A 55,392-nucleotide genomic window follows, 5' to 3' on the forward strand; every position below is an offset into this window, starting at 1 on the left:
GATGTGTATAAGAGACACACCACCACCGGTGTACGTCCCGCCACCACCGGCGCCGAACGTCAACGTGTGCGCGAACGTCGGACGACGGATCAGCGTGAGCGGTTGCATCTGAGGCCAGGCCCATCTGCTTGACTGACGGCCGTGGACCGCGCTTCGTTCGACCGTCTCTTCGATATGACCGACCGCACCGTGATCGTCACGGGCGGCACCAGGGGCATCGGCCTCGCGTTGGCCGAGGGCTTCGTCCTCGCCGGCGCCCGCGTCGTCGTAGCCAGCCGCAAACCCGACGCCTGTGAGCGGGCCGCGGAGCATCTGCGCGGACTCGGGGGCCAGGCCGTCGGCGTGCCGACCCACCTGGGTGAGGTCGACGCCCTCGAGGCGCTGGTGCAGCGCACCGTCGACGAGTACGGCGGCGTCGACGTCGTGGTCAACAACGCCGCCAACGCCCTGGCGCAACCACTGGGTGAGATGACGCCCGATGCGTTGACGAAATCCTTCGAGGTCAACCTGCGCGGGCCGGTGTTCCTGGTGCAGGCGGCCCTGCCCTACCTGAAGGCCAGTGCGAAAGCCAGTGTGATCAACATGGTTTCGGTCGGGGCGTTCAACTTCTCGGCGTTGACCTCGATCTACTCTGCCAACAAGGCCGCACTGATGTCGTTCACCCGATCGATGGCCACCGAATTCGCGCCCTCGGGCATCCGGGTGAACGCGATCGCCCCCGGTCCGGTGGACACCGACATGATGCGCAACAACCCGCAGGAGGTCGTCGACGGGATGGCGCGCAGCACCTTCCTCAAACGGCTCGCATCGCCCGACGAGATGGTCGGCACCGCCCTGCTGTTGGCCTCGGATGCCGGCAGCTACATCACCGGCACGGTCATGATCGTGGACGGCGGCGGAACGCCTCGCTAGCCTCGCGCATCTCGCCGCTGGTCGAGGCCAGGATCTGGCTGCGGTTCTCCAGGTGCAGGGCCGCTTCCAGGCTCGACGCCTCGAGGTTCGCCCACAGCACCTGCTTCGTCGACTCGAGGCCGAACTTGCCGTAGCCGCAGAGTGTCTCGGCGATCGCCATGGCGTCGAAAACGATCGCTTCGTCGGTCGACACCCGCGACACCAGGCCGAGCCTCAGCGCTTCGGGGGCGTCGACGGCGCGCGCGGTGAGGATGAGGTCGAACGCCGGGCCGGCGCCGATGATCCGCGGAAGTGTGTAGCTGACCCCGATGTCGCAACCACCGAGACCCAGCTTGATGAACTGGGTGCAGAAGCGCGCCGATTCCGAGGCGATGCGGATGTCGCAGGCCAGCGCGATGCCCATTCCGCCGCCGTACGCGACCCCGTTCACCGCGGCGATCACGGGCTGGCGCAGCCGGTGGATGCGTGCGGTCAGGTCGGCGATGCGCTCCTGCCAACGCATTCCCGAACGCGGGAACTCCGTTCCTTGGCCTGTCTTCTCCGGGTTGGGATCGGTCAGGTCCAGACCCGAGCAGAACCCACGTCCGGCTCCGGTGAGCACGACGACGCGGCACTCGTTGTTGGAGTCGATCTGCGCCAGCGTCGAGTGGAGGTCCTCGACCAGTTCGTAAGACAGCGCGTTGAGCTTCTCGGGGCGGTTCAGCGTGAGCACGGCGATGTCGGGACGGGGGTAGGCCAGTTCGAGGTGCGGCATGCAGCACACGCTAACCCGCCCCTGGTTTCACCCGCTGCTGCGCCATCCCGCGACACCGACTGCGATCATGCGCAGCTGTTTGACGGCCACTCGTTTGATCTCGTTGAGCGCGGCCTGGTCGTGGGCGTCCTCGATGGCCTCGGCGATCACGATCATCGCGTTGACGAAGAGGCTGGCCAGGATGTTGAGATCCTCGCTGCTCCACGTGTTCAGGTTCGGGAAGCGGGCCAGGTCGATCGCGAGCTCGGAGGTGATCAGCCGGATCTCGGTGCGGATGGCGTAGCGCAGAACGGTGACGCCGCTGTTCCGTTCGCGGCCGATGAACCGCCAGTGCTCGCGCCGTTCGTTCACGCCGTCGATGAGGATGTCGACGCTGGACTCGATGACCCGCTTCGGGTCGAGCCTGCCCGCGCGGGCCCCGCGCAGCATGTCGCGCAGGCTGCGGAATGACTCGTCGATGAGGACGAGGCCCAGGGCTTCCATCGACTCGAAATGCCGGTAGAACGCCGCGGGCACGATGCCCGCTTCGCGGGTCACCTCCCGCAGGCTCAGCGCGGAGAAGCTGCGGTCCTCGAGCAACTTGAGGCCCGCCGCGACGATCGCCTGCCGGGTGGCCTCCTTGCGCTCCTCGCGGGACATGGTCGTGCGCGGGTGCTCGCGCGAACGTGACCGTCCCGACCGGCTCGACCGTGAGCCAGGCGTACGACTGTTCACTGTGTGAAACATACCACAACCTGGGTGAATGGGTTGACGAGGCGCTGTACATGCAGGGACGGTGTACATATGTTCACTCAAACGTTGACGCGTGGTCTCCGGGACAGGGTGCTCGGATCACCGCTGGTCGACCTGCTCACCGGCCCCCATGGCGTGGACCGATACACCGAGCTTGTCGCGCCCACGTGGACGCGCTCAGATGCTCGCGCGGAAGTCGTCGCGGTGCGGCGGCAGACCCAGCGCAGCGTCACCCTCACGCTGGAGGCGAATCAGGCGTTCACCGGTTTTCGCGCCGGGCAGCACATCAACCTCACGGTCGAGATCGACGGTCGTCGTCGCACTCGGCCGTACTCGCCGGCCAACGCCGAGGGCGCCCGATATCTCGAGCTGACGGTGGGACGCCATGACGGCGGGCTGGTCTCCGGTTACCTGTGCGAGAACGCCCGCCCCGGCATGATCGTGGGATTGGATTCGGTCGGCGGCGACTTCGCGCTCCCCGACGACCCACCGCGCCGCATCCTGTTCGTGTCGGGCGGCAGCGGCATCACCCCGGTGATGTCGATGGCGCGGACGCTGCGGGCCCGCGGGTACGGCGGCGAGGTGGCATTCATCCACTACGCTCGCTCGGCCGAGGACGCGTGCTACCGCGCCGAGCTCGACACCATGACCGGCATGCGGGTGCTGCACGGCTACACGCGGTCGACGGCCGGTTCCGACCTGACGGGTCGCTTCGGCCCCGCACATCTGGAGGCGGCGATGCCCGACCCCGATGCGGTGTTCGTCTGCGGCCCGCCCGAACTCGCGTCGGCCGTGCGCGAGCACTGCACGAACGTGCACTCGGAAAGCTTTGTCCCCCCGACGTACACCGCGCCCGCCGAACCCTCGGGCGGCACGATCACGTTCGCCGACAGCGGAGTGGCGGTCACAGACGACGGCCGCCCGCTGCTGGAGCAGGCCGAAAACGCAGGCCTGACCCCCGAAAGCGGATGCCGAATGGGCATCTGCCACAGCTGCACCCGCCGCAAGACGCGCGGCGTGGTGAAGAACCTGGTCACCGGCGCGGTGTCGACCGCGGAGGACGAAGACGTGCAGATCTGCGTCTCGGCTCCTGTCGGCGACGTCGACCTCGCGTTGTAGAAACCGAAAGGAGTTCGACATGACCGTCATCACCGACATCACTTCGAAACCGCACACCCTCGAAAAGACGGTGGCGGGCAGGAAGATCAGTCTGACCGCCGAGCAGGCCGAGGCCTTCGGCCGCGAACTCGACGCGCTCAAGGAGCGCGTGATCGCCGACCTCGGCGAGCGCGATGCCACCTACATCCGTCGAATCATCAAGACGCAGCGCGCATTTGAGATCGGCGGGCGGGCCCTGCTGTTCGGCGGAGTGTTCCCGCCGTTCTGGCTGGCGGGCACCGCGCTGCTGGGACTGTCGAAGATCCTCGACAACATGGAGATCGGCCACAACGTCATGCACGGTCAATACGACTGGATGGGCGATCCGAACATCTCCAGCCGGGGCTTCGAGTGGGACACCGCCTGCCCGGGCGAGCAGTGGCGCCACTCGCACAACTACATGCACCACACCTACACCAACATCGTCGGGATGGACCGCGACGTCGGTTACGGCATCCTGCGGATGAGCAAGGACCAGAAGTGGACGCCGTACTTCCTCGGCAACCCCGTCTACGCCTTCCTGCTGATGGTGCTGTTTCAGTACGGCGTCGCGCTGCACGAACTCGAAACCGAACGCATCCGCGCCGGTGAGATCACGATCGCCGACAAGCGCGAGATCCTCGAGGGCATCTGGCGCAAGACCAAACGCCAGACGCTCAAGGATTACGTCGCGTTCCCGCTGCTGGCCGGGCCGTTCGCGCCGTGGGTCGTTGCGGGGAACCTGACCGCGAACCTGATGCGCAACGTGTGGGCGTACATGATCATCTTCTGCGGCCACTTCCCCGACGACGTGCAGGAGTTCTCCGTCGAGGAGACCAAGGCCGAGACGCGCGGTCAGTGGTACTTCCGGCAGGTGCTGGGCTCGGCGAACCTGACGGGTGGAAAGCTGTTCCACATCCTGAGCGGCAACCTGTCGTTCCAGATCGAGCACCACCTGTTCCCCGACATTCCTGCGCACCGCCTGGCCGAGATCTCCGCGGAGGTCAAGGACATCTGCACCCGCTACGGGATCCCGTACAACGCGGGGTCGCTGCCGCGGCAGTTCGCGACGGTGGTGCGCAAGATCGTCCGGCTGGCGCTGCCGTGACGCCTCCGGGCGCGGCGAGACTGCGGTTTCTGATGCGAATCGGCCGAAACCCGTCATAAACCGCAGTTTCGGCGCGGTTCAGGTCTGGCAGACCGGACACCAGTACGAGACGCGATCGCCCGGCTTGTCGGGACGCGCCGAGTCCGACTCGATGGGCGTGCCACACCGTCGGCACGGTCGGCCGCGCCGGCCATAGACCCACAGGTCGCGACCGCCGCGGGTGTCGCCGGTCGTGGTCCGGTTGACGCGGGACCTGTTCAGCCACAGCATGTCCCGGGCCCGCTGCACCATGCGCAGCGGGTCTTTGACCTTGCCGACCGGGGTGGTGGGCAGGTAGCCGGTGACGAAGCAGAGCTCGTTGGCGTAGACGTTGCCGACGCCGGCCATCACCCGCTGGTCCAGCAGCGCGTCGGCCAGTGGCCGCTCCGGGTCCTCGACGAGGTTGGCCCTGGCGACGCGCGGTTCCCAGTCGTCGCCGAGCAGGTCGGGGCCGAGGTGTGCGACGGCTTCCATATCGTGATCACGTTGCAGGATCTCCAGCACACCGAGGTCGACACCGGCAGCTCGGGAATCGCTGGTGTGCAACAGGATCCGGATCTTGTACTCCGGCACCCGCCGAATCTGGCCGCCAACCAGCCAGGCGCCCTCCATCTTCAGATGCGAGTGGATGCTGGCGTCCCCGACGCGGATGAAGAGGTGCTTACCGCGGCTGATCACCTCGTCGACGACGCAGCCCGTCAGGTCGACTGTCGCGAACTTGGGCACCCGCACGTCACAACGCGTGAGCTGCTTGCCCACCAACGCCTCGCGCAGCTTGGTGGCGGTGCGATAAACCGTGTCGCCTTCGGGCATGCGTCAGCGCCTTCTGTTTGTCGCGCAGGCTCTCATCACCGCAACCGCAGGCCGCGCGGTGTACGGGCGAACCCAGCGCCCAGCAGGGCGTCGTGCACCGCGGCGCGCTCACCTTCCGCGCCCGGTTCGAGAACCGGGACCCCGTTGACCTTCTCGACGAGAAACGATCCGACCCGACCGCTGCTGACCAGATCGGCCAGGGCCGCGGCGGCGGCGACGTGCGCGTCGGTGTCATCGGTGAAGCTCAACAGCGAGCGCCCGCCACGTTCGAGGAACCACACCAGTTCGCCGTCGACCATCGCGACCAGCGCACCGGCTTTGCGACCGGGGCGGTGAGCGACGTCGTCATCGGATCGCCGTGTCGGCCACGGAAGTGCGGCGCCGTAGGGGTTGGCCGGATCGGCGGCCGCCAGGACGACCGCGTGGTACTCGCGGTGGTCCTGGTCGACGCTGTCCAGATAGGTCCGCAAGCGGTCCACGGTGGAGGCGACGGCGAACTGGGCCCCGCCGAGTGACTCGACGAAATAACCCCGCTGGCACCGGCCGGCGTCCTCGAACGCCGTCAGCACCTTGTAGAGCATCGCGAAGCCGCCGGGCACGCCCTCCGCGCCGACGGCGCCCTTGGTCAGCACCCCGTGCCTGCCGAGCAGCAGTTCGGCTTGGAAGTGCGCGCGCACGGTCGATTCCGGTTCGGCGACAGGCAGCGCCGACCACCGGCCCGCCACCGTGGGGTCGGCGTTGCGGGTTTGGGCGTGCGCGACGCTGTAGCGGCTCAACCGCGGCACCCGCTGCCGCTGTCGGTGCGCTGGTGCGCTGCGCCGCCCCGACGATCCACGGGCGCCCATCAACTTCGCGCGCACCGGCGCGAACGTGTCGCCGGTGATCCAGCCCGCCCAGACCAGATCCCACACCGCGTTCTTGTGGTCTTCGGTCGGATTGTCCGCGAGCTGACGAAAAAAGAAAGCGCCGCCACGGCCGAGCGCGTCGAGGATCGCCCGGTGGGTGTCGGTGAACTCGATCGCGGTGGGAGCGGTCAGCGTCAACGGCGCCGACTCGGCGGTGTGGAAGGCGATCCACCCGTCGCCGCCACCGATCTGGCCGGCTCCCGACCACGTGACCTCACCGGAGGCCAGCAGTTCGTCGAGCATGGCGGGCTGGTAGTCGCGGACGCGTTGACCGAACACCAGCGGCTCGACGGCCGAAGCCGGAATCGGCACGCCTGCAAGCTGATCGATCACGGCGGCGAGCCCGTCGACGCCGCTGTTGTGCGTCGAGCCGACCGACTGCCACGCGGGAAGGAAGCGTCCGTACGCCGCGGTGCTGACCGGCTCGATCTGCGCGCGCAGCGCCGCCAGCGACCGGCGCCGCAGAATCTTGAGCACGTCGCTGTCGCACCACTGCTCGGCGGCGGCGGGGTCGGCGACCGGCAGGTCGGTGAACTCACCGCGAATCAGCTTGCCGTCGATGGCCATCCGGCCCAGCACGTCGGCGGTGACGCGCAAACCCAGACCGAACCGCGCGGCCGCATCATGTGTGGTGAACGGCCCTCGGGTGCGGGCGTAGCGGCCGAGCAGCTCACCCAGCGGGTCGTCGACCGATTCGGTGAACGCCGCCGGCACCCCGACCGGCACGGCCACACCCACGCCGTCGCGTAACAGGCCGATGTCCTCGATCGCGGCCCACCAAGTCTGGTCGGCGAACGACACGGTCAACGCGCGCTTGGCGGCACGCAGGCCCTCGAGCCAGCCGCCGATGTCGGAAGTCGTGCAGCGGTCGGCGATCTCGGCTTCAGTCAACGGGCCCAGCAGCCGCAGCAGGTCGGCGATGCCTTCGGCGTCGCGGGCCCGCCGGTCCTCGCTCAGATGCTGCAGTTGTCGCGTTGTACTCGTGATGACCTGCGGGTCGAGCAGCTCGCGCAGCTCGACCCGGCCCAGCAGTTCAGCGAGCAGGACACTGTCCAGCGACAGTGCGGCGGCGCGGCGTTCGGCGAGTGGGCTGTCGCCCTCGTACATGAAGGCGCCGACATAGCCGAACAGCAGCGAGGCGGCGAACGGCGACGGCGTGGTGGTCTCCACCTCGACGATGCGCAACCGGCGCTGGGCGACCCGGTGCATCAGCTCCGTCAGCGCGGGCACGTCGTAGACGTCCTGCAGGCACTCCCGCACGGCCTCCAACACGATCGGGAAGTCGGGGTACTTGCGCGCGACGTCGAGCAATTGCGCGGCGCGCTGGCGCTGATGCCACAGCGGGGATCGCTTACCCGGATGGCGGCGCGGGAGCAGCAGCGCGCGGGCCGCACATTCGCGGAAACGGGACGCGAACAGCGCCGAGCCGCCGACCTCGGCGGTGACGATCGGCTCGATCTCGTCGGCGTCGAAGACGAACAGGTCCGCGCCAGGAGGCGCGTCCTCGGTATCGGGCAGCCGCACGATGATGCCGTCGTCGGACGCGGTCGGCTTCTCCTCGATGCCGTACCGCTCACGCAGCCGTCGCGACACCGCCAGCGCGAGCGGGCCGTGCACCCGCAGTCCGTAGGGCGAGTGCAGGATGACGCGCCAGTCGCCGAGCTCATCGCGGAATCGTTCGACGACGAACGTGGCGTCCGAAGGGACGACACCCGTGGCTTGGCGCTGGTCGTCGATCAGCTGCCACAGATTGTCGGCGGCGAACTGGTCGAAACCCATTGACCGGCAACGCTGGTCGAATTCGTCCTTTCCGAGGCGGGCCAGCTCGCCGGTGTACGCCCCGACCGCGGCGCCCAACTCTGCTGGGCGGCCGACGCCGTCGCCGCGCCAGAACGGGAGTCGCGCCGGCTGGCCCGGCGCGGGGATCACCAGGACGCGGTCGTGGGTGATCTCGGTGATCCGCCAGCTAGTCGCGCCGAGCGAGATGACGTCGCCCGGGCGTGACTCGTAGACCATCTCCTCGTCGAGTTCCCCGACGCGGGAGGGCTTTTCGGAATCGGTGGCCAGATAGACCGTGAACAACCCGCGGTCGGGGATCGCGCCGCCGCTGGTGACCGCCAGCCGCTGCGCACCCGGCCGGGCCGTCAGCGTGCCGGTATCGCGGTCGTACACCAGGCGGGGCCGCAGCTCGGCGAACTCCGTCGACGGGTACTTACCCGACAGCAGATCCAGCGTCGCCTCGAACGCGCTGCGCGGCAGGGTGGCGAACGGGGCGCTGCGCCGCACGGCGTCGAACCAGCGGTCGGCGTCGAGCGGTTCGAGCGCACACGCGGCGACCGTGTGCTGCGCGAGCACGTCGAGCGGATTGGTCGGCACCCGCATGGTCTCGATCTCACCGGAAAGCATCCGCTTGACCGTCACCGCGCAGCCGATCAGGTCGGTGCGGTGCTTGGGGAACAGCACACCCTGCGAAATCTCGCCGACCTGGTGGCCGGCGCGGCCGATGCGCTGCAGCCCGCTGGCCACCGAGGGCGGGGCCTCCACCTGGATCACCAGATCGACTGCGCCCATGTCGATCCCGAGTTCCAGGCTCGAGGTCGCGACGACGGCCTTGAGCCGGCCGCTTTTCAGGTCGTCCTCGACGATGGCCCGCTGTTCCTTGCTGACTGAACCATGGTGCGCACGCGCCAGCAGCGTGGGTGCACCCGACGCCTGCCCACTGCCCATGATGTGCGCGGGCGAGCCGCCGGCGACGCCCGTGTTGGGTCCCGTCTCGAGCTCCTGGCCGGTGCGTTCGGCGTGGATCTCGTTGAGCCGCGACGTGAGTCGTTCGGCGAGCCGGCGCGAGTTGGCGAACACGATCGACGAGTTGTGCGACTCGACCAGGTCGACGATGCGTTCCTCGACGTCGGGCCAGATGGTGTTGTTCTCGAGGTTCGCCATATCGGGCACCGGCACCTGGACCGACAGGTCGAACGTCTTGGCGGCGGGCGGCGCCACGACCGTCGTGCGGGCCTGACCGGACAGGAACCGCGCCACTTCCTCGGGGGGGCGGACGGTGGCCGACAACCCGATCCGCTGCGCGGGTCTGTCCAGAAGTTGGTCCAGCCGCTCGAGCGACAGCGCGAGGTGGGCGCCGCGTTTGGTGGCCGCCACAGCGTGCACCTCGTCGACGATGACGGTCTGGACGTTCGCCAGGGTGTCGCGCGCCGCCGAGGTCAACATCAAAAACAGCGACTCGGGCGTAGTGATGAGGACGTCGGGCGGTCGGGCGATCAGTTCGCGCCGTTGCGCCGGGGAGGTGTCGCCGGAGCGCACGCCGACGCTGATCTGCGGGGCCGGCACGCCGCGCCGTTCGGCCACCCGGGCGATGCCGGTCAGCGGGGTGCGCAGGTTGCGCTCCACGTCGACGGCCAGCGCCTTGAGCGGCGAGACGTACAGCACTTTGGTGCCGGCTCGCGGTTCGGCGGGAACGGAGGCCAGTTGGTCGATTGCCCACAGGAACGCCGCGAGCGTCTTACCGGACCCGGTCGGCGCGATGACGAGCGTGTTGTCCCCGTCTGCGATCGCCGACCAGGCCTGGGCCTGGGCGGGCGTCGGCTCGGCGAACGTGCCGGTGAACCATTCCCGGGTCAGGTCGCTGAACCGGGCGAGGGGGGTTTTGCTCATCGACATCCATCGTGCACCCCGCCACCGACACGTTTCTGGCGGTTTCGGTGCTGTAGGTATCGTCCAGCGCTAGTCGGCGATCGAAATCGCAGGTCAGCGGCGGTTCGGCGAGACCGCTTCGCGGAGTGCAGAAGGGATGCCACCGACCCGTCCGACGGCGTCGAACAGGGCGTGTGCGCACGCGTCGGCGACCGGACCGGCCTCGATGGACGGGTCCATGAGCCGTTGTCTGCACATCTCGAAGGTGAAGGCCAGCCAGCCGTAGACGGTGATGCGTAGATCGCGCTCCACCTTGGAGTCCAGGTCGTCGCCGAGCGCGGCATGGATGCGGCCGAGGATACGGTTGGCCTGACGGTCGTTGTCGGTGTCCTCGATGCCCCGCAGTACCGGGTCGGAGCGGCCCGACCCCACGTAGGCGGCCCACGCGCCGTGGGGGTGTTCGTCGTCGTAGCGCAGATACGCGAGCACACCCTCGCGAACCTGGTCGAAGAGGCTCTGCCCAGGGCGCGGCGGCACGTTGGTGGCCTCGAACAGCCGCTCGCCCTCGGCGCGGATCACCGCGGCGAAAAACGCCCGCTTGTCCGGGAAGTAGTGGTACATCAGCGCCCGCGACACTCCGGCGCGTTCGGCGATCTCGTCGATGCGGACCTCGTCGTAGGGCCGCTGACCGAACACCTCGGCGCCGAGCGTCAGCAGTTCGCTGCGTCGGTCGGCGGGGGAGAGCCGTCGTCGGGACTCGGCCATGCCGTCATCGTAGTGAACACATGTCGAACAGCGGCTCTTCCGACGTGCCGCGGAGTATTCGAAGCACGCCGGGGTAACCCCGAGGGCGAGACATTCCGCGACCACGAGAGGCCATCGATGAGTTTCCCAGAACAACAGCAGTCCCCGCCCGGCGTGCAGAGCGAGATGACCCCGGCCCCCGACTGCGGCGAGACGAGCTACCAGGGGTCGGGCCGGCTGACGGGTAAACGCGCGGTCATCACCGGAGGCGACAGCGGAATCGGCCGCGCGGTCGCGATCGCCTACGCGCGCGAGGGTACCGACGTACTGATCGCTTACCTGAACGAGGACGGCGACGCCAAGGAGGTCCAGAAGTACGTCGAGGACGCCGGGCGCAAATGTGTGCTGATGCCCGGTGATCTCTCCGACCCGGCACACTGCCGCGCCGTGGTGGACCGCGCCGTCGAGGAATTCGGCGGCATCGATGTGCTCGTCAACAACGCCGCCTACCAGATGACACACGACACCCTCGACGAAATCAGCGACGAGGAGTGGGATTACACGTTCCGCCTCAACATCGGGGCGTACTTCTACCTCGTGAAGGCGGCGCTTCCGCACATGGGCGCCGGTGCGTCGATCATCGGCAGTTCATCGGTGAACTCCGACATGCCGAACCCGAAGCTGGCGCCGTACGCGGCCACCAAGGCGGCGATCGCCAACTTCTCCGCGAGCTTGGCGGAGATGCTGGGCGAGAAGGGCATTCGCGCCAACAGCGTTGCACCGGGACCGATCTGGACGCCGTTGATCCCGTCGACGATGCCGCCGGAGAAGGTCAAACAGTTCGGCGAGAACACGCCGCTGGGCCGTGCGGGTCAGCCGGTCGAGTTGGCGCCGGTCTACGTGATGCTGGCCTCTGACGAGGCGAGCTACGTGACGGGCGCGCGGATCGCGGTGACCGGCGGCAGGCCGATCCTGTAGCGTGCTGCGACCGGTCGATCGGGCGGTTTCACCCGCTTCTCGCGGCGTGTCGCGTATGAAACGGCACGTTCGGGCATCAGGGCGCCGACGGCTCCAGAAGTCGCCGGATCGTCGACCGTAACCGCGGGAGGTCGGCGCCGCCGACCAGCTCACACCCGTGAAGCTCGGCGAGTTTGCGTGCGGCGGTGGTGAATTCGTGGTTCGTGACGACCATCGTCCTGGTGCAGTCCTGCATGGGCGCACCGGCCACCACTTCCTGCACGGCGCTCGCGCCGACGGGGCGCGACTGGCGTTTGCACTGGATGGCAAGACGATCCGGTCGCTTGCCGACGATGATGTCGACCCCCCAGTCGCCCGTGATCGCGGTCATGAGCACCGGCGCCCCGCAGGACCGGGCCACCCGCGCCACATGATCCTCGAACTCCGCACCCGACATCGCCGCGGTGAGGTCCTCGCGTGCGCCGGGAGTGGTGACACCGACGAGCGTGCCTGCGAGGAAGCGCGGAAGCGCGGCGAGCACCACCGGCACGACAAGCCCGAGCGCGAGGCTCCACTGCGGGGCGACCCCGAGAAGCCACGCCCCGACGCCCGCCGCCGAGGCCGAAGCCAGGTACAGCTTTACGCTCACTTGACGGATCGTAAGGCGCGACCCCGACATCCCGCTTCGGCCGATCCGGTGCTTGTCAGAGAAACCAGTGGACGATCGTGCTGGAATACACGTGTGCGATCACCGGAGTTAGCCTGCGATCATGACTGACGAGCTACCCGATACCGACGGGCAGACACCCGTCGAGCAGGCGCTTGCCGGTGGCGACCCGCATCGGGTGGGCTGGTTCCGGTTCTACTTCGCCGACGAACGCTGGGAGTGGTCGCCGCAAGTCGAACGGATGCACGGCTACGAAGCGGGTACGACGGAGCCGACGACCGAGCTGGTGTTGTCACACAAACATCCCGACGACTACCGCCAGGTGGCGGCGACGCTGGATGAGATCCGCCGTACGTCGGGCGCGTTCTCCACCCGCCACCGGATCATCGACACCCACGGCGAGGTGCACCACGTGGTCGTGGTCGGCGACCAACTCTCCGACGACAACGATCAGGTCGTCGGAACCCACGGCTTCTATGTCGACGTCACCCCGTCCACGCTGCAGCGGCGCGACAGGGCCTTCAGTGCGGCGGTCACCGAGATGGCGGAGGCCCGCGGTCCGATCGAGCAGGCCAAAGGGATGCTGATGCTGATCTACCGGATCTCCGCCGATTCGGCGTTCGAGTTGCTCCTGTGGCGGTCGCAGGAAACCAACACCAAGCTGCGAATCCTGGCCGAGCAAATCGCCAGGGATTTCCTCGGGCTGTCCTACGAGGAGGAGTTGCCGCCGCGGTCGACCTACGACAGGCTGCTGCTCACCGCACACTATCGCGTCGAAAACTGAGGTTTATCGGGCCCAGCAGCCGGGAACACCCTCTGCGTCTAATTCACATCGCTGATTGCGCAGCAAATTCGGGAGTTCTCGTCGTGTACCACGGTCCCAGCGAGCTGAGGCATTTCGACATCGGCATCCGCGACGCGGTGCGGTTCGCCATCGGTATCGGCGCCACCGGCGCCATCTTCCTGCTCGGCGCGATGGTGTGGGTGAGCACCTGCCAGGGCGCGACGGCTGACACCCTGGCCTGCGGCGCGCCTCAACGGACCCTGCTGGCGCTCGCTGCGCCCACAGTCCTGCTCCTGGGCGGGGCCCGCGCCTTCTTCCGCGCCTATCAGAACTGGCGAAAGGGCGAGATGTCGACCGCGTGGCAGGGTGCGGGATGGTTCTTGGTGACGTCGATGCTGTTGGTGCTCACGACGAGCATGCCCGCCCTCACCGGTTCCGCGGTGCTCGGCGGATGAGCGCGACGGCGGACGCTGATCGACCGTTGACCGCCGTGGCTTTGGTGTGCAGCCTCAAGCCCAGCCCCGCCGAGTCGAGCAGCGCATTGATGGCCGAACACATCTGCGAGAACCTGCGCGGTGCGGGTGTCGAGACGGAGGTGCTGCGCTGTGTCGATTACGCGATCGCACCGGGCGTCGAGGCCGACATGGGCGACGGTGACGAGTGGCCGCAGATCCGCGAAAAGCTCTTGGGCGCTGACATCTTGGTGTTGTGCACCCCGATCTGGTTGGGGCATCCGTCCAGCGTCACGCAGCGTGTGCTGGAACGCCTCGATGCCGAACTGTCGAGCACCGACGACGCCGGCCGGCCGATCATGGTCGGCAAGGTCGCCGTGGTCGGTGTCGTCGGCAACGAGGACGGCGCTCACAAAGTGATCGCCGACTGCTTTCAAGGCCTCAACGACATCGGCTACACCATCTCGGCCCAGGGCGGCACCTACTGGACCGGCGAAGCGATGCAGAGCAAGGACTACAAGGACCTCGACGAAGTGCCCGAGCCCGTCGCGTCGACGACTGCCGCGTTGGCCCGCAACGCCGCTCATCTCGCAAGGGCCCTGCGGGCCGACCAGTACCCGCCGTATGAGTGAAGGCCGGCGTTCGGCCGGTTTCTGCCCCCCTGCGGTCGGGTAGTTCTAGCGTTGTCAATAGCCCATATCCGGGCGGAGGTATGCCGAGAGAGGAGTACCGATGAAAAGCCCGAAGGATCCCGTCGACCACGCGAGGACGACGCGTCCCCACGCCGGCGAGTCGATGAAGGACACCAAGAACATGCCGGGGCTGATCCTCATCGGTATTGCCCTGGTGCTGTTCGTCTCGGCGCTGGCGGCTCACGGCGCCGACGAACACGGCGTCGGCGTCGGACTGGGCAGCGGGTCGGCTGCGCTGTTCATCATCGGCGGTGGCTGGCTGCTCGTCGAGCATCTGCGGGTACGTAAGATCGAAGATCGTTGGTACGCAGAACATCCCGAAGCGCAACGGCAGAAACCGAGTAGCTGACGCACTGAAAACTGAAAAGAGAAAAGCCCAGCCGGTTCGGCTGGGCTTTTCCCGATTTAGATGGTTACTGCTCGTTCTCCTGGCGCTTTTCGGCAGCCTCGGCGCCTGCGCGCGCGGATTCCGCTTCGGCTTCCTTCTTGGCGGCGTCCTGCTGGGCATCGGCCTTGTCCTGCTGGGCCTTGCCTTCGCGAACCATGTCATCGCGGCCGGTGACGGTGCCAACCGTTTCCTTGGTCTTGCCCTTCACGTCCTCGACGACGCCCTTGATGCCTTCTTCAGGGCCACTGTTCTTCTCGGTCATGTTCACCTTCCGCAGTGCAGTGGATCAGTCCAACCACGAGGAACTTCCTCGCGCAGGTGTCGGGTTCCCGAGGGCCTGATCGACTAAACGCTCGCCAGAGCAGGGTCACTCCGTCGCCGCGTCGTCCTCGGGGTCGATCTCCACCACCTCCAGCTGCTCCTGCCAGTCGGCCGGCGAGGCCTCCAAAGGCGGATTCGGTTGCGAATCAACGCCCGCCTCCTCGTCGAGAACCGGTTCGCTGGCGGCGCGCTGTTGTTCCACCGCGTCGGCCACGGGAACGTCGTCGGGCAGGCCTTCGCTGTCTGACATGCCCACTGGTGTACCCCCGGCCCACATAGCGAAACGGTGTCGCGCCGCACCCCGTCGGCGCGGTGATCTGGATGTCCGGTACGAATCGAGGCTTGTCCGTGATGCGAAGAGCCGTGGGGGAAACGTCTTACAAGTCAAGGGCTCGGGTAGGCGGGCCACATGTCGGTCGTTTCGACTCCACGTTCGGTGCTGCTTTGACATGTACACCGGACCTGGACGGGATTAGCCACGCGCGCAAGGGGTTTCGTGGGCGAACTGTATGACGAACCGATTGATCTGGGGTGTTGAAGCTTACGAAGGGATCGAGCTGACGAGCCGATGGCGGGACGGCGACCCGGTCTGGACATACCCGCCGTCTACGTGGAGCACAATGCTCCGCGGTTCGTTTCACGGTCGACAGCGTCCATCCGGTTGCCGAACGGAGCGACATCGCCGAGCACGCGCCCGGAGCCATCGTCGTCGACACCCGCAACCTGCTCGGTCCGGCGTTGCTCGAGGCCGGGATGACCATCTGGGCAACGGAACCCCGTCGGGTTACTGACCTTTGGCAACTTTGCGGATGAGTCGGGCCGTGCCGCGGTCGAGCACCTCCTGCCGTTCGGCCAGGGTCTTCATCTTCGCGGCGCGCCGGGCGGCCGAGGCGATGGTGAGCTCGGACTCGTAGGCCTGCACGACTCGCGGGTCGACGTAGGAACCTCGGGCCACCGCAGGTGTGTTGCCGAGTTCCTCGGCGACCTCCTTCATCACCGCGGACTCGACGCGCTTGATCACAGTCTTGTTGACCGGCGGGTCGGCCTCGACGAACGCGGCCGCCGCCAGCACGGTGCCGTGCCAGGTCCGCAGGTCCTTTACCGTGTACCGATCCCCGACGAGCTCCTTGAACCGCGTGTTCAGGTCGTCGGCGTGAATGTCGATCCAGCTCGAACCGTTGCGGCACACCAGCAGCCGCTCGGTGCGCTCCGGGCGGCGCAACAGCGCGCGGATCGAGCGGACCGCTTCGGGGTCGTCGATCAGCAGCGTGCGCCGCACGCCGCTCTTGGCGGGAAAGTCGAATTCGATGGCGTCGCGCTGCAGGGTCACGTGCTCGCAGAGCAGCGTCGCGATGCCGTACGAGTTGTTCTCCTCGGCGTACTGCTCAGAGCCCGCCCGAAAGTATCCGAGATCGGCCAGGTGCAGTGCGAGGGCCAGTACCCGGTCGCGGTGCAGCCCGCGGCGGCGCAGGTCCGCGGCGATGCGCCTGCGCATCTCGGGCAGCGCGGCCGACATCTCCAGGACCCGGTCGAACTTCTCCTCGTTGCGCTCCTCCTGCCACCTCTGGTGGTAGAGGTACTGGCGTCGGCCCGCGGCGTCCGTGCCCACCGCCTGGATGTGCCCGTTGGGGTAGGGGCAGATCCACACCTTCTTCCAGGCGGGCGGGATGACCAGATCCTTGATGCGCTGCAGGGTCTTCTCGTCGGTGACCGGGGTGCCGTCGGGATGTTCGTAGGAGAACCCGCGACCGCGACGCACCCTCCGCAGGCCGGGACCGCTGACGACGCTACGGCGAAGTCGCATGTTTGGCCCCTGGATGCAGGGGGGTATTGAACCCCCACCATGGAGAAGTCTTACTTTGTCGCGCCGTCAAAACGCCGCTGCTCACAGTCGTGTTCACCGTTTGCTCGGTCGCGTTCGGGGTGGGAGCTTCGCCATGACCGGATAAATACCCGCGCCGGCGTGCGGCACACGTCGCCGTTCGCGGGTCACCGGAGTACTCGTGGTTAGGTGGGATCCGACCTGGGGTAATCTCGCTTCGACATTGCCGGGAGGTCAAATGGCCGACGTCGCCAACAAGAACAATGGGCACGGGCACGGCGCGCGGTCGGTGGAACTCCGGGTCGCCGCCGAACTCGAGAACCTTGCGGTGCTGCGCACCCTGGTCGCCGCGGTGGCGACCTTCGAAGACCTGGACTTCGATGCCGTCGCCGACCTGCGTCTCGCGGTCGACGAGGCCTGCACCAGGCTGATCCGATCCGCAGTACCCAACTCTGTGCTGCTGCTCGTCATCGACCCACGCGACGACGCCGTCGTCATCGATGCGTCCACCACGTGTAAGAGTTCCGACATCCTGGCGCCCGGTAGCTTCAGCTGGCACGTGCTGAGTTCACTGACCGACGAGGTGACGACCTTCGAGAACGGGCAGGGGCCCGAGAACGCCCAGGTGTTCGGGATCTCCATGACGACGAGACGAGCGACGCTGCAGTGACGCCGTCGACGTCACAGGGTTCGTCGTCGCGTTCGAACTCTGAGTACGCGGATGTCGCCGACATGTTCCGCGAGCTGAAGAACGTGCCGGAGGACTCGCCGAAGTTCCAGCGGCAGCGCGACCGCATCGTCGAGCGCTGCCTTCCGTTGGCCGACCACATCGCGCGGCGCTTCGACGGGCGCGGTGAGCCACGTGAGGATCTCGTGCAGGTGGCCCGTGTCGGGCTGGTGAATGCGGTGATCCGCTTCGACGTCGAGGCCGGCTCGGACTTCGTCTCGTTCGCGGTGCCCACCATCATGGGCGAGGTCCGACGGCACTTTCGCGACAACAGTTGGTCGGTCAAGGTGCCGCGGCGGCTCAAGGAGCTCCATTTGCGACTCGGCGCCGCCACCGCGGAGTTGTCGCAGCGGCTCGGCCGCGCCCCGACGGCGTCGGAGCTGGCGGCCGAGCTGGGCATGGACCGCGACGAGGTCGTCGAGGGCCTGGTGGCCGGGAGCTCCTACAACACGCTGTCGATCGACAGCGGCGGCAGCGGAACCGAGGACGCCCCCGCGATCGCCGACACACTGGGCGACGTCGACCTGGGCCTCGACCAGATCGAGAATCGGGAAGCGTTGCGGCCCTTGCTCGCTGCGCTGCCCGAACGCGAACGCACCGTGTTGCTGCTGCGCTTCTTCGAGTCACTCACCCAGACGCAAATCGCTGAGCGCGTTGGTATCTCGCAGATGCACGTGTCGCGTCTGCTCGCGAAATCCCTAGCTCGACTCCGGGACCAGTTGCAGTAGGGGCTTGGTGCTCTTGCCATCCGCGAGCGCTGTCTCGATGCTGTCGCAGACTGGCAATGCAGCATCCGGATCGCAGATACGCAACAAGCGGCTGACCGACGCACTCGGCAACAGCGCCCACTCGATCTTCTCGCCTGCGGTGCGCACGTTGAGCGTGTGCAGCGCGGAGAAACCTGCGGTGCCGAAGAATTCGACGCCCGACAGGTCGACGACGATGCGCTCGAGCTCTGCGGCGTGGCGCATCGCGTAGTCGACGAACTCCTGGGAGTTCGCGGCGTCGATCTCACCGTGGGCGGAGACGATCGCGGTGTCCGGTTGCACCCGGCGGGTCGCGAAGTGCGCAGTGTGGCAGTCGCGGGTGTCGTCGGACTGCACTTCAGCAACGACAGATAAATCAGGATTAGACATGTGTGACTCCATCAGTGAATGTCTCATTCGTACTGTGGTTCACGTCAAAAATTTGGGCCCTGCGTATTCAAAGCCGTCGCAGCAGAGGCGGGGAGTTCTGCCCTTGCACGTCGATGACGTTCCAGCTCGGCTGTGAACTCAACCTGGACTGAACCCTACGCTGCTAACTGACCATGCACAATCGCTATCAAGACCGCCACCGTAACCGCTGGTCACGGCGGTCACGACCACTGACTTCATGACAAATTTGACGAAACTACAGTCACATCGGAGAGTGGGTGCGCCATGACGCTGAAGGTCGCCGGTGTGCTGCTGGCCGCAGGCGCGGGCACCCGCTATGGGATGCCTAAAGTGCTCGCGGCCCAAGGTGAATGGCTCAGGGCCGCGGTCAAGGCCTTGAGGGGCGGCGGATGTGGTGATGTGGTGGTGGTGTTGGGTGCGGCGGTGGTCGAGGCCCCGCAGCCTGCGCGCGCAGTGTTCGCCGAGGCCTGGGAGGACGGTCTGTCGGCGTCGCTGCGGGCCGGGATCTCGGCGGTCGAGGCCGATTACGCCGTGCTGCACACCGTCGACACCCCCGATGTCGGAGCGGACGTCGTGCGTCGGGTGGTGGACGCGGCGGTGGCGTCGGAGTCGGGTATCGCGCGCGCCCGCTACGGGCAATCGCCGGGCCACCCGGTGGTGATCGCGCGCACGCATTGGGCCGCGCTTCTCGAAGAGGTCCACGGCGACGAGGGCGCACGCTTGTTCCTGGTGGCGCGCGACGACGTCGTCGCGGTGGATTGTGCCGATCTGGCGACGGGTCGCGACATCGACGTCAGGTGATGTCAGGTCACGTCGGCGAGCCGGCAATCAGGTGAGAGTCAGGCCCAGCATCGCCGTCGCGAAGCGGCGCACGGAGTGCTCGGCGATCGCGGCCGCATCGGCGTAGCCGTCGCGAAATCGCGTGTGCACCAACGCGGCCTGCGGGTCGATCCTGATCTCGGCCAGCATCTCGCCGGTAGTCGGTTCACACACCGCCCAAGTGTATGCGGTGTCGGATAACCACTGCGCGCGGCAACGAGCGATGTAACCGGGTTCGGTTTCACCCATCTCGGCGAGCGCGGGGCCGTCGTCGATCAGCTCGTCGTCGCGGGGAGCGCGCAAATACCATGCGCCGGCGTTGATTTCGACGGGCTCCATGGCGACTTCGGTGCGCTAACGCTCGCTGCGCGATCGGTTGCGCACCGAAATCACTTGATCTCGGCGAGGACGGTGCCCTGGGTGATCGCCGCGCCGGGCTCGACCGCCAAGCCGGTGATCGTGCCGTCCTTGTGCGCGGTGACCGGGTTCTCCATCTTCATCGCCTCGAGCACCACGACGAGGTCACCGGCGGAGACCTCCTGGCCCTCCTCGACGGCGACCTTGACCACGGTGCCCTGCATCGGCGCGGTCACGGCGTCGCCGGAGGCCGCCGCTCCGCCGCCACCGCCACGCTTGCGGGCCTTGGGCTTCTTGCGCACGACATTGGAACCGGCGCCGCCCGCACCGCCGCCGCCACCGAGCGCGAGGTCGCCCGGCAGCGACACCTCCAGCCGGCGGCCGCCGACCTCGACAACCACGGTCTGCCGCGGGACGGTGTCCTCTTCCTCGATCGGATCGCCGCCGGTGAACGGTTCGATCGTGTTGTCCCACTCGGTTTCGATCCAGCGGGTGTGCACGGTGAAACCGTTGTCGTCGCCGATGAACGCGGGATCGGACACGACCGCCCGGTGGAACGGGATGACGGTGGCCAGACCTTCGACAGTGAACTCGTCCAGCGCGCGCCGGGACCGCTCGAGGGCCTCTTGGCGGTTGGCGCCGGTGACGATCAGCTTGGCCAGCATCGAGTCGAACTGGCCGCCGATGACCGAACCGCTCTCGACGCCGGAGTCCAGCCGCACACCGGGGCCGGTAGGCGGCACGAACGTGGTGACCGGGCCGGGGGCGGGCAGGAAGCCGCGACCGGCGTCCTCACCGTTGATGCGGAACTCGATGGAGTGGCCGCGAGGCGTCGGGTCCTCGGTGATGTCGAGCGGTTCGCCGTTGGCGATGCGGAACTGCTGGCGCACCAGGTCGATGCCCGAGGTCTCCTCCGTCACCGGATGCTCCACCTGCAGACGGGTGTTCACCTCGAGGAACGAGATCAGCCCGTCCTGGCCGACGAGGTACTCGACGGTGCCTGCGCCGTAGTAGCCGGCCTCCTTGCAGATGCGCTTGGCCGACTCGTGGATCTCCTTGCGCTGAGCGTCGGTCAGGAACGGCGCGGGCGCCTCCTCGACCAGCTTCTGGAAGCGGCGCTGCAGCGAGCAGTCGCGGGTGCCCGCGACGACGACGTTGCCGTGCTGGTCGGCGATCACCTGAGCCTCGACGTGGCGGGGCTTGTCGAGATAGCGCTCGACGAAGCATTCACCGCGGCCGAACGCCGCGACAGCCTCGCGGACCGCCGAGTCGTACAGCTCAGGGATCTCTTCGATGGTGCGGGCCACCTTCATGCCGCGGCCGCCGCCGCCGAACGCGGCCTTGATCGCGACCGGGACGCCATACTCCTTGGCGAACGCGACGACCTCGTCGGCGTCCTTGACCGGATCCGAGGTGCCCGGCACCAGCGGCGCCTGCGCGCGCGCGGCGATGTGGCGGGCGGTCACCTTGTCACCGAGGTCGCGGATCGACTGCGGGCTGGGCCCGATCCAGATCAGGCCGGCGTCGAGGACCGCCTGCGCGAAATCAGCGTTCTCGGACAGGAATCCGTAGCCCGGGTGAATCGCGTTGGCTCCGGACTTCTCGGCGGCGTCGAGCAGCTTCTCGAACACCAGGTACGACTCCGCCGAGGTCTGCCCGCCCAGGGCGAAGGCCTCGTCGGCGAGGCGTACGTGAGGAGCGTCGGCGTCGGGTTCGGCGTACACCGCCACGCTCTGCAGCCCGGCGTCCTTAGCGGCCCTGATCACCCGGACCGCGATCTCCCCGCGGTTGGCGACCAGCACCTTGGAGATCTTCGAGCTGGCGTGACTGGGCACTGCGCCTCCTGGTGGCATGTCTAAGAAACGTCTTTAAGAATGTAACGGAGGGAGTTTATGCGGCCCTGCTGAGGTCTCGGCGAGCCGGTCCCTTACCCGCGAGTAATAAACCGCGGCTGCCCCACACATCCGCGAGCCCTCATCCAGGTACGGTTCCGGCCCTTGAGGCGAGGCCCAGAATTCTGCACCCGTGACCGCTCGGCCCGAGCGCGTCAGCGCAGCCGCTTCTTGATGCGGGCCAGCATCGCCGACATCCCGCGCAACCGCAGCGGGCTGATCAGGGCAGCGAGCCCCAATTCAGAGTAGAAGTCATCGGGTACGGCCAGGATCTCGTCGGCAGAGAGGTCGTCGAGCCCCACGGCCAGGATCGCGGCGAACCCACGCGTGGTCGGCGCTTCTGCCGGCGCGCTGAAGTACAGCCGGACATGCTCGCGGTTGTCGGCGTCGACGTGCAGGAACAGCGGCGACTGGCATTCGGGCACCGGTTCCATCGCGGCCTCTTCGAGGTCGGCGGGCAGCGGAGGCAACTCGTTGGCGAACTCCAGGAGCAGTTGCAGCTTGTCCTGCCCCTGCACCTCCTTGAAGTCCGTCACCACCTCCGCCAGCGCGGCCGGCATTGCACTCATGAGGAGCCCGGCACATCCCCTGGTTCGGACCCGGCCACGACAGGCACCCGAACGGCGTTGCCCCATTCGGTCCACGAACCGTCGTAATTGCGGACGCCGGGCAAGCCCAGCAGGTGGGTCAGCACGAACCAGGTGTGGCTCGAACGCTCACCGATGCGGCAGTAGACGATCGTCTCGTCGTCGGGAGTCAAGAAGCCGTAAAGATCCTCGAGCTCGGCACGGCTGCGGAACCGGCCACTGTCGTCGGCGGCCTTGGCCCACGGAATCGACCGAGCGGACGGTATGTGGCCGCCCCGCAACGCGCCCTCCTCGGGATAGTCGGGCATGTGGGTGCGTTCCCCGGTGTACTCCTGCGGCGAGCGGACGTCGATCAGGGGCGCCTTCCCGAGCGCATCGAGAACGTCCTCCTTGAATGCGCGGATCGGCGCGTCGTCGCGCTCCACGACGGGGTAGCCGGTGCTGGTCTTGGTCGGCACGTCGAGCGTGGTTTCGCGGCCGTCGGAGATCCACAGGTCGCGGCCCCCGTTGAGGAGCCGGACGTCGGGGTGACCGAACAGCGTGAAGACCCAGAGGGCGTATGCCGCCCACCAGTTGCTCTTGTCGCCGTAGATCACCACGGTGTCGTCGCGGGCGATGCCCTTGCGGTTCATCAGGTCGGCGAACTGTTCGCCGGTGATGTAGTCGCGCACGTGGGGGTCGTTCAGGTCGGTGTGCCAGTCGATCTTGACCGCACCCGGTATGTGGCCGGTGTCGTAGAGCAGCACGTCCTCGTCGGACTCCACGATGGCCAGTCCCGGCCTGCCCAGGTTCGCCGACAACCAGTCGGCGGTGACCAGGCGTTCGGGATGGGCGTATGACTGCAGGGCAGGGTCTGGATCGGCAGGTAGAGGCACAAACCCGAGCCTACCGAGACACGCATGCCCCGTGGGATCAGGTGACCGGGTTATCGCGCCAGAGGTCGGCCAGCGACAGCCCGGCGCGCTCGAACATGCCGCGGACCAGGGGCAGTCCGATGCCGATCACCGACGACGGGTCGCCGTCCACGCCCTCGATGAACCAGCCGCCCAAACCGTCGAGGGTGAAGCCGCCCGCCACTGCCGTCGGCTCCCCGCTGGCGACGTAGGCCTCGAGATCGGCCATCGAGGGCGACGCGAAGTGCACGGTGGTGGCCTCGGCTTCGGCCAGTCGGCACACAATGCCGTTGTCCTGCAAGCGGATCACGCAGTGACCCGTGTGGAGCCGGCCGGAGGAGCCGGCCATCTGCTGCCACCCGGCAAGTGCGGCCTCGGCCGAGGCGGGTTTGCCCGCCAACGTCCCGTCACGGAACAACATGGAATCGCAGCCGATCACGACGCAGTCGGCACCGACCGCCGGATCGAGTTCGGCGACCACGGCGTCGGCCTTGGCCGTGGCGAGGGCGACCGTCACCTGCGCGGGTGTCGCCGCGTCGTCGAGTTCGGCGACGACGGCGTCCTCGTCGACGCCGGACACCACGATCAGCGGATCGATTCCGGCCTGCCGCAAGACTTTTCGACGGCCGGAGGACGCCGAGGCGAGGACGACGCGCGTCATCGACGGCGCATGTGTGCCCGTTCCACGAGCGTCACCCGCTGCCAGCTGAACGGCGTGTACCGCAGCCGGTCGACGGGATGACCCCAGAGGTTCTCTTCCTGCTCGCGCGGCTCGGACGGCACGCTCGACGCGGCGGCCAGCACCGCGATCAGCGCGGCGAGCTCGTCCTGGCTCGGCTCACCCCTGACAACCTGGATGTGCGCCTCGTGATCCTGCTGGGCGGCGCTCTGCTCGTCCGTCACCGTCACTTCGGCCTCTCCGTCGCCTGCGGGTGCTGAGCCGTTGTTCGGGCTCACAGGAGCTGAATTGTTCGCCCCGCTCACAGGAGCTGAATTGTTCACCCCGCTCACAGGGGAATGTTCCCGTGCTTCTTGGGCGGAATCTGCGTGATCTTGCGTTCCAGCAACCGCAGCGCGTTCGCGACGTAACCGCGCGTGTGCGACGGCGGGATCACCGCGTCGACGTAGCCGCGTTCGGCCGCGATGTAGGGGTTGACCAGGGTGTCCTCGTACTCCTGCTGCAGCTCCAGGCGCAGCGCGTCGACGTCCTCGCCGTTCTTCGCCGCTTCCTTGAGCTTGCTGCGGTACACGAAGCCGACGGCGCCCGAGGCGCCCATCACCGCGATCTGTGCGGTCGGCCATGCGACGTTCACGTCGGCGCCCATCTCCTTGGACCCCATGACGCAGTAGGCACCGCCGTAGGCCTTGCGGGTGATGACGGTGATCTTGGCGACGGTGGCCTCGCCGTAGGCGTAGAGCAGCTTGGCCCCGCGCCGGATGATGCCGTTGTACTCCTGGCCGGTACCCGGCAAGAAGCCCGGCACGTCGACCAGCATCACGATCGGGACGTTGAAGCAGTCGCAGGTCCGGATGAACCGGGCGGCCTTCTCCGAGGCGTTGATGTCCAGGCAGCCGGCGAACTGTGTCGGCTGGTTGGCCACGATGCCGACCGGGCGGCCCTCGATGCGGCCGAACCCGACGATGATGTTCTGCGCGTAACCGGCCTGCACCTCGAGGAACTCGTCCTCGTCGAGGATGCGGGTGATGACCTCGTGCATGTCGTAGGGCTGATTCGGCGAGTCCGGAATCAGCGTGTCCAGCTCGATGTCCTCGTCGGTGAGGTTGTCCTCGATCGGCCCCTCGGGAACCGCCTCCGGATAGCGCGGCGGATCGGCGTAGTTGTTGCTCGGCAGGTACGAGAGCAGTTCGCGCACATAGTCGAACGCGTCCTGCTCGCCGGAGGCCACGTAGTGCGCCAGCCCCGACTTCGACATGTGGGTGTGCGCGCCGCCGAGTTCCTCCATCGTCACCTCTTCACCGGTGACGGTCTTGATGACGTCGGGTCCGGTGATGAACATCTGGCTGGTCTGGTCGACCATGATCACGAAGTCGGTCAGGGCGGGGGAGTACACGTGGCCGCCCGCCGCCGCGCCCATGATCAGCGAGATCTGCGGGATCACGCCGGAGGCCAGGATGTTGTTGTGGAAGATGTTGCTGTACAAGCCAAGTGAGACCACGCCCTCTTGGATGCGCGCGCCCGCCCCGTCGTTGATGCCGATCAACGGCCTGCCGGTCTTGATCGCCAATTCCTGCACCTTGACGATCTTCTCGCCGTACACCTCGCCGAGGCTGCCGCCGAAGACTGTCGCGTCCTGGCTGAAGATGCACACCTCACGGCCGTCGATGGTGCCGTAACCGGTCACCACGCCGTCGCCGAGCGGGCGGTTGGCCTCCATCCCGAAGTTGGTGCTGCGGTGGCGGGCCAGCGCGTCCAGTTCGACGAACGAGCCCTCGTCGAGCAGCGCCAGGATGCGTTCACGAGCGGTGAGCTTGCCCTTGGCGTGCGTCTTCTCGATCGCTTCCTCGCCGACCGGGTGCAAGGTCTCCGCGGCGCGCCTGCGCAGATCGGCCAGCTTGCCCGCGGTGGTGTGGATGTCGATCTCGTGTTCGCCTGACGGCTCGACCGACGGCTTCTGAACGGAGGTCATGGTGGTCGATGCTAACGAACGACCGGCGCGCGACCGACGGCGCGTCCTTAAGGTCCCCTTAAGGACGCCTTGCGCACCGCGCGCAGACCCGCCGGTGGTAGTAGTGAGGGCCGAACGCGTCTTCAGATGGGAGTCCGATTCCGATGACCGCGCGCCCGGCTCCGCTCGACGTCGAGGTGCTGCGCGAACAGGTGTTCGCCGGTTCGCGCGCGTGGCGGCGTATCGACGTGGTGGCCGAGACCGGGTCGACCAACGCCGACCTGATCGCACGTGCCGGGGGCGGCGAGGACATCGCCGGCGCGGTGCTGATCGCCGAGAACCAGACCGCGGGCCGTGGCCGTCGGGGTCGCAGCTGGTCGGCGGTGCCGTTCGCGCAGATCACGATGTCGGTGGGCATCGACGCGACCGGGGTGCCCAGCTCCGCCTGGGGCTGGCTGCCGCTGGCGACCGGCGTGGCCGTCGTCGACGCGGTCGCCGACACCGGTGTCACGGCCGGCCTGAAGTGGCCCAACGACGTACTGGCCGGGGGCGGCAAGCTGGCCGGAATCCTGGCCGAGGTCGCGGGTGGTCAACAGGCCGTCGTGCTCGGCGTCGGGCTCAACGTCTCGCTGCGCGGTGAGGACGTCGGCGTCGAGGGGGCCACCTCGCTGGTGGACCTGGATGTCCCGGCACCCGATCGGCAACGCCTGGTCGTGCGGCTGCTGCACGAACTGGGCAACCGCGTCGAGTCGTGGGCTCGAGCCGTAGGCGCCGACGCCGGCCTTGCCGCCGACTACCGCGCCCGCAGCCTCACGCTGGGCCGGCGGGTCCGCGCGCTGCTGCCCGGCGATCAGCAGGTCATCGGCGTGGCGCAAGACATCGACGAGCAGGGTCGGCTGGTCATCGATGCCGACGGCCGGTCGATGACCGTCTCCGCAGGCGACATCGTCCATCTGCGGCCCGACCAGTGATTTCGCTTTAAGGTCATCGCATGGGTTATCCCGACAACGTGCTCGCCTCGGACGAGCAGGTGGTCTTGCACCGCCATCCGCATTGGAAGCGGCTGATCGGGCCGGTCCTGGTGTTGCTGCTGGTGACCGCGCTGGCCGCGTTCGGCGCCGGCTACGTCAACACCATGGAGTGGGATCAGACCGCCCGCAACGTCGTGCTGATCGTGATCGGCGCGATCTGGCTGGTGATCATCGGGTGGCTGACGATCTGGCCGTTCTTGAGCTGGTGGACGACGCACTTCGTGATCACCGACCGCCGGGTCATGTTCCGGCACGGGGTGCTGACCCGGTCGGGAATCGACATCCCGCTGGCGCGGGTCAACAGCGTCGAGTTCCGGCACGGACTGCTGGACCGCATGTTGCGGACCGGCACGTTGATCATCGAGTCAGCGGCCCAAGACCCGATCGCGTTCGACGACATCCCGCGGGTGGAGCGGGTCCACTCGCTGCTGTATCACGAGGTCTTCGACACCCTGGGCTCGGAGGAGTCGCCGAGCTGAGCGGCGCCGCGGGCGCGTCGGCCGGGGCGGCGCAGCGGGGTGACGTTGCCTTCGGCGTGCTCGGCGGTCACCCCTTCGTGGTGGTCCTCGAGGAGTTCGGCGAGCCCGCCCGCGGTGAGCGACTCCATCGCCCGGTCCGGGTTGCGGCCGAATTCGTCGGGGAACACCCAGCGCCGGAACGCCCAGAACCGGAACGCCATCTGCAGCAGGTTGCCGATGATGTAGGCCGAGATGAAGTCGGCGATGTTCTCCACGGTCAGGCTGACTTCGGGCACCCGCAGCATCAGCACGTAGCTGGAGATCCACAGCGGCGCCATGCTCAACAGCACGCCGACCCCGCTGACGCCGAAGAACAGCAGCGCCTCGTGATGACGCTCGCGGCCGCCGCGGTCGCGGAAGCTCCACTCGCGGTTGAGGATGTAGGACGCGATCACCGCGACGATGCCCGCGATGATCTTGGCCGTGACCGGCTTGGGCTCGAGCACCGTCAGCTTGAGCGTGTAAAAGACCGATGTGTCGATGAGGAACGTCGTCGCGCCGACGATCGCGAACTTGATCAGTTCATGATGCCGCTCGAAGTACGGCCGTACCGGGCGGGGCAGCCGTGCGATCGTCGCATCGGTAAAGGACACAACAGGGCAGTGTACGGAAATACCGCACTCTACGTGTACTCATGCAGGTCGTAGCCGGTGCATCGGAACCGACCCGGTGGCGTGGTCATGACACCATGAAGACGTGTCACAGAACCCCAAAGGGCCGCCGGTGGTGGCCATGGTCGGCGGTGGTCAGCTGGCCAGGATGACCCATCAGGCCGCGATCGCGCTCGGCCAGACGCTGCGCGTCCTCGCCGTGGACGCCGGCGACCCGGCCGCGCAGGTGAGCCCGGATGTGGTGTTGGGCACACACACCGATCTCGACGCGTTGCGCCGTGCCGCCTCCGGCGCCGACGCGCTGACCTTCGACCACGAGCATGTGCCTGCCGAACTCCTGGAGAAGCTGCAGGCCGACGGTGTCAACGTGGCTCCTCCGCCGTCGGCGCTGATCCACGCCCAGGACAAGCTGGTGATGCGCCGCAGGCTCGAGGCGCTCGGCGCGCCGGTGCCGCGGTTCGCGGCGGTCGATGATCTGTCCGACATCGACGCGTTCGCCGCACGGATCGAAGGTCCTGTCGTGGTCAAGACCGTGCGCGGCGGTTACGACGGCCGCGGGGTCACGCTGGCCGGCGACGTCGCCGAGGCGCGCGAGGCCGCGCAGCGCTACCTGGACGGCGGGGCGGACGTGATGGTGGAGGAGAGGGTCGCCATGCGGCGCGAACTGGCGGCCCTGGTCGCGCGTTCGCCGTTCGGGCAGGGCGCGGCGTGGCCGGTGGTGGAAACCGTGCAGCGCGACGGTATCTGCGTCGAGGTGATCGCACCGGCGCCGGGCCTTGATGACGAGTTGCGCTCAGCGGCTGGGCAATTGGGTTTGCGGCTGACCTCCGAACTGGGGGTCGTCGGGGTCCTGGCCGTCGAGTTGTTCGAAACCGTCGAGGGCACCCTGCTCGTCAACGAGCTCGCCATGCGCCCGCACAACTCCGGGCACTGGACCATGGACGGTGCGCAGACCAGCCAGTTCGAACAGCACCTGCGTGCGGTCCTCGACTATCCGCTCGGCGACACCGCCCAGGTCGTCCCGGTCACGGTGATGGCCAATGTGCTTGGCGCACAACACACACCGACGATGGCGATGGACGAGCGGCTGCACCACCTGTTCGCCAGGATGCCCGACGCGAAGGTGCATCTCTACGGCAAGGCCGAGCGGCCCGGCCGAAAGATCGGTCACGTCAACGTTCTCGGCGCGCCCGCCGGTTCTCTTGACGACGACGCGTTCGTCGCCGATGTGCGCGAACGCGCGGCCAGGGCGGCACACTGGTTGTCGCACGCGGAATGGACGGACGGATGGGATCCACATGAGTAGTGCTGCTGCGCCGCGGGTCGGCCTGATCATGGGCAGCGACAGCGACTGGTCGGTGATGGAGGACGCCGCCCACGCGCTGGCCGAGTTCGATGTGCCCTTCGAGGTCGGCGTCGTCTCCGCACACCGCACGCCGGTCCGCATGCTCGAGTACGCCCAGAGCGCCGCGGACCGCGGCATCGAGGTGATCATCGCCGGGGCAGGCGGGGCGGCGCATCTGCCGGGCATGGTGGCCTCGGCGACCCCGCTGCCCGTCATCGGCGTGCCGGTGCCGCTGGCCAAGCTCGACGGCTTGGACTCGCTGCTGTCGATCGCGCAGATGCCCGCAGGCGTGCCGGTGGCCACGGTGTCGATCGGCGGCGCCCGCAACGCGGGCTTGCTGGCGGTGCGGATCCTCGGGTCGGCGGACGCGGCGCTGCGCAAGCGGGTCGTACAGTTCCAGGCCGACCTGCACGACACGGTGCTGCAGAAGGATGCGGCGCTGCGCGACCGCCTCCTCGGCGAATAGGGAGCCGGACCCGCGGGAGTAGGGTTACCGGCGAGTAGCAAGGAGTTTTTCATGGCCATCGGCAACCCGTCATTCGACCTCTTTCAGCTCTCCGACGAGCACAACGAACTGCGTGCGGTGCTGCGCGACCTCTGCGAGAAGGAGATCGCCCCGCACGCGGCCGACGTCGACGAGAAGGCGCGCTACACCGACGAGGCGCTGGCGGCGCTGACCTCGTCGGGGATGGCCGCCATCCACATCCCCGAGGAGTACGGCGGTCAGGGCGGCGACTCGATCGCGGCGTGCATCGTGATCGAAGAGGTCGCGCGGGTGTGCGCATCGTCGTCGCTGATCCCGATCTGCAACAAGCTGGGCACCATGGGCCTGCTGCTGCGCGGCAGCGAGGAACTCAAGAAACAGGTGCTGCCGTCGATCGCCGCCGGTGAAGCCGTCGCGTCGTACGCGCTGTCCGAGCGCGAGGCCGGCAGCGACGCCGCATCGATGCGCACCAGGGCCCGCCGTGAGGGTGACGAGTGGGTGCTCAACGGCGCCAAGTGCTGGATCTCCAACGGCGGCCAGTCGACGTGGTACACGGTGATGGCGGTGACCGATCCGGACAAGAAGGCCAACGGCATCTCGGCGTTCGTCGTGCACCGCGACGATCCCGGCTTCTCCATCGGCGCCAAGGAGAAGAAGATGGGCATCAAGGGATCGCCCACCACCGAGTTGTACTTCGAGGACTGCCGGATCCCCGCCGACCGGATCATCGGCGAGGAGGGCACCGGTTTCAAGACCGCGCTGGCCACCTTGGATCACACTCGGCCGACCATCGGTGCGCAAGCGGTCGGCATCGCGCAGGGCGCGCTTGATGCCTCGATCGCATATGTCAAGGAGCGCAAGCAGTTCGGGAGACCAATCGCTGACTTCCAGGCGGTGCAGTTCATGCTCGCCGACATGGCGATGAAGATCGAGGCCGCGCGGTTGACGGTGTACTCCGCCGCCGCCAGGGCCGAACGCGGCGAGTCCGAACTCGGGTTCATCTCCTCGGCGTCGAAGTGCTTCGCCTCCGATGTCGCGATGGAGGTCACCACCGACGCGGTTCAACTGTTCGGCGGTTACGGCTACACCACCGACTTCCCGGTCGAGCGGATGATGCGCGACGCCAAGATCACCCAGATCTACGAGGGCACCAACCAGATTCAGCGCGTGGTGATGTCCCGTGCGCTGCTGAAGTAGCCCCGCTCAGGTGTACTCGATGAAGGTGGCCATCCCCGCTTCGAGGTGATAGGTGTTGTGGCAGTGGGTGATCCACCGCCCGGGGTTGTCGGTGTCGAAGTCGATGTCGACTGTGCGCAGCGGCGCGACGAGCACCGTGTCCTTGCGGGCCCGCGGGCCCTCGGCCCCCATCACCTGGAACGTGTGGCCGTGTAAGTGCATGGGGTGAAACATTTTCGACTCGTTGACATAGCGGATGCGCACGCGTTGGTCACGTGTCACCGCGTATCCGTCGCGGGGCGGGTCGTAGCGCTTTCCGTTGATCGTCCAGGTGTAGCCGTTGACCGGACCGGCCAACCGCATGTCGATGACCTGCTGGGCGGCGCGGTCGGGCAGGTTCACCTCGGGTGTGGCCGCTAGCGTCGCGGTGTCGAGCGGGGGCTGGGTCCGCAGCGTCGCGACGTAGTCGTCGATGTTGCCCGTGCCTGCCTTGTTGTCGACGCGCATGTCGAGCCTCGCGTAGCCGTCCTTGCGGTACGCCGCGGCGATGACCGGCGCCGACGCCTGCAGGGTGACGATCGCATCGGCCCGTTCTCCCATCCCGAGGATGACCGAATCGGCCTGCCTGGACTCGACCGCGAACCCGTCGGTCGCGATCACCCGCAGCGGGTGTCCGGGCACACCGACCTGGAACGCGGTGTCCGAACCGGCGTTGATAACACGCAGCCGAATGCGTTGTCCGGCACGGTAATCGACGACCTGCGGATCGGCGGTCACGCGTCCGTTGATGACGTAGTAGGGGTAGGTGACGTCGCCGCCGTCGTCGCCGAGCGGGGTGGCCGGGGTGATGCCGGCGTCCGGGATGTTCGGCATCGCCGGCATACCCGCCTTGTTCAGTTCGGCAAGGACCTGGTCGGGGTTGCGGCCGGTGCCGTCGACCCAATCGTCGAGCACGACGACGAGTTCGTCGTCGTAGTCGGCGCCGTCGGCGGGGTCTTCGATGATCAGCGGGCCGTACAGCCCGCGGTCGAGTTGGGTGCCCTGATGGGAGTGGTACCAGTACGTCCCGGCGTCGGGCACGACGAAGTCGTAGGTGAACGACTGGCCCGCGGGTACGGCGGGCTGCGTCAACACGGGCACGCCGTCCATGGCGTTGGGGATGGCCAGACCGTGCCAGTGGATGGTGGTCGGGGCGGGCAGCCCGTTGTCCAGCTGTGCGCGCATCCTGTCGCCTCTGCGGATGCGGATCTCCGGGCCGGGCACCCGGTCGCCGTACGCCCAAGTGCGGACGGTGACACCGCCGAGGTCGACGTCAACCTCGGCAGGGGTGAACGTGATGTCGAATCCCGGCCCCGAGGCCCGATCGGCCGACGCCGGCTCGGGCGTCTTCGACGAACAGCCGCCCACGACGGCGGCCGCCACGCCCGCCGACAGCACGAAGAATTCGCGCCGGTCGATCACGTCCTCCAGCGTGGCACTGCGCGGGCTTCAGCGTCGGCGAAAGCCCATTTCGCCGATACGGCTCTCAGCCCTTGGTGACCTTCTCGGTGGCCCTGCGACGGTCGGCCAGCGCGGCATCGGGGTTGGCCACCTGCACGAGGGAGGCGCCGACGGCGAAGACGGCCAGCATGTGGTCGACGAGCTCGTCGGCGCTATCCCATCCGGCGCTGGACAGCACCCGGTCGGATGCGGTGAAACCCTGTGCCGCAGCGGACTGGCGGGCCGCGGTGAGCACCTCGTCGACGCCGCGGCCGTTGAGCGCGGGGCCGGGTATGCGCTCCGGTGAGATCTGGTCGCCGTGTACCCGCACCGCGGTGGCGTAGTCGGTGACACCGACCGGTAGATCGGCCGCGGGCTTGCCGAACGGGTCCAGCGACAGCACCGCGACCTCGCCTATTCCGCTGCCCATCCCGACCGCCCCGTCGGCCTCGGCCAACCGGTCGGCGGTGCACAGCGCGATGTCGGCGGAGTCCACCGAAGCGTCCCCGAGCACCACCTCGGCGCCGATCCACCAGATACCGAAGAACACGGCGGCGCTCTGCCAGTGCGCGGGCAGCAGGACCGCGATACGAGACGCCGGGCCTGCGCCCAACTCGTCGCGTAACAGGTTGGCGGTCTTGGCGGCCCAGTTCGCGAGCGTGGCGGTGGACAACTCGATGCGCTCGCCGGTCGCGTCGTCGTAGTAGGTGATGCGGGGGCCTGCGGGGTCCGAGGCCATGAGCGGGTCGAGGATTGCCCCACTGACGGTCGTCACGCTCGTCGACGTTAGTTGACGCACTCCGGGTCGTTGGATCCGGCGGTCAGGATCGGCGACGGGGGCGGAGCGGTCTCGGTCGAGCCGACGGCCACCGAATCGGTGGTCAGCATCGGAACGTTGCTGCCGTCCAGGCCCGAACCCGGACCGGTGTAGTCGTCGGCCAGCACCACGCGCACGTGCCCCGGGGCCACCGACGGGTCCTCGACAATCGCCAACTCGCCCAAGCCTTTCGAGACAGCCTGTGCGCCAAGGTCATCGGTCTTGTTGGCGCGCACCTGGCTGCTGGCCACCGGGTCGCCCTCGTGGTTGCCCGTCGCGCCGGGGGTGAACCCCTTATTGGTCAGCACCTGCGACACCGCGGCGGCCAGGCCGTTGACCTCGGTGGCATTGACCACCTCGACGGTGGTCTTGTCGGGCGTGTAGGCGATCTGCTCGGTCTTACCTTCGTCCTGCTCGTCCAGCAGGCCTTCGATCCAGCTCTTGACCTCACTGGGGTCCACGCGCACGACGCTCTGCATCCCGTCGTCGCTCCAACCGTTCTCCTGCAGCACCGGAATGGTGGCGAACGCGACGTTGCCCGCGGCCAGCTTCTGCAGTTGCTCGGCGAACTGCATGACGTCCCAACCGTCGGAGAGTACGACGGAGCGCTGCACGGCATCCTGCAGGCGGTTCAAGGTGGCCGGACTCGACAGCGTCTTGCCGGAGATCACCTCGTGCGCAAGGGAAGCCATCACCGCCTGCTGACGCGTCACCCGGTCGAGGTCGCCGCGTGGCAGATCGTGGCGCTGCCGGACGAAGCTCAGCGCCTGCGGGCCGTTGAGCTTCTGCCAGCCGGCAGGAAAGTCGGCTCCCGAAAGCAGTTCGTACACGGGCTCTTTCAAACACACGTTGACGCCGCCGAGGGCGTCGGTGATCAACGCGAAGCCCAGCAGTCCGATCTCGGCGTAGTGGTCGACGGTAACGCCGGTGAGGTTGGCCACGGTCTTGATCAGGGCTTCGCGTCCGGCTTCCTTGGCCTGCGGCTCGGCTTCGGCCGGGTCCACGCCCTTCTGCTCGACGAGCTCGGTCATCTTCTCGAGGTGTTCCGAGCCGTACACGCCGTTGATCTTCATCTTGCCGATTCCCGGTGCCTCGACATAGGAGTCGCGCGGGATCGAGATGGCGGTCGCGGATTTTCCGTTGTTGGGGACGCGGATCAAGATGATCGTGTCGGTGTTGGTGGCTTCGTCGTCGCCCGCTCGCAGCGTCGCCAGTTCCTCCTGGGACAGAGGATTGCCGTGCGCGTCGGTGCGGCTGTCCATGCCGACGAGCAGGATGTCGATCGCGCCGTCTTCGCCGCCCTCGCCCAGCGCGATCGACGAGATGTGGTTGATGCCGGATTCGAACGAGCGGATCTTGCCCCACGCGACGCCCGTACCGACCACGATCGCCAAGGCCGCGGACACGGCGATGACACGGAGCATTCGACCGGGCATCAGCCCAGGCTACTGGCGAGACGGGCACGAAGCGGGTAGCGCGCCTCGGCGTGCCAGACTCGTGACCATGACTTCTCGCGGGCCGGGCCGGATCGTCATTCCCGGTGCAGGCGGCATGGTCGGTCGGGTTCTCGCAGCTCAGGCCCGCCAGCAGGGCCGCGAGGTGCTGGCGCTGACGTCGTCGGAGCTCGACATCACCGATGCGGCGGCCGCCCAGCGTGTCATCGAATCCGGTGACGTGGTGATCAACTGCGCCGCGTACACCAACGTGGACGCGGCCGAGACCGAACAGGACCGTGCGCACGCGGTCAATGCCGACGGACCGGCTCACCTCGCGCGGGCGTGCGCCGCCGTCGGCGCCCGCCTGATCCACATCTCGACCGACTACGTGTTCTCCGGCACAGCGCGCCGCCCGTATGAGATCGACGACGAGACCGCGCCGGTGAACGTCTACGGCCGCACCAAACTCGCTGGGGAGCGGGCCGTGTTGGCCGCCCTGCCCGGCGCGCACGTCGTGCGCACGTCGTGGGTGTACGAAGGCAGCGACGGCACGGACGTCGCCGCGACCATGCGCCGAAAGGCCGCCGGCGACGAAACGGTCGAGGCGGTGGCCGACCAGACCGCATCCCCGACCTACGCCGGTGACCTCGCCGCGGCGCTGCTGGAGATCGCCGACGGCGCGATCAGCGCACCGGTGCTGCACGCCGCCAACGACGGGGAGGCCAGCCGCTACGACCAGGCGCGCGCGATCTTCGAGGCCGTCGGCGCAGACCCCGGGCGGGTGCGGCCCGTCGCCGGCGCCGAAAACCCACGGCCCGCGCAGCGCCCGACGTACACCGCGCTGTCGGGCCGGCGGTCCGCCGATGCCGGCCTCACTCCGCTGCGACCGTGGCGCGAGGCGCTCGCGGATGCGCTGTCGCGGTACGGGCGTGGCGGCCCGATACCCTCGACGCCGTGAGTTCGGAACGGGTGGCACATGAGTGACGAGTTGGTGGTCGTCACGGTGACGTACTCGCCGGGTCCACACCTCAACCGGTTCCTGGCGACGCTGTCGCACGCCACCGACCGGCCGGTGACAGTGGTGATGGCCGACAACGGCTCGACCGACGGCGCACCCGAAGAGGCGCTCGCACGCTATCCCAACGTCCGATTGCTGCCCACCGGCGGCAATCTCGGATACGGCAGCGCGGTGAACCGCGCGGTCGCGGAGTACCTGACGGACTCGGACAACAACGACTTCTTCATCGTGGCCAACCCCGATGTGCAGTGGGGTCCGCGCAGCATCGACATCCTGCTGGAGGCCGCTGCCCGCTGGCCCCATGCGGGTTCGCTCGGCCCGCTGATCCGCGACCCGGACGGTTCGGTGTATCCATCGGCGCGGCACCAGCCCAGCCTCGTGCGCGGCGGGATGCACGCCGTCGTGGGACCGTTCTGGAAGTCCAACCCGTGGACCGCCGAATACCGCCAGGAGCGCCGGGAGCCCAGCGAACGCGCCGTCGGCTGGCTGTCGGGATCGTGTCTGTTGCTGCGCCGGTCGGCGTTCGAAGAGATATCGGGCTTCGACGAGCGCTACTTCATGTACATGGAGGACGTCGACCTCGGTGATCGCCTGTCGCGGGCGGGCTGGCAGAACGTGTATGTGCCGGCCGCCGAGGTTTTGCACGACAAGGGGCACGCGACCGGCAAGGACCCCGCGCGCAACTTGGCCGCCCATCACACCAGCACCTACACTTTCCTCGCGGATCGGTACCCCAGGTGGTGGCAGGGTCCGCTGCGGTGGACGATCCGAAGCTCGCTCGCCGCGCGTGCGGGCCTGGTGGTCCGCAGCTCACGACGCAACCGGGCGAAAGGACGGCGCAAGTGAATCCCGCACACGTCGATGCCGTCATCCTCGTCGGTGGCTTGGGCACCCGGCTGCGGCCGCTGACCCTGTCCGCGCCCAAGCCGATGCTGCCGACGGCCGGCTTGCCGTTTCTGACACACCTGTTGTCGCGCATCGCCGAGGCCGGTATCGAGCACGTCGTGCTGGGCACGTCGTACAAGGCCGCGGTGTTCGAGTCCGAGTTCGGCGACGGATCCAAGTTCGGTCTGCAGATCGAATACGTCGTCGAGACCGAACCGCTGGGCACCGGCGGCGGCATCGCCAACGTCACGGGCAAGCTGCGCCACGACACCGCGCTGGTGTTCAACGGCGACGTGTTGTCGGGTGCCGACCTTCGCGCGCTGCTGAATTCGCACGAGGACAACGCCGCCGATGTGACGCTGCACCTGGTGCGCGTCGGTGACCCTCGAGCATTCGGTTGCGTGCCAACCGATTCCGACGGCATGGTGACCGCCTTCCTCGAGAAGACCCAGGACCCCCCGACCGATCAGATCAACGCGGGCTGCTACGTGTTCAAGCGCGAGGTGATCGAGCGCATACCGAAGGGCCGGGCGCTTTCGGTCGAACGCGAGGTTTTCCCGGGCCTGCTCTCCGACGGGCTCCGGGTGTGCGGCTACGTCGACTCCACCTACTGGCGCGACATGGGCACACCGGAGGATTTCGTGCGGGGGTCGGCGGATCTGGTGCGCGGTATCGCGCCGTCACCCGCGTTGGGCGGGCACCGCGGTGAAAAGCTGGTGCACGACGGCGCCAGCGTCGCACCCGGGGCGCTGCTGATCGGCGGCGCGGTGGTCGGTCGCGGTGCCGAGATCGCCGGGGGCGCACGGTTGGACGGCGCGGTCATCTTCGACGGCGCGCGGGTGGGCGCCGGCGCGGTGATCGAACGCTCGATCGTCGGGTTCGGGGCCCGCATCGGCCCGCGCGCGCTGATCCGCGACGGTGTGATCGGCGACGGCGCCGACATCGGTGCGCGCTGCGAACTGTTGCGCGGTGCACGCGTGTGGCCGGGAGTGACGATTCCCGACGGCGGGATCCGGTTCTCGACCGACGTCTAGCCCGCGATTTCGGTGTCGTTGGTTGCGCTGAGCGCAACGGATGACACCGAAATCACCTGGCGCGGGCGGCCGCCGCCAACTGTGTGAGACCGAAATCGCAATCCGCGGGCAGCGCGTCCAGCGGCCACCACCGCAGGTCCAAAGACTCGTTGCTGATGGCGATTTCGGCGTCGGCGGGCGCGTGGACAATGAACTGCATGTCGAGGTGACGGGTCGGCACCCCCAGCGAGCACGTGACGGGGTGGACGTGCAGCGCGGCCATGGTCGGGTCGATCGTGAGACCACCGATGCCGGACTCCTCGGTGGCCTCTCGCAGTGCGGCCGTCACGACATCGGGATCGGTCGGCTCGCAATGACCGCCGAGTTGCAGCCATCGCCCGAACCGGGGGTGCAGTGTCAGCAGTGCGTGGGTCCCGGCGTGGTCGAGCACGAGGGCCGACCCGGTGACGTGGCCCGCGACGCATTCACGCAGGCAACCGTCGGGTCGGGCCGCCAAAAACGCCAACACCGCGTGCCGCAGGGTGTCCTGTGCGGGATCCGGTGCGCGCCAACGGCTCAGCACCTCCACCGCTGATGCGTGCAGGCTCACTTGCGCACCAGCAGTCCGTCGGTCGGCACGGGAGGCCGCGGGCCGGACGGCGGCCCGTCCTGCGGGTAGCCGATCGCGATCGCGCCCAACGGTTCCCAGTCGTCGGGCAGGTCGAGTTCCTCGCGGACGATGTCGGGGGCGAAGATCGTCGACCCGATCCAGCAGCTCCCGACACCCCGCACCGCCAACGCCACCAGAAGCGCCTGCACCGCCGCGCCGACCGCGACGGTGAACATCGTGTGCTCCGCGGCAGTGCGGTCGGCGTCCGGATAGTCGTGCGCGCCGTCGGGCACCAAAAACGGGATGACGACCTCCGGTGCGTCGTAGAGGATCCGGCCGCGTTCGACGCGACGCTCGACGGCGTCGGCGGCGCGCCCGTCGGCGGTGAGGTCGGCGCGCCACTTGTCCTTCATCCGATCCAGCAGGACCTTCCGTCGGGCGGGATCCTGTAGCCACACGAACCGCACCGGTCGGGTGTGATGCGGTGCCGGCGCAGTGAGGGCCTCGGCGACAGCGGATTCCACGAGCTCGGCGTCCACGGGCTCGGCCGTGAACTGCCGCACCGACCGGCGCAGCAGCTGCGCCTGACTCCTGCCGAGCGCGATGGCCTCCTCGGTGCCGAGCCAAAACAGGTCCTCCTCGCCCGCCCGAACCAGCCGGCGCGCGGTGGAACCGTCGTCGGGCAGCCGCAACCCGCGCACCACCGCGACCGGGATGTCGGTCAGCTTGCCCTTCACCAGATCCGCTGCCGCGGCGATCTCGTCGGCGACCGCGATCTCAGTGACGATCAGTTCGTTGCCGTGCCGGTCGACCGAACCGCCGTAACCGTGCAGCACGGTCACGCCGGCCGCGCCGATCGCCACGTCGGTCTGCCCGTTGCGCCAGGCCCGGCCCATGGTGTCGGTGACGACGACGCCGACCGTCACGCCGAGCCGCTCGCGCAGCGCCGACGCCAGTGCCGCGGCGCTGGCATCGGGATCGGTTGGAAGCAGCGCGAGTTCGGCGGAGTCGACGTTGGAGCCGTCGACACCCGCGGCGGCCTGAACCAGGCCGATCGCGTTCTCGGTGATCAGCGTGCGTCCCTTGCGCGCCAGCACGCGGACCGCCTCGGCGTTGATGAGCCTGCGCCGCAGCACGTCGCGCTCCTCGGGGTCGATCGGCGCGTCGACGATGCGGCCCTCGCACTTCGACATCACCTTGCTGGTGACCACGACGATGTCGTCGTCGCGCAGCCACGGCGCGGCCTCGGCGATCGCCGAGGCGAGGTCGTCGCCGGGGCGGAACTCGGGCAACCCCGCAAGGGGCAGCAGCTCCACCGCGGCGGCCGAGCCATGGTCGCCGCTCGGCGGCGCCGTTGAGCCGGGGTCGCCGCTCGGCGGCGCCGTTGAGCCGGGGTCGCCGCTCGGCGGCGCCGTTGAGCCGGGGTCGCCGCCGCTCATGGCTTCACGCCTGCCAAATCCATTCCGGCGCGAACCATCTCGGCGGTGACCTCGGGATCGGTCATGAGCAGTGGCACCGCACGCACCTCGACACCGTCGACCGCCGCGCCGTCTCCCTCGTGCACCAACCAGCCGTCGAGGATGCCGACACGGGAGCGCGCGCCGTAGTGCCTGCCGACGGCTTCGGACGTGCTCGGCACGCCGATCACCGACAGGCATTCATCGGCCATGCCGCGCAACGGCTTTCCGCCGATGATCGGGGAGTAGCCGATGACCGGCGCCGGTGTCGAACGCAGCGCGCCGCGAATACCGGGTACGGCCAGGATCGCGCCGATGCTCACCACCGGGTTGGACGGCGCGATGAGCACGACGTCGGCGGCTTCGATGGCCTCGGCGACGCCGGGTCCCGCGGTGGCTTTTTCGGCGCCGACGAAAGCGAAGCTGTGCGTTGGTACTTTCGCCCGGTATCGCACCCACCACTCCTGAAAGTGGATGGCACGTTTCTCGCCGGCGTACTCGCCGGGTCCGGGATCGGTGATGACGACGTGGGTTTCGCTGCGGTCGTCACTGGCGGGCAGCAGTCTGGCCCCGGGGGCCCATCGCGCGCACAGCGCCTCGGTCACCTGCGACAGCGGATAGCCCGCGCGCAACATCTGGCTGCGGACGAGATGTGTCGCCAGGTCCCGGTCGCCGAGGCCGAACCAGTCGGGCTGCACGCCGTAGGTCGCGAGTTCCTCCTTGGCATGCCAGGTTTCGTTGCGATGTCCCCAGCCGCGTTCGGGATCGATACCTCCCCCGAGGGTGTACATGCAGGTGTCGAGGTCCGGACAGATCCGCACGCCGAACATCCACGCATCGTCACCCACATTGACCACTGCAGTCAGTTCGTGCTCAGCAGTATCATCAGTCCCAGCAGTACCTTTGGCGCCACCAAACTGCCCAAGCCCCAACAGATGTTGCACGCCAAGCAGGAAGCGGGCGCCGCCGACGCCGCCGACCAGTACGGTGACCTTCACATCGACCGAGCGTAGGCCGTCCAACCGAATTCGGTACGGGCAGGAGTGGCGGCCCGGGCCGGTGGGCGGGAGTGTGATGGACACGCCGAGGTCACGACTCGCCGTATTTCGATCACGGAATGGTATGAATTCCTGTTCTAGAGCTTGACCAGGGCGACTGACGCGTGTGTAATCACAGCAGTGTCATTTCCCGGTAGGCCATCCGGTTCCGGTGCCGCAGACCGAGATTCGATCACTTGTTCGAATTGGAAGTGTTCCGCATCTCTGCGGGCCACTTATAGGGGATCAACGAGACCAGGTGAGGAGGCGGAAGATGTCTTTTGAGTACGGCGATTTCGATCGTCTGGTTCGGTTCGACAGCCGAGTCTTCGGCTCAGTAGACAGCGCGCCGCACGCCCATTCGGAACCGGCACCGGTTGAGACGCCCCGGCGTCCCCAGCTGAGTTTGGTGCCCGACCCGATCGAGGTGGCGCCGGCACTGACACCGGAGGACGAACTCTGGCAGGAGAAGGCGCTGTGCGCCCAAACCGACCCCGAGGCGTTCTTTCCGGAGAAGGGCGGCTCGACGCGCGAAGCCAAGCGCATCTGCCAGGGCTGCGAGGTGCGCGACGCCTGCCTGGATTACGCGTTGGCGCACGACGAGCGCTTCGGGATCTGGGGCGGCCTGTCAGAGCGCGAGCGTCGCCGCCTCAAGCGCGGAATCATCTGAGCCGCGAGATCAGTCGTCGTCGATCGTCGGGTCGATGACGGAAGGCTCGACGCCCAGATATGTGGCGACCTGAGCCACCAGGATTTCATGCAGCAGCTCCTCGAGCTCGACTGAATCCTTGGCCCGCCGCTCGATTGGCTTGCGAAACAGCACAATTCGCGCGCGTGTGGCGTTCCCCCTGACGTCCACGCCCGCCGGGATCAGCCGGGCCAGCGCGATCGGCCCGTCTGCGATCACTTCCGGCGGCCACTGCACACTGTCGGGATCCTTGGGCGCAATGCGTGGTATCTCGTCCACCGCGACGTCCAGTGTCGCCAGCCGGTCCTGCCAACGCCGCTCGATCGGCTCGTAGGCCTCCAGCACCGCCATGTCGAACCTCTCGGCGCGACTGCGCCAGCCCGGCACGGTCGGAGGGAGTAACGGCCCGCGCATCCCGCGACCCCGGCGCGCGCGCATGTGTTCACGCTTGGCCACCGCTTGGGTGCTCCTTTCGTGCGCGATGAACTGGATCGTAACGGTTCGAGATCGGCCGTCGGCAGGCTGCGCGTGTCCGGCGGCGTGCGGAGTGCGGCCACGATAGCCTTCCGCTGTGAACGTTCCCCGTCGCTGCTGCCGGCCCGGGTGTCCGCACTATGCGGTCGCGACGCTGACATTCGTCTACGCCGACTCCACGGCGGTCGTCGGCCCCCTCGCGACGGTGGCCGAACCGCATTCATGGGACCTGTGCGTCGTGCACGCCGGCCGCGTCACCGCGCCCCGCGGCTGGGAACTGGTGCGTCACGCCGGCCCGCTGCCCTCACACCCCGACGAAGACGACCTCGTCGCGCTGGCCGATGCGGTCCGGGAGGGGCGCGACGTCGCTCCGCCGATCAACCGGATGGCGACCGGGTTCTCCGACCCCGTCACCGGTGCACCTGGAGGCTCGCTGATGGCGCCGCCTGCCAGGCGACCGGAGTCCAACGGCCGGCGCCGAGGCCATCTGCGGGTGCTGCCGGACCCCACCGACTAGCCGACGTGCACGTCTGGCCGGACCGTTAGGCTGGCGCCAGTAGTAGTCCGTGTCACAAGGAGTCCTAATGTCCCGGCCCGCCGCGGCGGTTCATCGCGTCATCAAGGCTTATGACGTGCGCGGCCTGGTCGGTACGGAACTCGACGAGTCGTTCGTCGCCGACGTGGGCGGCGCCTTCGCCCGCCTCGTCCGAGACAGGGCCTCGCAGGTCGTCGTCGGCTACGACATGCGGGCCAGCTCACCCGCACTGGCGGACGCGTTCGCCGATGGCGTGACCGCCCAGGGCCTCGACGTGGTGCGGATCGGACTCGCCTCGACCGACCAGCTGTACTTCGCGTCGGGCCTCATGGACTGCCCCGGCGCGATGTTCACCGCCAGCCACAACCCGGCCGCCTACAACGGCATCAAGCTCTGTCGCGCCGGCGCCAAACCGGTGGGCAAGGACACCGGCCTGTCGACCATCGCCGAAGAGGTCATCGCCGGCGTCCCTGGCTACGACGGTGCGCACGGCACGATCAGCGACCGCGACGTGTTGGCCGACTACGGCGAGTTCCTGCGCTCGCTGGTGAGCCTTGCCGACGTGCGACCGCTCGAGGTCGCCGTCGACGCGGGCAACGGCATGGCAGGCCACACCACGCCCGCGGTGCTCGGACCGATCTCGGGTATCACGCTGGAGCCGCTGTACTTCGAACTCGACGGCACGTTCCCCAATCACGAAGCCAATCCGCTGGATCCGGCGAACCTGACCGATCTTCAGGCCTTCGTCCTGCAGACCGGCGCCGATATCGGTTTGGCGTTCGACGGCGACGCCGACCGGTGTTTCGTCGTCGACGAGAAAGGGCATCCGGTCTCGCCGTCAGCGGTGACCGCGTTGGTCGCCGCGCGGGAACTCGGCAGGGAGATCGGCGCCACGGTGATTCACAACCTGATCACCTCGCGGGCAGTGCCCGAACTGGTGACGGAGCGCGGCGGTACGCCGGTTCGCAGCCGTGTCGGGCACTCCTATATCAAGGCGCTGATGGCCGAGACCGGTGCGATCTTCGGCGGAGAACATTCGGCGCACTACTACTTCCGCGACTTCTGGGGCGCCGACTCCGGAATGCTGGCCGCCCTGCACGTGTTGGCCGCGCTCGGCGAACAACACCGGCCGCTGTCGGAGATGATGGCCGACTACCAGCGCTACGAGGCGTCCGGCGAGATCAACTTCACCGTCACCGACGCCGAGCGCTGCGTCGACGAGGTGCTCAAGGCGTTCGGCAACCGGATCCACTCCATCGACCACCTCGACGGTGTAACCGTCGACCTCGGTGAAGGCGCCTGGTTCAACCTGCGGATGTCCAACACCGAACCGCTGCTGCGACTCAACGTCGAAGCCCGCACCACCGACGAGGTCGACCGGATCGTCGGACAGGTTTCCGACACCGTCCGTGGGCGACTCCCGTCCAACTCCGAGGTGGTCACGTGACCACCGGGCCGTCTCCTTCGGCCGCGATCATCGACCTCGACGACGTCGACGCACTGCTCGGCGCCGACCGCGACGGGCTGCTGCGCGCCGCGTCGATGGCGGGCGCCCAGGTGCGTGCCACCGACGCCGCGCTCGCGGAGGGCGAACTCGATTCGCTGCGCACCGACGGGACACCGCGGACGGTGATCTGGGTCGCCGGTCGCGGCAATGCGGAGACCGCCGGATCGCTGCTCGCTTCGGCATGGGGCGGATCGGTGGCCGCGCCCATCGTCGTCGCCTCCGAGGTGCCGCCGTGGATCGGCCCATTGGATGTCTTGGTCGTCGCGGGCGACGACCCGGGCGATCCCGCTCTGGTGAACGCGGCCGCCACCGGAGTGCGCCGCGGGGCGCGCATCGTGGTCGCCGCGCCGTATGAAGGGCCGCTGCGCGACGTCGCGGCCGGACGGGCGGCGGTGCTGTCGCCCAGGGTGTGGGTGCCCGACGACTTCGGGTTCGTGCGCTACCTCGCCGCAGGCCTGGCCACCCTCGACGTCGTCGACCCCACCATGCACGTCGATCTCGACGCGATGGCCGACGAACTCGACGCCGAGGCGCTTCGCAACAGCGCGAACCGCGAGCTGTTCACCAATCCGGCCAAGACACTGGCCGAACGGATGTCGGAGCGCGAAGTGGTGCTGGCCGGCGACAGCGCGGCGACGCTGGCGCTGGCCCGGCACTGCGCGGCCACCATGTTGCGCGTCGCCCATCGGGTCGTGGCCGCCGCCGGCTTCGCCGATGCGCTCGTCGTGCTGCGCGGCGGCATGGGAGGCACGTCGGCGGCGGACCGGGAGCGGTCGATGTTCCACGACGAACAGATCGACGGTCCGCTTCCCCGGCGGATGCGCACATTCGTGCTCACCACCGATGCCGAGCAACCGATCGTCGCCGCCCGGGCCGCGGATCTGGACGATGTCGATGTGATCAGCGCCCAGGACGTGCCGGAACTGCCGGAGGCAGCAGCGGTGCCGGACGCGTCGACGGCGGCGGGCAGCATGGAGCAACAGTTGGCCATGCTCGCCGTCCGCTTGGAGATGACCGCCGTCTACCTGAAACTAGTTCGAGGTTAGCCAAGTGCACTTGCTACGCGGAGCGGTGCGGACCTATGCCTGGGGTTCGCGCACGGACATTGCCGAGTTCACTGGAAAGCCCAGTCCCACAGCACATCCCGAAGCCGAGCTGTGGTTCGGCGCCCATCCCGGTGACCCGGCCATGTTGGAGACCGAAGCCGGTGAGCTTTCGCTACTGGATGCGCTGCGTGACGATCCCGAGGGGCAGTTGGGCGCGGCGGTCTGCGCGCGCTTCGGCGAGGCGCTGCCGTTTCTGGTCAAGGTGCTGGCCGCTGACGAGCCGCTCTCGCTGCAGGCGCATCCCAGCGCCGAGCAGGCGGTCGAGGGCTATGAACGGGAGAACAGGCTCGGCATCCCGGTCTCGGCACCCAACCGCAACTACCGCGACCCCAGCCACAAGCCCGAATTGATCGTCGCCGTGCGGCCGTTCGAGGCGCTCGCCGGTTTCCGGCCGGTGGCCCGGACCATCGAGTTGATGCGTGCGCTCGAGGTCAGCGATCTCGATCCGTTCGTCAACCTGCTCTCCGGTCAACCGGACGGTGACGGACTGCGCGCGCTGTTCACGACCTGGATCACCGCGCCGCAACCCGATGTCGACGTCTTGGTGCCCGCGGTGATCGACGGGGCCATCCACTACGTGTGTTCGGGCAGAGACGAATTCGCGGCCGAGGCCAAGACGGTGCTCGAACTCGGCGAACGGTATCCCGGTGACGCCGGTGTGCTGGCGTCCCTGTTGCTGAACCGCATCACCCTGAGTCCCGGCGAAGGCATCTACCTGCCCGCGGGTAACCTGCACACCTATCTCAGCGGTGTCGGTGTCGAGGTGATGGCCAACTCCGACAACGTGTTACGCGGTGGGCTGACACCCAAGCACGTCGATGTCCCCGAGTTGTTGCGGGTGCTCGACTTCACGCCCGCCGAGGACGTGGTGGTCCGGCCCGAAAACGTCGAAGACGGCATCGAATGGGTGTACCGCACACCGGCTCAGGAGTTTTCGCTGTCGGTGCTCGACATCGACGCCGACAGGCTCGGTTACGAAATCGACGCGCCCACCCGGCACGACGGTCCGCAGCTGTTGCTGTGCGCCGAGGGCTCGACGGTGGTGCACGCCAAGGGTGGCACCGTCACGCTGACCCGGGGATCCGCGGCGTGGGTGCCCGCCGACGAGGGGCCGATCCGGCTGGCGGCCACCGAACCGACGAAGCTGTTCCGCGCGACGGTCGGCATCTAACGCTCAGTGCGCCGCGTCCTCCTTGGGGCGGCGGCCGAACGGCAACACATGCACCACCGCGACGACGATCGCGCCGACCACCAGGCCGATGACCGCCGACGCGGCCGTGTTGACCAGCCACGCCAACACGCCGCCGACGCCGCTCACGGCATCGCGGACGATCTCCTCGAGGTGGTGCACGAAGCCGTACGGCAGGTGCCAGCCCAACTCGTCGGTTCCCAGCAGCAGGATATGGCCGCCGACCCACAGCATCGCGACCGTGCCGATGAGTGACAGCGCCGCAAGCAGTTTCGGCATCCCGGCCACCAGGCCGCGGCCGATCTTCTGCGCGAACGTCGAACTGCGTTGAGCCAGTCGCAGCCCGATGTCGTCCATCTTCACGATGCCGGCGACGACGCCGTACACCGCGATCGTGATCACGATCGCCACGACGATCAGGATGATCAGCCGCGGCCAGAAGGACTGATCGGCCACTTCGTTCAGCGCGATCACCATGATCTCCGCCGACAGGATGAAATCGGTGCGGATGGCGCCCGTCACCATGTACTTCTCGGCGTCCTCACCCACCTCCGCGACGGGGGCGGCGTGGTGGTCGTGGCCCCGTATACGCCCCCACACCTTCTCGGCGCCCTCGTAGCACAGATACGTCGCGCCGAGCATCAGCAGCGGCGTCAGCAGCCATGGCAGGAACTGGCTGAGCAACAGCGCGGCGGGAAGGATGAACAGCAGCTTGTTGCGCAGGGAACCGATCGCGATGCGCTTGATGATCGGCAGTTCGCGCTCTGCGGCCAGCCCGTGAACGTACTGCGGCGTCACGGCGGTGTCGTCGATGACGACGCCCGCCGCCTTGGCGGTCGCGCGTCCCGCGGCCGCCCCGATGTCGTCGACCGATGCGGCGGCCAACCGTGCCAGCACCGCGACGTCGTCGAGAAGCCCGAACAGTCCCGCGCTCATCGCGTCTCCGTCATGGCCACGAAATTACCCGCTTGCGCGAGGTTCACGCCGATTGAGGCACCCTGACCGCTTGTTTGCCCGCCCGCTTCTCGGCCAGCCACAGCCGCAGGTTGTGCCGGATGGTGCGGCCCACCAGTCGCGGCGACGGCACCATGTAGAGGCTGTCGAGCAGGCTGAACCGGCGTAGAAACCACTCGGCGAGAACGGGATCGGTCTCCGCGGCGCCGAGGAACTGATCGAACAGCCCGCCGACCGGCTTGTACCACCACTTCGACTCGCCGGTCGCATTGTGCAGCGAAAGATCGCCGATGGCCGTCATCACCCAGACTGGCCACGTCGTCTTGGCGGTCGCCTTCGCGAGCCGACCGGCCAGGTCCGGATCCCCGGATGCCAGCACGGATCGCAGGTTGCCGGCCTGGATCGCCGTCATGGTCATACCCTGGCCGAATGTCGGGTTGAAGCTGACCACGGCGTCGCCGAACGGGATGATGCCCGCCGGGAAGCGTTCCAGGCTGTCGTAGCGGCGCCACCGACTCGTCGGATACCGGTGAAACGCCGTCTCGCCCAGCGGGGTGGCCTGGCGCAGCGCGGACGACACGTGCGGTGGCAGGATCTCGTCGGCCAGGTCGAGGATCTGCTCGACAGTCTGTGGTGGCGGCACCTTGCCCACACCGAAGGCTGTGACGTTCCAGTTGCCGTCCTCGTAGAACAGCATGCCGATGCCGAGCGGTTGTTCTCGCGAAGCACCTGCGACCACGACCTTCTCGGCCAGTAGGCCCTCGGGGACGTGGAACTGGTGGCTGGCGTAGGCGATGCCGACGTCGACCGTTTCCTCGGCCGGCCGCGAGTAACCCCACTTCTCCAGCCACGCGGGCAGGCGGGTGCCTCGGCCGGCGGCGTCGACCACCAGATCGGCGTCGACGATCTGACCCGAATCGAGCAGCACACCGGTCACCCGCTCCCGCGCGGCGTCGTAGACGGGTTCGACGACGCCGGCGTGTACGAAGTCGACGTTGTCGATGTCCTTCACCCGCTTGCGGATCTGCCATTCGAGTTGCGGCCTGCTGGGCACGTAGGCGGTGAACTCGTCGCGCAACCGGTGTGCGGTGCCGAGCACGTGGCCGGCCGCGCCGAAGTGGATGCAGTCGGGCCGGTTCTCCAGGATCGGCACCCCGTCGGCCACCATGTCGGCGAGCAGGCCGGGGAAGTGGCTTTCGAACTCCTCGGCGCCGCGGGCCATCAGCAGATGCACGTGGCGGCCTTGCGGCACGGCCGCGCGGTTGGCGGGATCGTCGGGCAGGTCGTCGCGTTCGTAGATGGTGATCCGATCGCTGACGTCCGAGAGGACCCGGGCCGCGCACATGCCCGCGAGACTGCCCCCGATCACGGCCACGTGTTTATAACTCCGCCCCATTGGGTGCACGGTACTCGGTAGATTGCCGAAACGGACCCAACGGGAGGACGTGCGATGGCTCGGCGGACGAAGTCGGTGGAGCAGTCGATCGCGGACACCGATGACCCGGACACCCGGTTACGCAAGGACCTGAACTGGTGGGACCTCACAGTGTTCGGGGTGTCCGTGGTGATCGGGGCGGGCATCTTCACGATCACCGCCTCGACCGCCGGTAACATCACCGGGCCGGCGATCTCGATCTCGTTCGTCCTCGCCGCGATCGCCTGCGGGTTGGCCGCGCTGTGCTATGCGGAGTTCGCCTCCACGGTTCCGGTCGCGGGCAGCGCCTACACGTTCTCCTACGCGACATTCGGCGAGTTCATCGCCTGGATTATCGGCTGGGACCTGATCCTCGAGTTCGCGGTCGCGTCGGCGGTGGTCGCGAAGGGATGGTCGAGTTACCTCGGCGAGGTGTTCGAGTTCGGCGGCGGGACAGCGGATCTCGGTGTGGTGCAATTGGATTGGGGCGCACTGCTGATCATCGCCTTCGTCACCACCATCCTGGCCTTGGGGACGAAGCTCTCCGCCGGCGTCAGCCTGGCGATCACCGTGATCAAGGTGGCCGTGGTGCTTCTGGTCGTCGCCGTCGGGGCGTTCTACATCAAGGCGGCCAACTATTCGCCCTTCGTGCCGCCGGCCGAACCCGGGGAAGGCGGACGGGGGACCGACCAATCGCTGCTCTCGCTGATCACCGGCGCCGAGGGCAGCAGCTACGGGTGGTACGGCTTGTTGGCCGGCGCCTCCATCGTGTTCTTCGCGTTCATCGGGTTCGACGTCGTGGCCACCACTGCGGAGGAGACCAAAAACCCGCAGCGCGACGTCTCCCGCGGCATCCTGGCTTCGCTCGGGATCGTCACGGTGCTCTACGTCGCGGTGGCCCTGGTGTTGACCGGCATGGTGCACTACACCGAACTGCGCGAGGCGGGGGAGAAAGCCAACCTCGCAACGGCATTCAGCGCCAACGGGATCGACTGGGCGGCAAAGGTGATCTCGATCGGTGCGCTCGCGGGTCTGACGACAGTGGTGATCGTGCTGGTGCTCGGCCAGACGCGGGTGTTCTTCGCGATGTCGCGCGACGGCTTGATTCCGCGTGGGCTCGCCAAAACCGGACGTCACGGCACGCCGGTGCGCATCACGCTGATCGTCGGCGTGCTGGTGGCCATCACCGCGTCGGTGTTCCCGATCGGCAAGCTCGAGGAGATGGTCAACATCGGGACGCTGTTCGCGTTCGTGCTGGTGTCCGCGGGCGTGATCGTGCTTCGACGCTCCCGGCCCGACTTGGAGCGTGGCTTCCGGGTGCCCGGCGTGCCGTGGTTACCGATCGCCTCGATCGTGGCGTGCGTGTGGTTGATGCTGAACCTCACCGCGCTGACGTGGATCCGCTTCCTGATCTGGATGGCGATCGGTGTCGTCATCTACTTCCTCTACGGCCGCCGTCACTCGGTGCTCGGCCGCCGCGAAAGCCAGACACTCTCGGCGTAGCCCGCCACACCTGCGCGAGCGCGCAACCCGTGTACGAAATCGCGGGGGCCCAAACCGTACAAGGTTGGCCGCTCGCGCGGTCATCGCACATCGGAACTACTTTACAAACAATACTCTTGTGTCTAGACAACAGACAAATTACGGCTTATAGTCAACTTCAAGACGTGACGGCACTCACTCCAGGAGGCGGGCAATGACCACCCAGACGACACCGGAACCTGACATCGCACAGTGGCGGGACAGGAAGCGCTACCTGTGGCTGATGGGCTTGATCGCGCCGACGGCACTGTTCGTCATGCTGCCGCTGGTCTGGGCGTTCAACCAGTGGGGCTGGCACGCCGCCGCGCAGGTGCCGTTCTGGATCGGGCCGATCCTGCTCTACATCCTGCTGCCTGCGCTGGATCTGAAGTTCGGGCCGGACGGGCAGAACCCGCCCGACGAGGTGATGGAGCGGTTGGAGAACGACAAGTACTACCGCTACTGCACCTACGCCTACATCCCGTTCCAGTACGCCAGCGTGATCGTCGGCGCCTATCTGTTCACCGCGTCGGATCTGAGTTGGCTCGGCTTCGACGGGGGACTGGGCTGGCCTGCCAAGATCGGCCTGGCGCTGTCCGTCGGCCTGCTCGGCGGAGTCGGCATCAACACCGCCCACGAGATGGGGCACAAGAAGGACTCGCTGGAACGGTGGCTGGCCAAGATCACGCTGGCGCAGACCTGCTACGGCCACTTCTACATCGAGCACAACCGCGGACACCACGTCCGCGTCGCGACCCCCGAGGACCCCGCATCGGCCCGTTTTGGTGAGACGTTCTGGGAGTTCCTGCCGCGCAGCGTCTTCGGATCACTGAGGTCGGCGTGGGAGCTGGAGGCCAAGCGGCTCGAGCGCGCAGGCAAGAGCAAGTGGCACTGGTCCAACGACGTCCTCAACGCCTGGGCGATGTCGGCGGTGTTCTACGGCGCGCTGATCGCGGTCTTCGGCTGGGCCTTTATTCCCTACATCGTCATCTCGGCGGTGTTCGGCTTCACGCTGCTCGAGACGGTCAACTATCTCGAGCACTACGGGCTGCTGCGTCAGAAACTCGAGTCCGGCCGTTACGAGCGCTGCGCGCCGGCGCACAGCTGGAATTCCGATCACATCGTGACCAACCTGTTCCTGTATCACCTGCAGCGCCACAGCGATCACCACGCCAACCCGACCCGGCGCTACCAGACGCTGCGCAGCATGGAGGGCGCGCCGAACCTGCCGAGCGGCTACGCGTCGATGATCGCGCTGACGTACTTCCCGCCGCTGTGGCGCAAGGTGATGGATCATCGGGTGCTCGACCACTACGACGGCGACATCGCGCGGGTCAACATCCACCCTCGCGTGCGTGACAAGGCGGTGGCCCGGTACGCGGGGACGGTCCAGTGACCGCCTACCGCTGCCCAGGTTGTGACTACGTCTACGACGAGGCCAAAGGCGCTCCGCGGGAGGGCTTTTCACCCGGCACACCATTCAGCGAGATTCCCGACGACTGGTGCTGCCCCGACTGCGCCGTGCGGGAGAAGGTCGACTTCGAACCGGTATGACCCCCAACCCGAGAAAAGGAACAACAAGATGGATTACAAACTGTTCGTCTGCGTGCAGTGCGGATTCGAGTACGACGAGGAGAAGGGCTGGCCCGAGGACGGGATCGCCCCGGGCACACGGTGGGACGACATCCCCGATGACTGGAGTTGCCCGGACTGCGGCGCGGCCAAGTCCGACTTCGAGATGGTCGAGGTCGCGCGTCCGTGACGACTGCCTGGGCGAGCGAAGCGACGGGGGAAGGGAATAAGGTCGCGCGTGTGAACAGCCCGCGCCGGACCGCGCAGCGCATCCCGTACGCCGAAGCGTCGAGGGTGCTGCTGCGCGATTCCATTCTGGACGGCATGCGCGAACTGCTGCTCACCCGCGACTGGTCGGCCATCACCCTGGCCGACGTCGCCAAGGCGGCAGGCATCAGCAGGCAGACCATCTACAACGAGTTCGGCTCGCGCCAGGGGCTGGCGCAGGCATACGCGATGCGCCTGGCCGACCGGCTCGTCGACCAGATCGACGACGCCATCGCGGGCAACGCCGGCGACGTCTTCGCCGCGTTCAGCCAGGGCTTCCGCGACTTCTTCGCCGAGTCGGCAGCCGACCCGCTGGTGATCTCGTTGCTGACCGGCGAGGCCAAGCCCGATCTGCTGCAGCTCATCACCACCGACAGCGGTCCGATCATCATCCACTGCAGTCGGCGGCTGACGCAGACGTTCGTCGACAGCTGGGTGAAGACCAGCGAAGAGGACGCCGGAGTGCTGGCCAGGGCCATCGTCCGGCTCGCGATGAGCTACGTCTCGATGCCGCCGGAAGCAGACCCCAGCGCATCGCCGGCCCGGGGCCACGACGTGGCCCGTGACCTGGCCCGATTGATGACGCCCTTCGCCGAACGCTACGGTGTTATCGATATTCCTTAGCTGTCAGAGCGCCACGGCCGGTTTCACCGCACAAGCGCCTGTCCCGCGAGCCCGCAGGCTATGGATGTCTACATGGATGTCGCCGTGCGCACATCTGTGCGCTCATAGGCAATGACGAATGAAAAGGGGCTCTACATGACTGAGCTGAAGGCCGACTCCCGCAACGGGATCGACTACAAGGTCGCCGACCTGTCACTGGCCGACTTCGGCCGCAAGGAGATCCGCCTGGCCGAGCATGAGATGCCCGGTCTGATGGCGCTGCGCGAGGAGTACCACGACGTGCAGCCGCTCAAGGGCGCGCGGATCTCGGGCTCGCTCCACATGACCGTGCAGACGGCGGTGCTGATCGAGACGCTGACGGCGCTGGGCGCCGACGTCCGCTGGGCGTCGTGCAACATCTTCTCCACCCAGGATCACGCCGCCGCGGCCGTCGTCGTCGGCCCCCACGGCACGCCGGAGGAGCCGAAGGGCACCCCGGTGTTCGCGTGGAAGGGCGAGACGCTCGAGGAGTACTGGTGGGCCGCCGAGCAGATGCTCACCTGGGAAGGCGAGCCGGCGAACATGATCCTCGACGACGGCGGCGACGCCACGATGATGGTGCTGCGCGGCGCACAGTACGAGAAGCAGGGTGTGGTCCCGCCCGCCGAAGACGACGATCCGGCGGAGTGGAAGGTCTTCCTCGGGGTGCTGCGCGAGCGCTTCGAGACCGACAAGACGAAGTGGACGAAGATCGCAGAGTCGGTCAAGGGCGTCACCGAGGAGACGACGACCGGCGTGCTGCGCCTCTACCAGTTCGAGGCCGTCGGTGAGCTGCCGTTCCCGGCGATCAACGTCAACGACTCGGTCACCAAGAGCAAGTTCGACAACAAGTACGGCACCCGGCACTCGCTGATCGACGGCATCAACCGCGGCACGGACGTGCTGATCGGCGGCAAGAAGGTGCTGATCTGCGGCTACGGCGACGTCGGCAAGGGCTGCGCGGAGTCGCTGGCAGGCCAGGGCGCGCGGGTGTCGGTCACCGAGATCGATCCGATCAACGCGCTGCAGGCGCTGATGGACGGCTTCGACGTGGTCACCGTCGAGCAGGCCATCGGCGAGGCCGACATCGTCATCACCTCGACGGGCAACAAGGACATCATCACGCTCGATCACATGCGCGCGATGAAGGACCAGGCGATCCTGGGCAACATCGGCCACTTCGACAACGAGATCGACATGGCCGCCCTCGAGCGCTCGGGCGCCAAGAAGCTCAACATCAAGCCGCAGGTCGACCAGTGGATCTTCGACAACGGCAAGTCGATCGTGGTGCTGTCCGAGGGCCGGCTGCTCAACCTGGGTAACGCGACCGGCCACCCGTCGTTCGTGATGAGCAACAGCTTCTCCAACCAGGTCATCGCCCAGATCGAGCTGTGGACCAAGAACGACGAGTACGACAACGCGGTCTACCGGTTGGCCAAGCACCTCGACGAGAAGGTCGCCAAGATCCACGTCGAGGCACTCGGCGGTCAGCTGACCAAGCTCACCAAGGAGCAGGCCGAGTACATCGGTGTCGACGTCGAGGGCCCGTACAAGCCCGAGCACTACCGCTACTGATCGTCACCCGAAGGTCCCCCGGCACATCCGCGTGCCGGGGGCTTTCGTTCTCGGGGCCCCAGACGGTTGTGCTGCAGTGGTTAGGGTGTCGGGTCCACACCTTTGCAGTGGTTCTTCAGATCCATCAGCGGCTGCCGGATACCCGCTATCTCGGCGTTCTCCTGCGGATGGCTGGCCATGTATCCCTTCACCTGCTCGGCCACCCCCTCACGCGACATGCCTCTGAGGCTGCTCATGAAGCCGTTGAGGTCAGGATGGGTGAATAAGTAGGCCGACGTTGACGCGTCGACCCCGGCGCGGACGCCTTCGAGATCGGCGCTGGTGCAGTTCGCCGGCTCGGCGTTGGCCAACGGGGACAAGCCGAGCAGCGCGGCGCCGGCCACGACGGCCAACGAGAGCGGGTACGCCCTACGGGTTCCGAACATCGGACGAGCTCCTTCGATCAGGGTGTGACTGCCAGTGTGGAACCGGGCGATGGCTGATGCGCTGCCTCCCAAGCAGGTTCACAGGAGGCATGCAGCAACCCCCAAGCGGCGCTACGCCTGATATTCATCGCGCTTGCGCGGCCAGTCGGAGAAGTCCTCGCCGCGGCCTTTGGGCGCGCGGTCCAACAGCTGCCAGGTGGCGTTGAGCGCTTCGGTGCCGCGATCGTAGGTCGAGTAGGTGTGGTAGACGACGCCGTCCTCCAGCGCGAAACAGCTCAGCGCCATCAGCTCCATCACGTCGAGCATGCTGCCGCTGCCCGACCCGAAGTCGCGGCGCGGCGTCGGGACGTGCATGTAGCTGAAGAAGTCGGCGTCGAAGTCGGTGTCGCCGGAGGACACCCACTCGATCTCCCAGCCCATCCGCTGCTTGTAGGCGGTCAACACCGGCAACGGCGAACGCGACGACAGGATGAACGTGACGTCGCGCCGGGCCAGGTGAGCCACCGCGCCGACCAGGTTGTCGGTTTCGAAGGTGCATCCCGGGCAACCCTCCGGTGTCTTCGGCCCGTGCATGAAGTGCCGCACGATCAACTGTGATCTGCCGTCGAACAGCTCGGCGAGCGTGCGACGCCCCGCGGTGGTGTCGAACTCGTACGGCTTGTCCACGCGCAC

The 55,392-nt window shown here is 67.7% G+C and carries 59 protein-coding genes (1 of these 59 only partly in view); 30 read left to right on the forward strand and 29 right to left on the reverse strand.

What is annotated here, in order from left to right; genetic code table 11:
• Positions 1–141 precede the first annotated feature (141 nt).
• Positions 142–912: an SDR family NAD(P)-dependent oxidoreductase gene (locus A5759_RS09485; RefSeq protein ID WP_068196661.1), complete on the forward strand. Its 771-nt coding sequence runs from the start codon at positions 142–144 to the stop codon at positions 910–912.
• On the opposite strand, the gene A5759_RS09490 is transcribed toward A5759_RS09485, so the two are convergent.
• Entirely contained in the window at positions 878–1,666 is a 789-nt protein-coding gene (locus A5759_RS09490; protein ID WP_068196665.1) for an enoyl-CoA hydratase/isomerase family protein, read from the reverse strand. The genes A5759_RS09485 and A5759_RS09490 overlap by 35 nt on opposite strands.
• Positions 1,667–1,693: 27 nt before the next feature.
• The gene (locus A5759_RS09495; protein ID WP_066849772.1) at positions 1,694–2,380 is read right to left on the reverse strand and encodes a TetR family transcriptional regulator; all 687 of its coding nucleotides are present in this window, start codon (positions 2,378–2,380) and stop codon (positions 1,694–1,696) included.
• Between the two features lie 69 nt (positions 2,381–2,449).
• Here A5759_RS09495 and A5759_RS09500 point away from each other — a divergent pair, with 69 nt between their 5' ends.
• Both A5759_RS09500 and A5759_RS09505 read left to right on the forward strand, forming a co-directional pair.
• Positions 2,450–3,517 (forward strand): ferredoxin reductase, encoded by a 1,068-nt coding sequence (locus tag A5759_RS09500; RefSeq protein ID WP_068196668.1) that lies wholly within the window; start codon positions 2,450–2,452, stop codon positions 3,515–3,517.
• Positions 3,518–3,536: 19 nt separating this feature from the next.
• Positions 3,537–4,643 carry an acyl-CoA desaturase gene (locus A5759_RS09505; protein ID WP_068196671.1) on the forward strand — a complete coding sequence of 369 codons (1,107 nt, stop codon included), beginning with the start codon at positions 3,537–3,539 and terminating at the stop codon, positions 4,641–4,643.
• A gap of 78 nt (positions 4,644–4,721) precedes the next feature.
• Here the strand turns inward: A5759_RS09505 and nei2 are convergent, their stop codons facing one another.
• The 3 genes from nei2 to A5759_RS09520 form a co-directional block, all read right to left on the reverse strand.
• Positions 4,722–5,495 (reverse strand): endonuclease VIII Nei2, encoded by a 774-nt coding sequence (gene nei2, locus A5759_RS09510; protein ID WP_068196674.1) that lies wholly within the window; start codon positions 5,493–5,495, stop codon positions 4,722–4,724.
• A 35-nt stretch (positions 5,496–5,530) separates the two neighbouring features.
• Positions 5,531–10,069, reverse strand: coding sequence for an ATP-dependent helicase (locus tag A5759_RS09515; RefSeq protein WP_068197088.1), 4,539 nt, complete (start codon positions 10,067–10,069; stop codon positions 5,531–5,533).
• A gap of 93 nt (positions 10,070–10,162) precedes the next feature.
• A complete protein-coding gene (locus tag A5759_RS09520) occupies positions 10,163–10,813 on the reverse strand; it encodes a TetR/AcrR family transcriptional regulator (protein WP_068196677.1) in 651 nt (216 codons plus the stop codon).
• A 117-nt stretch (positions 10,814–10,930) separates the two neighbouring features.
• Between A5759_RS09520 and A5759_RS09525 the strand changes: the two genes are divergently transcribed.
• Positions 10,931–11,770, forward strand: coding sequence for an SDR family oxidoreductase (locus A5759_RS09525; RefSeq protein ID WP_068196680.1), 840 nt, complete (start codon positions 10,931–10,933; stop codon positions 11,768–11,770).
• A gap of 76 nt (positions 11,771–11,846) precedes the next feature.
• Here A5759_RS09525 and A5759_RS09530 read toward each other — a convergent pair whose 3' ends face one another.
• Positions 11,847–12,428 carry a restriction endonuclease gene (locus A5759_RS09530; RefSeq protein ID WP_068196683.1) on the reverse strand — a complete coding sequence of 194 codons (582 nt, stop codon included), beginning with the start codon at positions 12,426–12,428 and terminating at the stop codon, positions 11,847–11,849.
• 91 nt (positions 12,429–12,519) lie between these two features.
• On the opposite strand from A5759_RS09530, the gene A5759_RS09535 reads away from it, so the two are divergent.
• From A5759_RS09535 to usfY, 4 genes are all read left to right on the forward strand, one after another.
• Positions 12,520–13,200, forward strand: a complete 681-nt coding sequence (locus A5759_RS09535) for a PAS and ANTAR domain-containing protein (protein ID WP_068196687.1) — start codon at positions 12,520–12,522, stop codon at positions 13,198–13,200.
• A gap of 83 nt (positions 13,201–13,283) precedes the next feature.
• The gene (locus A5759_RS09540; protein WP_066849076.1) at positions 13,284–13,655 is read left to right on the forward strand and encodes a hypothetical protein; all 372 of its coding nucleotides are present in this window, start codon (positions 13,284–13,286) and stop codon (positions 13,653–13,655) included.
• Positions 13,652–14,284: a flavodoxin family protein gene (locus tag A5759_RS09545; protein ID WP_068196690.1), complete on the forward strand. Its 633-nt coding sequence runs from the start codon at positions 13,652–13,654 to the stop codon at positions 14,282–14,284. The genes A5759_RS09540 and A5759_RS09545 overlap by 4 nt, the downstream gene beginning before the upstream one ends.
• A gap of 100 nt (positions 14,285–14,384) precedes the next feature.
• A complete protein-coding gene (usfY, locus tag A5759_RS09550; RefSeq protein ID WP_066849071.1) occupies positions 14,385–14,693 on the forward strand; it encodes a protein UsfY in 309 nt (102 codons plus the stop codon).
• A gap of 64 nt (positions 14,694–14,757) precedes the next feature.
• On the opposite strand, the gene A5759_RS09555 is transcribed toward usfY, so the two are convergent.
• The 3 genes from A5759_RS09555 to A5759_RS09565 form a co-directional block, all read right to left on the reverse strand.
• Positions 14,758–14,994, reverse strand: coding sequence for a CsbD family protein (locus tag A5759_RS09555; RefSeq protein WP_064346013.1), 237 nt, complete (start codon positions 14,992–14,994; stop codon positions 14,758–14,760).
• A gap of 105 nt (positions 14,995–15,099) precedes the next feature.
• A complete protein-coding gene (locus A5759_RS09560) occupies positions 15,100–15,303 on the reverse strand; it encodes a hypothetical protein (RefSeq protein ID WP_068197090.1) in 204 nt (67 codons plus the stop codon).
• A 534-nt stretch (positions 15,304–15,837) separates the two neighbouring features.
• Positions 15,838–16,857 carry a DNA topoisomerase IB gene (locus A5759_RS09565; RefSeq protein WP_066849064.1) on the reverse strand — a complete coding sequence of 340 codons (1,020 nt, stop codon included), beginning with the start codon at positions 16,855–16,857 and terminating at the stop codon, positions 15,838–15,840.
• Between the two features lie 256 nt (positions 16,858–17,113).
• On the opposite strand from A5759_RS09565, the gene A5759_RS09570 reads away from it, so the two are divergent.
• A complete protein-coding gene (locus A5759_RS09570; RefSeq protein WP_068196692.1) occupies positions 17,114–17,545 on the forward strand; it encodes an ATP-binding protein in 432 nt (143 codons plus the stop codon).
• A gap of 62 nt (positions 17,546–17,607) precedes the next feature.
• On the forward strand, positions 17,608–18,330 hold the full coding sequence (locus A5759_RS09575; RefSeq protein WP_369816186.1) for an RNA polymerase sigma factor SigF: 723 nt from the start codon (positions 17,608–17,610) through the stop codon (positions 18,328–18,330).
• On the opposite strand, the gene A5759_RS09580 is transcribed toward A5759_RS09575, so the two are convergent.
• The gene (locus A5759_RS09580) at positions 18,301–18,738 is read right to left on the reverse strand and encodes an STAS domain-containing protein (protein WP_064426925.1); all 438 of its coding nucleotides are present in this window, start codon (positions 18,736–18,738) and stop codon (positions 18,301–18,303) included. The two genes, A5759_RS09575 and A5759_RS09580, sit on opposite strands and share 30 nt — an antisense overlap.
• Positions 18,739–19,023: 285 nt before the next feature.
• Here A5759_RS09580 and A5759_RS09585 point away from each other — a divergent pair, with 285 nt between their 5' ends.
• Positions 19,024–19,560, forward strand: a complete 537-nt coding sequence (locus tag A5759_RS09585; RefSeq protein WP_068196701.1) for an NTP transferase domain-containing protein — start codon at positions 19,024–19,026, stop codon at positions 19,558–19,560.
• 27 nt (positions 19,561–19,587) lie between these two features.
• Here A5759_RS09585 and A5759_RS09590 read toward each other — a convergent pair whose 3' ends face one another.
• From A5759_RS09590 to A5759_RS09620, 7 genes are all read right to left on the reverse strand, one after another.
• Entirely contained in the window at positions 19,588–19,917 is a 330-nt protein-coding gene (locus A5759_RS09590; protein ID WP_068196705.1) for a hypothetical protein, read from the reverse strand.
• Between the two features lie 50 nt (positions 19,918–19,967).
• Positions 19,968–21,770, reverse strand: coding sequence for an acetyl/propionyl/methylcrotonyl-CoA carboxylase subunit alpha (locus A5759_RS09595; RefSeq protein WP_064417298.1), 1,803 nt, complete (start codon positions 21,768–21,770; stop codon positions 19,968–19,970).
• 212 nt (positions 21,771–21,982) lie between these two features.
• Complete coding sequence (locus A5759_RS09600; RefSeq protein WP_068196707.1) at positions 21,983–22,396, reverse strand: SufE family protein; 414 nt, start codon at positions 22,394–22,396, stop codon at positions 21,983–21,985.
• Positions 22,393–23,289 carry a sulfurtransferase gene (locus A5759_RS09605; RefSeq protein WP_068196710.1) on the reverse strand — a complete coding sequence of 299 codons (897 nt, stop codon included), beginning with the start codon at positions 23,287–23,289 and terminating at the stop codon, positions 22,393–22,395. The genes A5759_RS09600 and A5759_RS09605 overlap by 4 nt, the downstream gene beginning before the upstream one ends.
• A 37-nt stretch (positions 23,290–23,326) precedes the next feature.
• Positions 23,327–23,968, reverse strand: coding sequence for a nucleoside triphosphate pyrophosphatase (locus A5759_RS09610; RefSeq protein WP_068196712.1), 642 nt, complete (start codon positions 23,966–23,968; stop codon positions 23,327–23,329).
• Positions 23,965–24,264 (reverse strand): acyl-CoA carboxylase epsilon subunit, encoded by a 300-nt coding sequence (locus A5759_RS09615; protein ID WP_231984604.1) that lies wholly within the window; start codon positions 24,262–24,264, stop codon positions 23,965–23,967. The genes A5759_RS09610 and A5759_RS09615 overlap by 4 nt, the downstream gene beginning before the upstream one ends.
• A gap of 50 nt (positions 24,265–24,314) precedes the next feature.
• On the reverse strand, positions 24,315–25,955 hold the full coding sequence (locus tag A5759_RS09620; protein WP_068196720.1) for an acyl-CoA carboxylase subunit beta: 1,641 nt from the start codon (positions 25,953–25,955) through the stop codon (positions 24,315–24,317).
• 143 nt (positions 25,956–26,098) lie between these two features.
• On the opposite strand from A5759_RS09620, the gene A5759_RS09625 reads away from it, so the two are divergent.
• The gene (locus A5759_RS09625) at positions 26,099–26,905 is read left to right on the forward strand and encodes a biotin--[acetyl-CoA-carboxylase] ligase (RefSeq protein WP_068196723.1); all 807 of its coding nucleotides are present in this window, start codon (positions 26,099–26,101) and stop codon (positions 26,903–26,905) included.
• Positions 26,906–26,925: 20 nt separating this feature from the next.
• Positions 26,926–27,444 carry a PH domain-containing protein gene (locus A5759_RS09630; protein ID WP_068196725.1) on the forward strand — a complete coding sequence of 173 codons (519 nt, stop codon included), beginning with the start codon at positions 26,926–26,928 and terminating at the stop codon, positions 27,442–27,444.
• Here A5759_RS09630 and A5759_RS09635 read toward each other — a convergent pair.
• Positions 27,399–28,076: a GtrA family protein gene (locus tag A5759_RS09635; protein WP_064394773.1), complete on the reverse strand. Its 678-nt coding sequence runs from the start codon at positions 28,074–28,076 to the stop codon at positions 27,399–27,401. The genes A5759_RS09630 and A5759_RS09635 overlap by 46 nt on opposite strands.
• 103 nt (positions 28,077–28,179) lie before the next feature.
• On the opposite strand from A5759_RS09635, the gene A5759_RS09640 reads away from it, so the two are divergent.
• Genes A5759_RS09640 through A5759_RS09650 form a run of 3 tightly spaced genes read left to right on the forward strand, consistent with a single transcriptional unit; the run spans position 28,180 to position 31,120 of the window.
• Positions 28,180–29,400 carry a 5-(carboxyamino)imidazole ribonucleotide synthase gene (locus A5759_RS09640; RefSeq protein ID WP_304441203.1) on the forward strand — a complete coding sequence of 407 codons (1,221 nt, stop codon included), beginning with the start codon at positions 28,180–28,182 and terminating at the stop codon, positions 29,398–29,400.
• On the forward strand, positions 29,393–29,905 hold the full coding sequence (gene purE / locus A5759_RS09645; protein ID WP_082694051.1) for a 5-(carboxyamino)imidazole ribonucleotide mutase: 513 nt from the start codon (positions 29,393–29,395) through the stop codon (positions 29,903–29,905). The genes A5759_RS09640 and purE overlap by 8 nt, the downstream gene beginning before the upstream one ends.
• A 51-nt stretch (positions 29,906–29,956) precedes the next feature.
• Positions 29,957–31,120, forward strand: coding sequence for an acyl-CoA dehydrogenase (locus tag A5759_RS09650; protein ID WP_068196727.1), 1,164 nt, complete (start codon positions 29,957–29,959; stop codon positions 31,118–31,120).
• A 6-nt stretch (positions 31,121–31,126) separates the two neighbouring features.
• On the opposite strand, the gene A5759_RS09655 is transcribed toward A5759_RS09650, so the two are convergent.
• The 3 genes from A5759_RS09655 to A5759_RS09665 all read right to left on the reverse strand — a co-directional run bounded on the left by A5759_RS09655 (position 31,127) and on the right by A5759_RS09665 (position 34,831).
• Positions 31,127–32,560: a multicopper oxidase family protein gene (locus A5759_RS09655; RefSeq protein WP_068196729.1), complete on the reverse strand. Its 1,434-nt coding sequence runs from the start codon at positions 32,558–32,560 to the stop codon at positions 31,127–31,129.
• A 64-nt stretch (positions 32,561–32,624) separates the two neighbouring features.
• Positions 32,625–33,377, reverse strand: a complete 753-nt coding sequence (locus A5759_RS09660; RefSeq protein WP_068196732.1) for a TIGR03089 family protein — start codon at positions 33,375–33,377, stop codon at positions 32,625–32,627.
• The gene (locus A5759_RS09665) at positions 33,365–34,831 is read right to left on the reverse strand and encodes an LCP family protein (protein WP_068196736.1); all 1,467 of its coding nucleotides are present in this window, start codon (positions 34,829–34,831) and stop codon (positions 33,365–33,367) included. Before A5759_RS09665 ends, A5759_RS09660 begins: the two co-directional genes overlap by 13 nt.
• 67 nt (positions 34,832–34,898) lie before the next feature.
• Between A5759_RS09665 and rfbD the strand changes: the two genes are divergently transcribed.
• The 3 genes from rfbD to A5759_RS09680 are packed head-to-tail and all read left to right on the forward strand — an operon-like array spanning position 34,899 to position 37,768.
• Positions 34,899–35,789: a dTDP-4-dehydrorhamnose reductase gene (rfbD, locus tag A5759_RS09670; RefSeq protein WP_068197096.1), complete on the forward strand. Its 891-nt coding sequence runs from the start codon at positions 34,899–34,901 to the stop codon at positions 35,787–35,789.
• 18 nt (positions 35,790–35,807) lie between these two features.
• Positions 35,808–36,695 (forward strand): glycosyltransferase family 2 protein, encoded by an 888-nt coding sequence (locus tag A5759_RS09675; protein WP_068196739.1) that lies wholly within the window; start codon positions 35,808–35,810, stop codon positions 36,693–36,695.
• On the forward strand, positions 36,692–37,768 hold the full coding sequence (locus A5759_RS09680) for a sugar phosphate nucleotidyltransferase (protein WP_066849032.1): 1,077 nt from the start codon (positions 36,692–36,694) through the stop codon (positions 37,766–37,768). The genes A5759_RS09675 and A5759_RS09680 overlap by 4 nt, the downstream gene beginning before the upstream one ends.
• Before the next feature lie 52 nt (positions 37,769–37,820).
• Here the strand turns inward: A5759_RS09680 and A5759_RS09685 are convergent, their stop codons facing one another.
• Genes A5759_RS09685 through cofD form a run of 3 tightly spaced genes read right to left on the reverse strand, consistent with a single transcriptional unit; the run spans position 37,821 to position 40,812 of the window.
• Entirely contained in the window at positions 37,821–38,357 is a 537-nt protein-coding gene (locus tag A5759_RS09685) for an NUDIX hydrolase (protein WP_068196742.1), read from the reverse strand.
• Complete coding sequence (locus A5759_RS09690) at positions 38,354–39,796, reverse strand: coenzyme F420-0:L-glutamate ligase (protein ID WP_082962064.1); 1,443 nt, start codon at positions 39,794–39,796, stop codon at positions 38,354–38,356. The genes A5759_RS09685 and A5759_RS09690 overlap by 4 nt, the downstream gene beginning before the upstream one ends.
• Positions 39,793–40,812 (reverse strand): 2-phospho-L-lactate transferase, encoded by a 1,020-nt coding sequence (cofD, locus tag A5759_RS09695; RefSeq protein ID WP_068196745.1) that lies wholly within the window; start codon positions 40,810–40,812, stop codon positions 39,793–39,795. The genes A5759_RS09690 and cofD overlap by 4 nt, the downstream gene beginning before the upstream one ends.
• Positions 40,813–41,260: 448 nt before the next feature.
• Here cofD and A5759_RS09700 point away from each other — a divergent pair, with 448 nt between their 5' ends.
• The gene (locus tag A5759_RS09700; RefSeq protein WP_231984605.1) at positions 41,261–41,521 is read left to right on the forward strand and encodes a WhiB family transcriptional regulator; all 261 of its coding nucleotides are present in this window, start codon (positions 41,261–41,263) and stop codon (positions 41,519–41,521) included.
• A 9-nt stretch (positions 41,522–41,530) separates the two neighbouring features.
• Here A5759_RS09700 and A5759_RS09705 read toward each other — a convergent pair whose 3' ends face one another.
• Positions 41,531–41,953 carry a metallopeptidase family protein gene (locus tag A5759_RS09705; RefSeq protein ID WP_064394761.1) on the reverse strand — a complete coding sequence of 141 codons (423 nt, stop codon included), beginning with the start codon at positions 41,951–41,953 and terminating at the stop codon, positions 41,531–41,533.
• A gap of 157 nt (positions 41,954–42,110) precedes the next feature.
• Here A5759_RS09705 and A5759_RS09710 point away from each other — a divergent pair, with 157 nt between their 5' ends.
• The 4 genes from A5759_RS09710 to manA all read left to right on the forward strand — a co-directional run bounded on the left by A5759_RS09710 (position 42,111) and on the right by manA (position 46,332).
• Complete coding sequence (locus tag A5759_RS09710) at positions 42,111–42,530, forward strand: DUF3499 domain-containing protein (protein WP_064345814.1); 420 nt, start codon at positions 42,111–42,113, stop codon at positions 42,528–42,530.
• A 67-nt stretch (positions 42,531–42,597) separates the two neighbouring features.
• Positions 42,598–43,995, forward strand: coding sequence for a phosphomannomutase/phosphoglucomutase (locus A5759_RS09715; RefSeq protein ID WP_068196747.1), 1,398 nt, complete (start codon positions 42,598–42,600; stop codon positions 43,993–43,995).
• Positions 43,992–45,101, forward strand: a complete 1,110-nt coding sequence (locus A5759_RS09720) for a TobH protein (RefSeq protein WP_068196749.1) — start codon at positions 43,992–43,994, stop codon at positions 45,099–45,101. The genes A5759_RS09715 and A5759_RS09720 overlap by 4 nt, the downstream gene beginning before the upstream one ends.
• A 4-nt stretch (positions 45,102–45,105) precedes the next feature.
• Positions 45,106–46,332, forward strand: coding sequence for a mannose-6-phosphate isomerase, class I (gene manA / locus A5759_RS09725; RefSeq protein ID WP_066849016.1), 1,227 nt, complete (start codon positions 45,106–45,108; stop codon positions 46,330–46,332).
• A 3-nt stretch (positions 46,333–46,335) separates the two neighbouring features.
• Here the strand turns inward: manA and A5759_RS09730 are convergent, their stop codons facing one another.
• Both A5759_RS09730 and A5759_RS09735 read right to left on the reverse strand, forming a co-directional pair.
• Positions 46,336–47,286, reverse strand: coding sequence for a DUF808 domain-containing protein (locus A5759_RS09730; RefSeq protein ID WP_068196752.1), 951 nt, complete (start codon positions 47,284–47,286; stop codon positions 46,336–46,338).
• A gap of 43 nt (positions 47,287–47,329) precedes the next feature.
• Positions 47,330–48,700 (reverse strand): NAD(P)/FAD-dependent oxidoreductase, encoded by a 1,371-nt coding sequence (locus A5759_RS09735; RefSeq protein WP_068196759.1) that lies wholly within the window; start codon positions 48,698–48,700, stop codon positions 47,330–47,332.
• A 54-nt stretch (positions 48,701–48,754) separates the two neighbouring features.
• Between A5759_RS09735 and A5759_RS09740 the strand changes: the two genes are divergently transcribed.
• The 6 genes from A5759_RS09740 (at position 48,755) to ahcY (ending at position 54,295) form a co-directional block, all read left to right on the forward strand.
• Positions 48,755–50,221, forward strand: a complete 1,467-nt coding sequence (locus tag A5759_RS09740; RefSeq protein ID WP_068196762.1) for an amino acid permease — start codon at positions 48,755–48,757, stop codon at positions 50,219–50,221.
• 193 nt (positions 50,222–50,414) lie between these two features.
• Positions 50,415–51,635 carry an alkane 1-monooxygenase gene (locus tag A5759_RS09745; RefSeq protein WP_068196765.1) on the forward strand — a complete coding sequence of 407 codons (1,221 nt, stop codon included), beginning with the start codon at positions 50,415–50,417 and terminating at the stop codon, positions 51,633–51,635.
• Positions 51,632–51,793: a rubredoxin gene (locus tag A5759_RS09750; protein WP_064394753.1), complete on the forward strand. Its 162-nt coding sequence runs from the start codon at positions 51,632–51,634 to the stop codon at positions 51,791–51,793. The genes A5759_RS09745 and A5759_RS09750 overlap by 4 nt, the downstream gene beginning before the upstream one ends.
• A gap of 28 nt (positions 51,794–51,821) precedes the next feature.
• The gene (locus A5759_RS09755) at positions 51,822–52,001 is read left to right on the forward strand and encodes a rubredoxin (protein ID WP_064394752.1); all 180 of its coding nucleotides are present in this window, start codon (positions 51,822–51,824) and stop codon (positions 51,999–52,001) included.
• Between the two features lie 50 nt (positions 52,002–52,051).
• Entirely contained in the window at positions 52,052–52,702 is a 651-nt protein-coding gene (locus tag A5759_RS09760; protein ID WP_068196773.1) for a TetR family transcriptional regulator, read from the forward strand.
• Between the two features lie 135 nt (positions 52,703–52,837).
• The gene (ahcY, locus tag A5759_RS09765) at positions 52,838–54,295 is read left to right on the forward strand and encodes an adenosylhomocysteinase (protein WP_064426922.1); all 1,458 of its coding nucleotides are present in this window, start codon (positions 52,838–52,840) and stop codon (positions 54,293–54,295) included.
• Positions 54,296–54,375: 80 nt separating this feature from the next.
• Here ahcY and A5759_RS09770 read toward each other — a convergent pair whose 3' ends face one another.
• Both A5759_RS09770 and A5759_RS09775 read right to left on the reverse strand, forming a co-directional pair.
• On the reverse strand, positions 54,376–54,720 hold the full coding sequence (locus A5759_RS09770; RefSeq protein WP_068196776.1) for a heme-binding protein: 345 nt from the start codon (positions 54,718–54,720) through the stop codon (positions 54,376–54,378).
• 111 nt (positions 54,721–54,831) lie between these two features.
• Positions 54,832–55,392, reverse strand: partial view of a DUF899 domain-containing protein gene (locus tag A5759_RS09775; RefSeq protein ID WP_068197102.1) — the 3' portion only. The gene runs 126 nt beyond the window's last position; only the last 561 of its 687 coding nucleotides appear in the window; its start codon lies off the right edge, out of view; it ends in the stop codon at positions 54,832–54,834.

The organism is Mycobacterium sp. 852014-52144_SCH5372336, assembly GCF_001665615.1.
GTDB lineage: Bacteria > Actinomycetota > Actinomycetes > Mycobacteriales > Mycobacteriaceae > Mycobacterium > Mycobacterium neumannii_A.

Bases quoted from the DNA above. Each gene is read 5' to 3' on its own strand.
- A5759_RS09490 (WP_068196665.1), bottom strand. From the start codon at position 1,666: ATGCCGCACCTCGAACTGGCCTACCCCCGTCCCGACATCGCCGTGCTC.
- A5759_RS09500 (WP_068196668.1), top strand. From the start codon at position 2,450: ATGTTCACTCAAACGTTGACGCGTGGTCTCCGGGACAGGGTGCTCGGA.
- A5759_RS09505 (WP_068196671.1), top strand. From the start codon at position 3,537: ATGACCGTCATCACCGACATCACTTCGAAACCGCACACCCTCGAAAAG.
- nei2 (WP_068196674.1), bottom strand. From the start codon at position 5,495: ATGCCCGAAGGCGACACGGTTTATCGCACCGCCACCAAGCTGCGCGAG.
- A5759_RS09515 (WP_068197088.1), bottom strand. From the start codon at position 10,069: ATGAGCAAAACCCCCCTCGCCCGGTTCAGCGACCTGACCCGGGAATGG.
- A5759_RS09520 (WP_068196677.1), bottom strand. From the start codon at position 10,813: ATGGCCGAGTCCCGACGACGGCTCTCCCCCGCCGACCGACGCAGCGAA.
- A5759_RS09525 (WP_068196680.1), top strand. From the start codon at position 10,931: ATGAGTTTCCCAGAACAACAGCAGTCCCCGCCCGGCGTGCAGAGCGAG.
- A5759_RS09530 (WP_068196683.1), bottom strand. From the start codon at position 12,428: ATGTCGGGGTCGCGCCTTACGATCCGTCAAGTGAGCGTAAAGCTGTAC.
- A5759_RS09535 (WP_068196687.1), top strand. From the start codon at position 12,520: ATGACTGACGAGCTACCCGATACCGACGGGCAGACACCCGTCGAGCAG.
- A5759_RS09545 (WP_068196690.1), top strand. From the start codon at position 13,652: ATGAGCGCGACGGCGGACGCTGATCGACCGTTGACCGCCGTGGCTTTG.
- usfY (WP_066849071.1), top strand. From the start codon at position 14,385: ATGAAAAGCCCGAAGGATCCCGTCGACCACGCGAGGACGACGCGTCCC.
- A5759_RS09555 (WP_064346013.1), bottom strand. From the start codon at position 14,994: ATGACCGAGAAGAACAGTGGCCCTGAAGAAGGCATCAAGGGCGTCGTC.
- A5759_RS09560 (WP_068197090.1), bottom strand. From the start codon at position 15,303: ATGTCAGACAGCGAAGGCCTGCCCGACGACGTTCCCGTGGCCGACGCG.
- A5759_RS09565 (WP_066849064.1), bottom strand. From the start codon at position 16,857: ATGCGACTTCGCCGTAGCGTCGTCAGCGGTCCCGGCCTGCGGAGGGTG.
- A5759_RS09570 (WP_068196692.1), top strand. From the start codon at position 17,114: ATGGCCGACGTCGCCAACAAGAACAATGGGCACGGGCACGGCGCGCGG.
- A5759_RS09575 (WP_369816186.1), top strand. From the start codon at position 17,608: ATGTTCCGCGAGCTGAAGAACGTGCCGGAGGACTCGCCGAAGTTCCAG.
- A5759_RS09580 (WP_064426925.1), bottom strand. From the start codon at position 18,738: ATGTCTAATCCTGATTTATCTGTCGTTGCTGAAGTGCAGTCCGACGAC.
- A5759_RS09585 (WP_068196701.1), top strand. From the start codon at position 19,024: ATGACGCTGAAGGTCGCCGGTGTGCTGCTGGCCGCAGGCGCGGGCACC.
- A5759_RS09590 (WP_068196705.1), bottom strand. From the start codon at position 19,917: ATGGAGCCCGTCGAAATCAACGCCGGCGCATGGTATTTGCGCGCTCCC.
- A5759_RS09600 (WP_068196707.1), bottom strand. From the start codon at position 22,396: ATGAGTGCAATGCCGGCCGCGCTGGCGGAGGTGGTGACGGACTTCAAG.
- A5759_RS09610 (WP_068196712.1), bottom strand. From the start codon at position 23,968: ATGACGCGCGTCGTCCTCGCCTCGGCGTCCTCCGGCCGTCGAAAAGTC.
- A5759_RS09620 (WP_068196720.1), bottom strand. From the start codon at position 25,955: ATGACCTCCGTTCAGAAGCCGTCGGTCGAGCCGTCAGGCGAACACGAG.
- A5759_RS09625 (WP_068196723.1), top strand. From the start codon at position 26,099: ATGACCGCGCGCCCGGCTCCGCTCGACGTCGAGGTGCTGCGCGAACAG.
- A5759_RS09630 (WP_068196725.1), top strand. From the start codon at position 26,926: ATGGGTTATCCCGACAACGTGCTCGCCTCGGACGAGCAGGTGGTCTTG.
- purE (WP_082694051.1), top strand. From the start codon at position 29,393: ATGAGTAGTGCTGCTGCGCCGCGGGTCGGCCTGATCATGGGCAGCGAC.
- A5759_RS09650 (WP_068196727.1), top strand. From the start codon at position 29,957: ATGGCCATCGGCAACCCGTCATTCGACCTCTTTCAGCTCTCCGACGAG.
- A5759_RS09665 (WP_068196736.1), bottom strand. From the start codon at position 34,831: ATGCCCGGTCGAATGCTCCGTGTCATCGCCGTGTCCGCGGCCTTGGCG.
- rfbD (WP_068197096.1), top strand. From the start codon at position 34,899: ATGACTTCTCGCGGGCCGGGCCGGATCGTCATTCCCGGTGCAGGCGGC.
- A5759_RS09675 (WP_068196739.1), top strand. From the start codon at position 35,808: ATGAGTGACGAGTTGGTGGTCGTCACGGTGACGTACTCGCCGGGTCCA.
- A5759_RS09690 (WP_082962064.1), bottom strand. From the start codon at position 39,796: ATGAGCGGCGGCGACCCCGGCTCAACGGCGCCGCCGAGCGGCGACCCC.
- A5759_RS09705 (WP_064394761.1), bottom strand. From the start codon at position 41,953: ATGCGCGGGCCGTTACTCCCTCCGACCGTGCCGGGCTGGCGCAGTCGC.
- A5759_RS09715 (WP_068196747.1), top strand. From the start codon at position 42,598: ATGTCCCGGCCCGCCGCGGCGGTTCATCGCGTCATCAAGGCTTATGAC.
- A5759_RS09730 (WP_068196752.1), bottom strand. From the start codon at position 47,286: ATGAGCGCGGGACTGTTCGGGCTTCTCGACGACGTCGCGGTGCTGGCA.
- A5759_RS09735 (WP_068196759.1), bottom strand. From the start codon at position 48,700: ATGGGGCGGAGTTATAAACACGTGGCCGTGATCGGGGGCAGTCTCGCG.
- A5759_RS09740 (WP_068196762.1), top strand. From the start codon at position 48,755: ATGGCTCGGCGGACGAAGTCGGTGGAGCAGTCGATCGCGGACACCGAT.
- A5759_RS09745 (WP_068196765.1), top strand. From the start codon at position 50,415: ATGACCACCCAGACGACACCGGAACCTGACATCGCACAGTGGCGGGAC.
- A5759_RS09755 (WP_064394752.1), top strand. From the start codon at position 51,822: ATGGATTACAAACTGTTCGTCTGCGTGCAGTGCGGATTCGAGTACGAC.
- ahcY (WP_064426922.1), top strand. From the start codon at position 52,838: ATGACTGAGCTGAAGGCCGACTCCCGCAACGGGATCGACTACAAGGTC.
- A5759_RS09770 (WP_068196776.1), bottom strand. From the start codon at position 54,720: ATGTTCGGAACCCGTAGGGCGTACCCGCTCTCGTTGGCCGTCGTGGCC.